This is a genomic window from Sphingomonas sanxanigenens DSM 19645 = NX02 (assembly GCF_000512205.2).
Taxonomy (GTDB): Bacteria; Pseudomonadota; Alphaproteobacteria; order Sphingomonadales; family Sphingomonadaceae; genus Sphingomonas_D; species Sphingomonas_D sanxanigenens.
Genome location: NZ_CP006644.1, coordinates 4,269,679 through 4,325,207 on the forward strand (window position 1 = coordinate 4,269,679; position 55,529 = coordinate 4,325,207).

General features: G+C 67.0%; 59 protein-coding genes and 1 tRNA gene (1 of these 60 running past the window's edge). 13 read left to right on the forward strand and 47 right to left on the reverse strand.

Annotated elements, in window-relative coordinates:
* The first annotated feature begins 131 nt into the window (after positions 1-131).
* Complete coding sequence (locus NX02_RS19385) at positions 132-2,159, forward strand: beta-propeller domain-containing protein (RefSeq protein ID WP_025293846.1); 2,028 nt, start codon at positions 132-134, stop codon at positions 2,157-2,159.
* Here NX02_RS19385 and NX02_RS19390 read toward each other — a convergent pair.
* From NX02_RS19390 to NX02_RS19425, 8 genes are all read right to left on the reverse strand, one after another.
* Positions 2,107-4,206: a S9 family peptidase gene (locus tag NX02_RS19390; RefSeq protein ID WP_025293847.1), complete on the reverse strand. Its 2,100-nt coding sequence runs from the start codon at positions 4,204-4,206 to the stop codon at positions 2,107-2,109. The genes NX02_RS19385 and NX02_RS19390 overlap by 53 nt on opposite strands.
* Positions 4,207-4,385: 179 nt before the next feature.
* Positions 4,386-5,273: an aldo/keto reductase gene (locus tag NX02_RS19395; RefSeq protein ID WP_039996697.1), complete on the reverse strand. Its 888-nt coding sequence runs from the start codon at positions 5,271-5,273 to the stop codon at positions 4,386-4,388.
* Between the two features lie 136 nt (positions 5,274-5,409).
* Positions 5,410-6,396 (reverse strand): sugar phosphate isomerase/epimerase family protein, encoded by a 987-nt coding sequence (locus tag NX02_RS19400; RefSeq protein ID WP_245648651.1) that lies wholly within the window; start codon positions 6,394-6,396, stop codon positions 5,410-5,412.
* 14 nt (positions 6,397-6,410) lie between these two features.
* Positions 6,411-7,364 (reverse strand): D-ribose ABC transporter substrate-binding protein, encoded by a 954-nt coding sequence (locus NX02_RS19405; protein WP_025293850.1) that lies wholly within the window; start codon positions 7,362-7,364, stop codon positions 6,411-6,413.
* Positions 7,365-7,372: 8 nt separating this feature from the next.
* Positions 7,373-8,149 (reverse strand): DeoR/GlpR family DNA-binding transcription regulator, encoded by a 777-nt coding sequence (locus NX02_RS19410; RefSeq protein WP_245648652.1) that lies wholly within the window; start codon positions 8,147-8,149, stop codon positions 7,373-7,375.
* Positions 8,150-8,163: 14 nt separating this feature from the next.
* On the reverse strand, positions 8,164-9,207 hold the full coding sequence (locus tag NX02_RS19415; protein WP_025293852.1) for an ABC transporter permease: 1,044 nt from the start codon (positions 9,205-9,207) through the stop codon (positions 8,164-8,166).
* Positions 9,204-10,721 (reverse strand): sugar ABC transporter ATP-binding protein, encoded by a 1,518-nt coding sequence (locus NX02_RS19420; RefSeq protein WP_025293853.1) that lies wholly within the window; start codon positions 10,719-10,721, stop codon positions 9,204-9,206. The genes NX02_RS19415 and NX02_RS19420 overlap by 4 nt, the downstream gene beginning before the upstream one ends.
* Positions 10,718-11,347: a DUF2291 domain-containing protein gene (locus tag NX02_RS19425; protein ID WP_025293854.1), complete on the reverse strand. Its 630-nt coding sequence runs from the start codon at positions 11,345-11,347 to the stop codon at positions 10,718-10,720. The genes NX02_RS19420 and NX02_RS19425 overlap by 4 nt, the downstream gene beginning before the upstream one ends.
* 226 nt (positions 11,348-11,573) lie before the next feature.
* Here NX02_RS19425 and NX02_RS19430 point away from each other — a divergent pair, with 226 nt between their 5' ends.
* The 7 genes from NX02_RS19430 (at position 11,574) to NX02_RS19460 (ending at position 24,713) form a co-directional block, all read left to right on the forward strand.
* On the forward strand, positions 11,574-12,428 hold the full coding sequence (locus NX02_RS19430; protein ID WP_025293855.1) for a transketolase: 855 nt from the start codon (positions 11,574-11,576) through the stop codon (positions 12,426-12,428).
* Positions 12,425-13,390: a transketolase family protein gene (locus NX02_RS19435; protein ID WP_025293856.1), complete on the forward strand. Its 966-nt coding sequence runs from the start codon at positions 12,425-12,427 to the stop codon at positions 13,388-13,390. The genes NX02_RS19430 and NX02_RS19435 overlap by 4 nt, the downstream gene beginning before the upstream one ends.
* A 2-nt stretch (positions 13,391-13,392) precedes the next feature.
* Positions 13,393-14,859 carry an FGGY family carbohydrate kinase gene (locus NX02_RS19440; RefSeq protein ID WP_025293857.1) on the forward strand — a complete coding sequence of 489 codons (1,467 nt, stop codon included), beginning with the start codon at positions 13,393-13,395 and terminating at the stop codon, positions 14,857-14,859.
* Between the two features lie 42 nt (positions 14,860-14,901).
* Positions 14,902-17,298: a glycoside hydrolase family 31 protein gene (locus NX02_RS19445; protein WP_025293858.1), complete on the forward strand. Its 2,397-nt coding sequence runs from the start codon at positions 14,902-14,904 to the stop codon at positions 17,296-17,298.
* Positions 17,295-20,522, forward strand: a complete 3,228-nt coding sequence (locus NX02_RS19450; protein WP_025293859.1) for a glycosyl hydrolase — start codon at positions 17,295-17,297, stop codon at positions 20,520-20,522. Before NX02_RS19445 ends, NX02_RS19450 begins: the two co-directional genes overlap by 4 nt.
* 296 nt (positions 20,523-20,818) lie before the next feature.
* A complete protein-coding gene (locus NX02_RS19455; RefSeq protein ID WP_158014104.1) occupies positions 20,819-23,683 on the forward strand; it encodes a TonB-dependent receptor in 2,865 nt (954 codons plus the stop codon).
* 313 nt (positions 23,684-23,996) lie between these two features.
* Complete coding sequence (locus tag NX02_RS19460) at positions 23,997-24,713, forward strand: FadR/GntR family transcriptional regulator (RefSeq protein WP_039996699.1); 717 nt, start codon at positions 23,997-23,999, stop codon at positions 24,711-24,713.
* Positions 24,714-24,767: 54 nt separating this feature from the next.
* Here NX02_RS19460 and NX02_RS19465 read toward each other — a convergent pair whose 3' ends face one another.
* Together NX02_RS19465 and NX02_RS19470 are read right to left on the reverse strand one after the other, a co-directional pair.
* Entirely contained in the window at positions 24,768-26,378 is a 1,611-nt protein-coding gene (locus tag NX02_RS19465; protein WP_025293862.1) for a GMC family oxidoreductase, read from the reverse strand.
* 50 nt (positions 26,379-26,428) lie between these two features.
* Positions 26,429-27,238: an alpha/beta fold hydrolase gene (locus tag NX02_RS19470; protein WP_025293863.1), complete on the reverse strand. Its 810-nt coding sequence runs from the start codon at positions 27,236-27,238 to the stop codon at positions 26,429-26,431.
* Positions 27,239-27,362: 124 nt separating this feature from the next.
* Between NX02_RS19470 and NX02_RS19475 the strand changes: the two genes are divergently transcribed.
* A complete protein-coding gene (locus tag NX02_RS19475; protein WP_025293864.1) occupies positions 27,363-27,839 on the forward strand; it encodes a MarR family winged helix-turn-helix transcriptional regulator in 477 nt (158 codons plus the stop codon).
* 181 nt (positions 27,840-28,020) lie between these two features.
* Here NX02_RS19475 and NX02_RS19480 read toward each other — a convergent pair whose 3' ends face one another.
* Entirely contained in the window at positions 28,021-28,350 is a 330-nt protein-coding gene (locus NX02_RS19480; RefSeq protein WP_025293865.1) for a nuclear transport factor 2 family protein, read from the reverse strand.
* A 143-nt stretch (positions 28,351-28,493) separates the two neighbouring features.
* On the opposite strand from NX02_RS19480, the gene NX02_RS33340 reads away from it, so the two are divergent.
* The 3 genes from NX02_RS33340 (at position 28,494) to NX02_RS31705 (ending at position 30,013) form a co-directional block, all read left to right on the forward strand.
* On the forward strand, positions 28,494-29,108 hold the full coding sequence (locus NX02_RS33340; RefSeq protein WP_211258234.1) for a quinone oxidoreductase family protein: 615 nt from the start codon (positions 28,494-28,496) through the stop codon (positions 29,106-29,108).
* Entirely contained in the window at positions 29,066-29,608 is a 543-nt protein-coding gene (locus tag NX02_RS33345; protein WP_211258235.1) for a quinone oxidoreductase family protein, read from the forward strand. The genes NX02_RS33340 and NX02_RS33345 overlap by 43 nt, the downstream gene beginning before the upstream one ends.
* A 141-nt stretch (positions 29,609-29,749) precedes the next feature.
* On the forward strand, positions 29,750-30,013 hold the full coding sequence (locus NX02_RS31705) for a hypothetical protein (protein ID WP_025293866.1): 264 nt from the start codon (positions 29,750-29,752) through the stop codon (positions 30,011-30,013).
* Here NX02_RS31705 and NX02_RS19495 read toward each other — a convergent pair.
* From NX02_RS19495 to NX02_RS19665, 35 genes are all read right to left on the reverse strand, one after another.
* Positions 30,008-30,082: transfer RNA gene (locus tag NX02_RS19495), tRNA-Glu, on the reverse strand. The two genes, NX02_RS31705 and NX02_RS19495, sit on opposite strands and share 6 nt — an antisense overlap.
* A 59-nt stretch (positions 30,083-30,141) precedes the next feature.
* Positions 30,142-31,905, reverse strand: coding sequence for a single-stranded-DNA-specific exonuclease RecJ (gene recJ, locus NX02_RS19500; protein ID WP_025293867.1), 1,764 nt, complete (start codon positions 31,903-31,905; stop codon positions 30,142-30,144).
* A 48-nt stretch (positions 31,906-31,953) separates the two neighbouring features.
* The gene (locus NX02_RS19505; RefSeq protein WP_025293868.1) at positions 31,954-32,568 is read right to left on the reverse strand and encodes a beta/gamma crystallin-related protein; all 615 of its coding nucleotides are present in this window, start codon (positions 32,566-32,568) and stop codon (positions 31,954-31,956) included.
* Between the two features lie 44 nt (positions 32,569-32,612).
* Positions 32,613-33,968 carry an NADP-specific glutamate dehydrogenase gene (gdhA, locus tag NX02_RS19510; protein ID WP_025293869.1) on the reverse strand — a complete coding sequence of 452 codons (1,356 nt, stop codon included), beginning with the start codon at positions 33,966-33,968 and terminating at the stop codon, positions 32,613-32,615.
* Between the two features lie 125 nt (positions 33,969-34,093).
* Positions 34,094-34,621, reverse strand: a complete 528-nt coding sequence (locus NX02_RS19515; protein ID WP_025293870.1) for an SRPBCC family protein — start codon at positions 34,619-34,621, stop codon at positions 34,094-34,096.
* A gap of 111 nt (positions 34,622-34,732) precedes the next feature.
* Positions 34,733-35,383, reverse strand: a complete 651-nt coding sequence (locus tag NX02_RS19520) for an adenylate kinase (RefSeq protein WP_025293871.1) — start codon at positions 35,381-35,383, stop codon at positions 34,733-34,735.
* A 37-nt stretch (positions 35,384-35,420) separates the two neighbouring features.
* Positions 35,421-36,788, reverse strand: a complete 1,368-nt coding sequence (secY, locus tag NX02_RS19525) for a preprotein translocase subunit SecY (protein WP_025293872.1) — start codon at positions 36,786-36,788, stop codon at positions 35,421-35,423.
* A gap of 125 nt (positions 36,789-36,913) precedes the next feature.
* Positions 36,914-37,444, reverse strand: a complete 531-nt coding sequence (gene rplO / locus NX02_RS19530) for a 50S ribosomal protein L15 (RefSeq protein ID WP_025293873.1) — start codon at positions 37,442-37,444, stop codon at positions 36,914-36,916.
* 184 nt (positions 37,445-37,628) lie between these two features.
* Positions 37,629-37,805 (reverse strand): 50S ribosomal protein L30, encoded by a 177-nt coding sequence (rpmD, locus tag NX02_RS19535; RefSeq protein ID WP_025293874.1) that lies wholly within the window; start codon positions 37,803-37,805, stop codon positions 37,629-37,631.
* Between the two features lie 5 nt (positions 37,806-37,810).
* Positions 37,811-38,536, reverse strand: a complete 726-nt coding sequence (rpsE, locus tag NX02_RS19540; protein ID WP_025293875.1) for a 30S ribosomal protein S5 — start codon at positions 38,534-38,536, stop codon at positions 37,811-37,813.
* A 1-nt stretch (position 38,537) separates the two neighbouring features.
* Positions 38,538-38,891, reverse strand: a complete 354-nt coding sequence (rplR, locus tag NX02_RS19545) for a 50S ribosomal protein L18 (RefSeq protein WP_025293876.1) — start codon at positions 38,889-38,891, stop codon at positions 38,538-38,540.
* Between the two features lies 1 nt (position 38,892).
* A complete protein-coding gene (gene rplF, locus NX02_RS19550; RefSeq protein WP_025293877.1) occupies positions 38,893-39,426 on the reverse strand; it encodes a 50S ribosomal protein L6 in 534 nt (177 codons plus the stop codon).
* Complete coding sequence (gene rpsH, locus NX02_RS19555; RefSeq protein WP_025293878.1) at positions 39,426-39,821, reverse strand: 30S ribosomal protein S8; 396 nt, start codon at positions 39,819-39,821, stop codon at positions 39,426-39,428. The genes rplF and rpsH overlap by 1 nt, the downstream gene beginning before the upstream one ends.
* 10 nt (positions 39,822-39,831) lie before the next feature.
* Entirely contained in the window at positions 39,832-40,137 is a 306-nt protein-coding gene (gene rpsN, locus NX02_RS19560) for a 30S ribosomal protein S14 (protein WP_025293879.1), read from the reverse strand.
* 44 nt (positions 40,138-40,181) lie between these two features.
* Entirely contained in the window at positions 40,182-40,766 is a 585-nt protein-coding gene (gene rplE, locus NX02_RS19565) for a 50S ribosomal protein L5 (protein ID WP_039996701.1), read from the reverse strand.
* Positions 40,759-41,082 (reverse strand): 50S ribosomal protein L24, encoded by a 324-nt coding sequence (gene rplX, locus NX02_RS19570; protein ID WP_025293881.1) that lies wholly within the window; start codon positions 41,080-41,082, stop codon positions 40,759-40,761. Before rplX ends, rplE begins: the two co-directional genes overlap by 8 nt.
* Positions 41,082-41,450 (reverse strand): 50S ribosomal protein L14, encoded by a 369-nt coding sequence (gene rplN / locus NX02_RS19575; RefSeq protein ID WP_025293882.1) that lies wholly within the window; start codon positions 41,448-41,450, stop codon positions 41,082-41,084. Before rplN ends, rplX begins: the two co-directional genes overlap by 1 nt.
* A gap of 83 nt (positions 41,451-41,533) precedes the next feature.
* A complete protein-coding gene (gene rpsQ, locus NX02_RS19580) occupies positions 41,534-41,800 on the reverse strand; it encodes a 30S ribosomal protein S17 (RefSeq protein WP_025293883.1) in 267 nt (88 codons plus the stop codon).
* A 14-nt stretch (positions 41,801-41,814) separates the two neighbouring features.
* The gene (gene rpmC / locus NX02_RS19585) at positions 41,815-42,018 is read right to left on the reverse strand and encodes a 50S ribosomal protein L29 (protein ID WP_025293884.1); all 204 of its coding nucleotides are present in this window, start codon (positions 42,016-42,018) and stop codon (positions 41,815-41,817) included.
* Complete coding sequence (gene rplP / locus NX02_RS19590) at positions 42,018-42,452, reverse strand: 50S ribosomal protein L16 (RefSeq protein ID WP_025293885.1); 435 nt, start codon at positions 42,450-42,452, stop codon at positions 42,018-42,020. Before rplP ends, rpmC begins: the two co-directional genes overlap by 1 nt.
* Before the next feature lie 15 nt (positions 42,453-42,467).
* Positions 42,468-43,163 (reverse strand): 30S ribosomal protein S3, encoded by a 696-nt coding sequence (gene rpsC, locus NX02_RS19595; protein WP_039996702.1) that lies wholly within the window; start codon positions 43,161-43,163, stop codon positions 42,468-42,470.
* Entirely contained in the window at positions 43,163-43,540 is a 378-nt protein-coding gene (gene rplV, locus NX02_RS19600; protein ID WP_025293887.1) for a 50S ribosomal protein L22, read from the reverse strand. Before rplV ends, rpsC begins: the two co-directional genes overlap by 1 nt.
* Positions 43,541-43,543: 3 nt before the next feature.
* Positions 43,544-43,819: a 30S ribosomal protein S19 gene (gene rpsS, locus NX02_RS19605; RefSeq protein WP_025293888.1), complete on the reverse strand. Its 276-nt coding sequence runs from the start codon at positions 43,817-43,819 to the stop codon at positions 43,544-43,546.
* A 3-nt stretch (positions 43,820-43,822) separates the two neighbouring features.
* Positions 43,823-44,659, reverse strand: a complete 837-nt coding sequence (rplB, locus tag NX02_RS19610; RefSeq protein WP_025293889.1) for a 50S ribosomal protein L2 — start codon at positions 44,657-44,659, stop codon at positions 43,823-43,825.
* Between the two features lie 10 nt (positions 44,660-44,669).
* Positions 44,670-44,984, reverse strand: coding sequence for a 50S ribosomal protein L23 (locus tag NX02_RS19615; RefSeq protein ID WP_025293890.1), 315 nt, complete (start codon positions 44,982-44,984; stop codon positions 44,670-44,672).
* The gene (gene rplD / locus NX02_RS19620; protein WP_025293891.1) at positions 44,977-45,603 is read right to left on the reverse strand and encodes a 50S ribosomal protein L4; all 627 of its coding nucleotides are present in this window, start codon (positions 45,601-45,603) and stop codon (positions 44,977-44,979) included. The genes NX02_RS19615 and rplD overlap by 8 nt, the downstream gene beginning before the upstream one ends.
* Before the next feature lie 3 nt (positions 45,604-45,606).
* Positions 45,607-46,356 (reverse strand): 50S ribosomal protein L3, encoded by a 750-nt coding sequence (gene rplC, locus NX02_RS19625; RefSeq protein WP_025293892.1) that lies wholly within the window; start codon positions 46,354-46,356, stop codon positions 45,607-45,609.
* Between the two features lie 203 nt (positions 46,357-46,559).
* Positions 46,560-46,871 (reverse strand): 30S ribosomal protein S10, encoded by a 312-nt coding sequence (gene rpsJ, locus NX02_RS19630; protein ID WP_011952197.1) that lies wholly within the window; start codon positions 46,869-46,871, stop codon positions 46,560-46,562.
* A gap of 125 nt (positions 46,872-46,996) precedes the next feature.
* Positions 46,997-48,187: an elongation factor Tu gene (tuf, locus tag NX02_RS19635; RefSeq protein ID WP_025293893.1), complete on the reverse strand. Its 1,191-nt coding sequence runs from the start codon at positions 48,185-48,187 to the stop codon at positions 46,997-46,999.
* Positions 48,188-48,278: 91 nt separating this feature from the next.
* Positions 48,279-50,354, reverse strand: coding sequence for an elongation factor G (fusA, locus tag NX02_RS19640; RefSeq protein ID WP_025293894.1), 2,076 nt, complete (start codon positions 50,352-50,354; stop codon positions 48,279-48,281).
* 79 nt (positions 50,355-50,433) lie between these two features.
* Positions 50,434-50,904: a 30S ribosomal protein S7 gene (gene rpsG, locus NX02_RS19645; protein WP_025293895.1), complete on the reverse strand. Its 471-nt coding sequence runs from the start codon at positions 50,902-50,904 to the stop codon at positions 50,434-50,436.
* Between the two features lie 78 nt (positions 50,905-50,982).
* Positions 50,983-51,354 (reverse strand): 30S ribosomal protein S12, encoded by a 372-nt coding sequence (gene rpsL / locus NX02_RS19650; protein WP_025293896.1) that lies wholly within the window; start codon positions 51,352-51,354, stop codon positions 50,983-50,985.
* 215 nt (positions 51,355-51,569) lie between these two features.
* Positions 51,570-51,827 (reverse strand): hypothetical protein, encoded by a 258-nt coding sequence (locus NX02_RS19655; RefSeq protein ID WP_025293897.1) that lies wholly within the window; start codon positions 51,825-51,827, stop codon positions 51,570-51,572.
* 123 nt (positions 51,828-51,950) lie between these two features.
* On the reverse strand, positions 51,951-52,220 hold the full coding sequence (locus NX02_RS19660) for a hypothetical protein (RefSeq protein ID WP_025293898.1): 270 nt from the start codon (positions 52,218-52,220) through the stop codon (positions 51,951-51,953).
* A 38-nt stretch (positions 52,221-52,258) separates the two neighbouring features.
* Positions 52,259-52,870: a phosphatase PAP2 family protein gene (locus NX02_RS19665; protein ID WP_025293899.1), complete on the reverse strand. Its 612-nt coding sequence runs from the start codon at positions 52,868-52,870 to the stop codon at positions 52,259-52,261.
* 195 nt (positions 52,871-53,065) lie between these two features.
* On the opposite strand from NX02_RS19665, the gene NX02_RS19670 reads away from it, so the two are divergent.
* Positions 53,066-54,715 (forward strand): hypothetical protein, encoded by a 1,650-nt coding sequence (locus NX02_RS19670; RefSeq protein ID WP_158014106.1) that lies wholly within the window; start codon positions 53,066-53,068, stop codon positions 54,713-54,715.
* Between the two features lie 42 nt (positions 54,716-54,757).
* Here the strand turns inward: NX02_RS19670 and NX02_RS19675 are convergent, their stop codons facing one another.
* A protein-coding gene (locus tag NX02_RS19675) for a Xaa-Pro dipeptidase (protein WP_025293901.1) crosses the window boundary here: on the reverse strand, positions 54,758-55,529 show its 3' portion. The gene runs 503 nt beyond the window's last position; only the last 772 of its 1,275 coding nucleotides appear in the window; its start codon lies beyond the right edge, outside the window; its stop codon occupies positions 54,758-54,760.

The window sequence follows — 55,529 nt, forward strand, 5'->3', positions numbered from 1 at the left end:
ATTCGCAGCGCGTGCCGATAGCCGGCGGCGGCGCGCGCTCCTTACGTACCGGATATTTTCTCCGCCGCTTGCATCCGGCGTGCCATCGTGACCGTATAAACGATATAACATCACGACAGAGAGGATCGGGCATGCAACGCTGGATTGCTTCTGGTGGGCTTGCGCTGGCCGCGTCGGTGGCAACGCTGGCCCTTGCGATGAGCGAGCGATCGACGACGCCGACCGAGCCTGCGCCCGTCGATGCGCGCGTCGGCCCCAAACTCGCCCGCTTCGCCTCGGCGCGCGCATTCGCCGCCTATATCAACGCCAGCCTCGCGCGAACCGCTGAGCAGGAGGATGGCAAGATGTTCCAGTCCGTCCCCTCCCCGTCCGCGCCATCGGTGATGGCGGAGCCCGCGGCGGACGCCGCCGCCACCGGCGCGGAGGCGGCCGCCAATCCGGAGATCACCAACAACCAGATGGTCGGCGTCGACGAGGGCGGCATCGTCAAGCAGATCGGGCGGCATCTGGTGGTGCTGCAGGACGGCCGCCTGTTCAGCATCGATCTGGGCGACCGCGCCGGCGCGCCGATGCGCCTCGCCGACCGCATCGACGTCTATCGCAGCCCCGAAACCGCGGCGAGCTGGTATGACGAGATGCTGGTGCTGGAGGACCGCATCCTCGTCACCGCCTATAATTATCGCGAGCAGGCGAGCGAGATCACCGTGCTGCGGCTGGATCCCACGACCGGACGGATGCGGCGCGAGGGCCGTTTCCTGATGAATTCCAACGATTATTACAGCACCGAAAACTATGCGACGCGGCTCGTGGGGGACACGCTGGTGGTCTACACGCCGCACCAGTTGCTCGCCGGCGGCACGCAGTTCGCGTGGCCGCGGCTGCGCCGGGCCGATGGCGATGGCGAGGCCGATGGCGGCAAGGCGCTGATCGGCCCCACCGACGTCTACGCCCCGCCGGGCGAAGTCGATTATCCGGTGCTCCACACGATTTCCTTCTGCCCGCTGAAGGCCAGCCTCGATTGCCGGACGACCGCGTTCATCGGCCCCGCCATGCGCGAATTCTATGTCTCGCCGACCGACGCCTTCCTGTGGATCGGCGCGCCCGATGGGCTGCCCTGGGCGATCGACTATCGCAACCGGCGGCGGCAGGCGTGCGGCGCCGGCGAATCCTGGCGCAGCGCCAGCAGCAACCCCGCCCTGCTCTATCGCCTGCCGCTTGACGGCGGCACGATCGGGGCGCTCGCGGTAGAGGGCGTACCGGCGGACCAGTTCGCGTTCGACAGCCGCGACGGCCGCTTCCGCGCCTTGCTCGCGTCGGCGGGTGCCGGCTGCGCGCCCAACGGTACCGCCGATCCGCTCGCGCTGCTCGATGTACCGCTGACCGCGTTCGGCACCAGCATCCGCCACACCACCGATCGCGCCTATACGCGGCTGCCCGGCATCGAGGGCGGCATGCTCGAGAACCGCTTCCTCGGCGGCTGGCTGCTCTATGGCGGGCGGACGGGCTGGAGCGGCATGGAGGACAGCGGACGACGCCCATCCCCCTCATCCCTGTTCGCGGTGCCGCTGCGCCAGCCCGATCGGGTCACCCGTCTCAGCCTGCCGCACAACGCCGTCCGCATCGAACGCGCCGGCAACGACGCGGTGGTGACCGGCTATCGCGATGCCGGCGGGCTTTCGCTTTCCTATCTCCGCCTCGATCGCGACGCGGCGACGCTCGCCGCGACGACGCAACTGCCCGGCCGCGTGGAAAGCGAAGGACGAAGCCACGCGTTCAACGCGTGGGTGCGGCCGGACGGCAGCGGCGTTCTCGGCATCCCGACCAGCAGCAATCAAGGGCGCGCGGATCGCGGCTGGTCCGAAAGCCGCGATTCGGATCTGAGCTTCGTCGCGATCGGCACCGACAAGCGGCTGAGCCCGGCGGGCGAACTCAGCATCGCCGGGCGCAAGCCCGAGGCGGGCTATCGCTGCGAAATCTCCTGCATCGACTGGTATGGCAATGCGCGGCCGATCTTCACTGGCGGCCGCATCTTCGCGCTGATGGGCACCGAATTGGTCGAGGGCCGGATGGCGGGCGGCCGCATCGCCCCCGTCCAGCGCGTCGATCTTACCGGTCGCGCCGGCTCGGGATCCGGCGCTCGACCGGCGGCGGCGCGCTGACCGCCGCCGCGGTGGCGGATGCGCCGGCGGGTTTCAGCCAGCGATCGTACCAGGCGATGTTGCTGCGCATGCGGTGGACGAGGTAGCTCGGCACCGTCAGCCCGTGATTTTCGCCGGGATAGACGATCAGCCGCGCCGGCACGCCGCGCGCCTTGAGCGCCAGATACATCTGCTGGGCGCCGACGCAGGGGACATTGTCGTCCGCCTCCGCGCATTCGAACTGGGTGGGCGTGCGGATCCGCTCGGGATGGCGAAACGGATAGGCGATCCGCTCCCACGTCTCGGGCGTCTCCCAAGGCGCGCCGAGTTCGAGGAGATATTCGCGGGCATACATGTCGACGCCGAAGGTCGACTGTGCGTTGGACACGCCCGCGCCATAGACCGCCGCCTTGATGCGCGGATCGCTGGCGATCATGTAGCCGGTCAATATGCCGCCATAGCTCCAGCCGCCCGCGGCGATGCGATCGGGATCGGCGATGCCCGCCTCGATCGCATGGGTGATGCCGGCGCTGATATCCTTCGCGTCGAGATTGCCCCAATCGGCATAGATCGCGCGGGCATAGTCGAAGCCGCGGCCCGATGAGCCGCGCGGATTGACCTTGAGCACCGCATAGCCCGCCGCCGCATAGAGCTGCGCGTCGAGATCGAATTCATGGCCGTGCTGGTAGACCGGGCCGCCATGGAGGTCGGCGATCAACGGGTAGCGCTTCGCCGGATCATGGTCCGGCGGCAGCACCAGCAGGCCGTGGATCTCGGCATCGCCGCTCCTGAACGCGACCTCGCGCACCTCCCCCAGCCGCCGCTTCGCCGCCCAGTCGTTGTGATGCGTCAGCGCGCGCATCCCGCCGACCGCATAGAGTTCGGCGGGCGTGCGATCGTCGCTGTCGAGCAGCGCGATGCCGCCCTTGCCGGAAACCGCGAACTCATAGCCGGTGCGCTCGCCGCGGTTGAGCCAGGTCGTCGCGCCGCTGAGCGGATCGATCCTGGCCAGCCAGATCGTGCGATCCTGCTCGACCAGCGCGACGACGCTGCCGTCCGGCGCCCATTGCGGCGCGTAATACCATTGGTCGGTGCGCGACGGCCGCGTCACCGCGCCGGTCGCCACATCGGCGACGGCAAGCTGGTGCGGCGCATAATAGATCCACTTGTCCTCGGCGCCCTCCAGCCAGACGAGCCGCTTCGAATCCGCCGACCAGGCCGGGCCCGAGCCCCAGGCGGGATCGCCATCGGCGCCCGGCGACGTGCTGAGCTTGCGCGGCGGCGCCCCGCCTTGGGGCGGCTGGACATAGATCTCGTAATTGAGATCGGCGTCGGTCGCGCCGACATCCTTGGCGGTATAGGCGATCAGGCTGCCGTCGGGCGACCAGGCGGGATGCCAATGGTCACGCCCGGCGGCGGTGAGTTGCGTCGCCTTGCCGGTCGCGAGGTCGACGATGAAGAGCTGGCGGGTGCGATCGTCGATATAGCCGCGCCCATCCTCCTTGAAGAAGAAGCGCTCGGTTTCGATCGGCGGCGGCACCTTCGCCTTCGAGCCGACATTGCGCCCGACCTCGGCAACGACCACCGCGCGGCGGCCATCGGGCGCCAGCGCATAGTCGCTGATCCCGCCCGGCAGATCGGTCACCCGGCGCGGCTTGCCGCCTGCCGCCGGCATCCGCCAGAGCTGCGTGTTCTCATCCTCCTCTTCTTTCTCATCGTCGGGATCGGCGCGCGGTGCGGGCTTGGCGCCGGCATCGCCGAGGAAGAACAAGGTCGCGCCGTCCGCCGCATAACGCGGCTTCCATTCGCTGGAATCGGTGCGGGTGAGCTGCTTCGGCGCACCGCCGGCGAAGGGCACCGTCCAGATGTCGGTGCTGGCGGTGTCACGCTCGGTGTCCTTCACCGCGAGGCTGTAGGCGACGGTCGCGCCATCGGGCGAGAAGCTCGGCTCCGCCACGGTCCGCAGGCGGGCGATGTCGTCGAGCGATACGGCGGTCGGCGCGGGCGCCTCCTCCCCCGCGGCGGTCAGCGTGGCGAGCAGCAACAGCGCGGCGATGCGACGATCCATGCCGATTTCCCCCCTGGTCGATGGCCATTGGTGCAGGGGCGCGGAGAGACAGTCAACGCAGGGCGGTGGTGACGATGCCCGCCAAGGCTCCGAATTCTATGGCCGCAGACGATCGGGCTGGCCGGGAGACGCGAAATCCTCGGCGCGCGGCGCCGAAGACCGGCTGGCCTCGCGCCCTGTCATGGCAGGCGATGCCCGCTTGAGGCCTCAACCACCGCATACCATTCGGCCCGGCTCCACTGCAGCCTGAACGCATCCGCCGCCTCGCGGATGCGACCCGGCTGCTGGCTGCCGACGATCGGCACTGGACGCGCCGGATGCGCCATGATCCACGCATAGGCCGCAGCGGCACGCGAGACGCCGGCCTCCGCCGCCTTGGCATCGAGCAGCGCCGCGACCGCCCCCTCGCCGGAAAGCCGGCCGCCGCCCAGCGGCGACCAGGCGAGCACGGCAAGGCCCAGTTCCATCGCGAGATCGAGTTCGCCGTCCCACAACGGCCGGGTGTGCAGCGGCGAGAATTGTGGCTGCGTCGTCGCCAGCGCGAAGGGCAGATGCGCCTGCAGCGCGCGGATCTGCGCGGGGGTGAAGTTGGAAACGCCAACGCTCAGCACCTTGCCCGAAACGACCATCCGCTCGAGCGTGCGGGCGAGGTCGGCGGGATGCGTCAGCATGTCGGGCCGGTGGACCTGCCACAGCTCGACATGATCGGTGCGCATCCGCCGCAGCGACGCGTCGAGCGCCGATTCCAGATAGGCCGCGCCCGAATCATAGGGCACGCCGGGGACGATGCCGCCCTTGGTGGCGAGCACCATCCGATCCCGCAGCCCCGGCGCCTCCGCCAGCACCCGCCCCAGCAACGCCTCGGCCGCACCGAACGGTTCACCATTGTCCGGACCATAGACGTCGGCCGTGTCGAAGAAGTCGATGCCGGCCTCCAGCGCCGCCTCGACGCGCGCACGCGCCGCGCCAACATCGTCACCGGCGAAGCGCCACATGCCCCAACCGATCGGGGCAATCGACAATCCGCTGTTACCGAGCGGTACGGGATCGGGCGTGAGGGCGCTCATTCCCACGCATTGACACAGGCAGGACGGCAGAGACAATCCGCTGCGGCATGATCGGCAGCCGCATGATGGGATGGGCGCATATCCGAACCACCCTCATCCTCCCCGGCGCGCAGCGTCGGGGAGGAAAATCAACGCGTCACTCTCCGCCGAACAGCGCGCCGCGCGCGAGGTTCAGCGCGGTGACCGCATCCTGCCTCGCCTGCGCGGCACGCATCGCGTCGAAGTCGAGCCGGTCGAGCGCGCGTTCGATGCGCTTGAGGAAGCCGATCGCGCTCTTCGCCGCTTCCACGCTGTCTTCGCGGAACGGGAACTGGTCGAGCTGCCACACCCCCTCCCAGTTGTTCCGGCGCAGCGTGTAGAAGAATTCGAACAGTTCGATCGGGTGGACCGAGCCGGCGATCATGTCGTCGTCCCAGCCGCGCAGATTGTCGTTCACGTCCATGCCGAACAGGCGACCATAGTCGATCGCAAGCTGCGCCGCGTCCGCGGGCGATTCCCCGCCATAGAGCGAGTGACCGAAGTCGAGCAGGATGCCGACATTGGGCAGGCCGATCTTCTCGATGCCGAGCAAGGTGCGCGCGACGCTGTCGAAGCTCATATGGTTGCGCGGCTCGCGCGGCTTGTACTCGATGACGAACTGCAGGTCGGGGTTCTGCTGCGCCAGTTCGCCGACGCCGTCGAGGCTCTTGCGCCAGATGTCGCCATGATCGACCTGGAACGGATAATCCCAGCCATCCTGCCCCGGCCACAGCTTCACATATTTGGCGCCGAAGCGGCGGACGACGTTGGCGGCATCGTTGATCAGTTCGTTGGCGCGGCGGCGCACGCCCGGATCGGGGTTGGTGAAGGCGCCCTTGGAGAATTCGCGCGTGTAGATCTCAGGCGTGATGCCGATGACCTCCAGCTTGTTGCGCTTGAGCGCCTCGTCCACCGCGTCGAGGCTGAGCTTGGGATCCGCGAACGGATAGTTGATGTCGACCACCGAAAGATCACCCACCGATCCCGCCAGATCGATCATCTCGATCAGGCTGCGCGGGGCGCCGTAACCATCGGTCGCGTAGCGATCGACATAGGTCGCGAAATGCCAGATCCCCGCGCCGAACTTCTGTTCGCTCGCCATCATCCTGTTCCTTTCCGTCAGCGCCCGGTGAGGGCGAAGTCCTTGAGGGTGCGCGCATTGTCACGCGTGATCAGGAAGCATTCCATGAGCTGCTTTTCGGGCTGCCCGGTGCTTCCGGTCTTGAGGTAGCGGTCTGCCAGTTCGACCGCATATTGCGCCTGGCGGAACGCCGGCTGCAGCACGGTGGCGTGCATCCGCCCGGCGAGGATCGCGTCGCGCGCGTCGTTGGAGCCGTCGAACCCGACGACGACGACGTCGCGGCGGCCGGCGCTCTCCAGCGCCGCGACCGCGCCCAGCGCCATCGTGTCGTTGCCGGCGATGATCCCCTTCACATCGGGATGCGCCTGCAGGATCGACTGGGTGACGGTGAAGGCCTGCGCCTGATCCCAATTGGCGCTCTGGCGCGAGACCAGCCTGAGCCCGGGATAGCGGTCCAGCACCGAATGATAGCCCTTCGAGCGGATCGAGGCGTTGGTATCCGATTCCTTGCCGACCAGTTCGGCATAGTCGCCGGTGCCGCCCATCGCCTCGGCGAAGCTTTCGCCGCCCAATGTCGCGCCCTGATAATTGTTGGAGACGATCTGGCTGACCGCGGCGCCGCGGCTGCCGATCTCGCGATCGATCAGGAAGCTCGGCACGCCCGCGGCCTTGGCCTTGAGCACCGCGGCGACGCTGGCGTCCGCGCCGGCATTGTCGAGGATGATCGCCGCGGCGTTGCGCGCGATCGCGGTCTCGATCAGCTCGTTCTGCCTGAACGCGTCGTCGCCATGCGAGAATTTCAGCGTCTCATAGCCAAGCGCGCGGGCGCGGGCCTCCGCGCCGATCGCTTCCTGCCCGAAGAAGGGATTGTCGAGCGAAGGGGTGATGATCACGACCAGCCGGCTGCCCTGCTGCCGCGGGACCAGCAGCAGCGCGGCAAGCGCGAGCGCGACCACGACAAGCGCGGCGCCCCAGACGATCGGCCGTTTCATCAGTCGGTTCACGCAATCACCACCTTCACGCCGGCCGCCTCGAACCCCTGCCGATCCTCGTCGGTGATGCCCTCATCGGTCACCAGCGTGTGGACCAGCGCGATCGGGCCCAGCGCCGAGAAGGAGCGGCGGCCGATCTTGCTGCTGTCCGCCACCAGGATCACTTCGGCCGCCGCCTCGGTCATCGCGCGCTTCACGCTGATGTCCGACAGCGAGGGGAAGGTGAGCCCCGCTTCGACCGAGACCGCGGCGGTGGCGAGGAACAGTTTCTGGGCGAACAGCCCCTGGAAATAGTCCGCCGAGCGCTCGCCGCTCAGCGATAAGGTCGGCGCCTTGAAATGGCCGCCGGGCATGTGGACCTCGAACGAGGGCAGCCCGCCCAGCATCAGCGCGATATTGAGCGCGTTGGTGATCACCGTCATCCCCTCGCGCGCGGTGAGGTTCGCCGCCACCTCGGTGGTGGTCGATCCGGAATCGAGGATCACCGTTTCATTGTCGCCCACCAGCGCCGCCGCCGCGCGGCCGATCCGCCGCTTGGGATCCATGTTGACGAGATGGTGCAGCGCCAGCGCGCGCACCTGCTGCGGCACCGATTTCAGGAAGGCGCCGCCATGCTCGCGCACGATATGCCCTTCGGCCTCCAACTTCTCGAGATCCTGCCGCACCGTCACTTCGGACACGCCGAACGCTTCCGCCAGCGCCCGCACGCGCGCGCTGCCCTCTTCCTGCAGCCATTCGAGGATTTTCATGCGGCGTGCTTCGCCGAGCAGGCCCTGTCCGCTCATTCGAGCCATTATGGTCATCTCCAGCCGCCCCGCGACATGCGGAGTTGCAGTTGATCTAGCATGACGGCGCCGACAATCACGGCCCCCTTGATCACCATCTGCCAGAACTCGCTGATCCCCAGCATGACCATGCCGTCCCCCAGCGCGCCGATCACGCAGGCGCCGATCAAGGTGCCGCCGATCGTGCCGCGACCGCCCGCCAGCGAGGCGCCGCCCAGCACCACCGCGGCGATCGCGCTGAGCTCGAAGGTCTCGCCCGAGGCGGGGTGCGCGGCGACGAGGTCGGACGCGACGATCAGCCCGACCAGCGCAGCGCAGCCGCCGGATATGACATAGGCGGCGATCTTCACGCGATTGACCGCGATGCCCGAAAGCAAGGCCGCACGCTCGTTTCCGCCGACCGCATAGATGCGCCGGCCAAAGGCGGTGTTGGCGGCAACGAAGGCGGCGACCAGCGCGAGGACGATCAGGATCAGCACCGGCAGCGGCACGCCGAGCAGCCGGCCCGCGCCGAGGAAGGGAAAGCCCTGATTGCCGAAATCGACGCTGCCGGTGAGGTTTGGGAAAGTCGCGCCGCCCGACAGCAGCAGCGCGGCGCCGCGCGCGACATAGAGCATGCCGAGCGTGGCGATGAACGGCGCCACCCCGAAGCGAGTGATCAGTACGCCGTTGGCGAAGCCGATCGCCGCGCCGATCAGGATCACCGAGACGATTACCAGCGGTATCGAGGGAAAGATGACGACGCCCATCGGCGTCAGTTCGATGCCGTTTAGGATCAGCGCGCCCGCGATCATGCCGCCAAGCCCCGCGATCGACCCCACCGATAGATCGATGCCGCCGGTCAGCACGACATAGGTCATGCCGATGCCGAGGATCGCGATCACCGCGATATGCTTGGCCATGATCAGCATATTGGCGACCGACAGGAAGTTGGGCGCCATCGCCGAGAAGAAGGCGAGCACGACGAACAAGGCGATCAACGCGCGCAGGCGGATCAAAAGATCGAGCAGGCGACGCGAACCGCCCGGTTCGGCGGTGGCTTCGGCGGGGCTGGTCATGCGGCCTCTGTGACGGATGGGATCGGGGCGGTCGCGTTGGCGGCGCGGACCAGCCGGTCTTCGCTCGCCTGCGCGGCGGGCATGTCGTCGGTGATGCGGCCGCCCGCCATCACCAGCACGCGGTCGGCGGCGGCGATCGCCTCGACGAGGTCCGAGGTGGAGAACAGCACGGCGATACCCTCGGCGGCGAGTTCGCGCATCACCTCGAAAATCTCGGCGCGCGCGCCGATGTCGACGCCGCGGCCGGGCTCGTCGAGCAGCACCAGCCTGGGGCCGGGGAGCAGCGCGCGGCCGATCAGCACCTTCTGCTGGTTGCCGCCCGACAGCGCACCGATCGCAATGTCGGGCGAAGCCGCCTTCACTCCCATCCGCCCCATCATCGGGCGGACCGCGCCGCTCTCATGCTCGGCCGACAGGAAGCCCATCCGCCGCAGCCGATCGAGCACCGAGACCGACATGTTGCGGGCGACCGAGAAATTGGCGAACAGCCCCTCGGTCTTGCGATCCTCCGCGACGAACTGGACGCCGTGGCGCAGCCGCGCGCGCAGCGATTTGCCCGTCAGTTCGACGCCGTCCACGCGGATCGATCCCCGCGCGGGCAACGCGCCGCAGATCGCCTCGAACAGTTCGGAACGGCCGGCGCCGAGCAGGCCGTAGAGCGCGGTAATCTCTCCACAGCGCACGCTGAAGCTGGCGTCGGCGACCGCGAGATTGCCATTGGCGCGCGGCACTTCGAGATCGGTGACGACCAGCATCTCGCTACCCGGCGTGCAGGCGGTGCGCCGAGGCGCGGTGGTGGCGCCGCCCAGCATGTGATGGACGATCCATTCGACCGAGAATTCGCCGCGTTCGGCATAGGCGACGCGTTCGCCGTCGCGCAGCACCGTGACATGATCGCCGATGCGGACGATCTCCTCCAGCCGGTGCGAGATATAGATGATCGCGACGCCGGCGCCGCGCAGCTCGTCGACCACCTGGAACAGCCGCTCGGTCTCGGCGGCGCTCAGCGCGGAGGTCGGCTCGTCGAGGATCAGCACCGAAACGTCGCGGGAGAGAGCACGCGCGATCTCCACGATCTGTTGTTCGCCGACGCGCAGCGCGCCGACCAGCGTATCGGGGTTGATCGCGGCACCCAGCCGCGCGAGCAGTTCGACCGCGCGCGCGCGCTCGCGCCGATGATCGATCGCGACGCCGCGGGCGAGCACGCGTTCGAGGAAGATGTTCTGGGTGACGCTGAGGTTGGGGCAGAGGCTGAGTTCCTGGTGGACGATGCCGATGCCGTATGCCGCGGCATCCTGCACCGAGCGGATCACCGCCGGCTTGCCCTCGATCACCAGGTCGCCGCCATCGAGCGTCTCGACCCCGGCGATGATGCGCATCAGCGTCGACTTGCCCGCGCCATTCTCCCCGATCAGCACGTTGACCGCGCCGGCATGGACGTCGAAGTCGACCGACTTCAGCGCCCGCACGACGCCGTACCGCTTCTCGACGCCGCGGGCGGCGATGCGGATCATCGCGCCGCTGCCGGTGCGCTGCCGCCGGCCGGCTCGATCGAAACCGGTGTCACGACCAGCGGCGCGTCGCCCGCGCTCGGCCGGGCCGCGCCCAGGAAGCGGATGCGGTCCCCCGGCTTGAGCGCGCCCAATGTCTGGCGCAGCGGCGTGACCGCACGCTCGGTGAGTTCGGTGCCGACCTCGGCGAAGGCGATCTGATCGGGAAAACCGTCGAACGCGACGAAGGGCAGCGCATCGCGGATCGTGGTGCCCGAGACCACCGGCCCCGCCTGGATCAGCACCGGCCCTGCCTTGGTCTGCACCGCCACGGTGCCACGCGGCTGGTCGAGATCGACGCGCTCCACCTGTGCGTCGCCGCTGACGACGAAGGTCCAGGGCGAGCCCTCGCCTGCGCGCCGGCCATGCGCGGCGCCGAGCTGCTCGATCGGTTCGGCGCGCAGCCGCTCAACCGGGATCGCGCTGTCCGCCAGCGCCTTTTGCGCGCGGCCGCCCCAGATCGTTTCGACATAGCGCTTCGCATCGAAGGCGCCGCTGCTCCGTTCCCGCAAGGCGCGCGCCTCGTCGATGGGGAGGATCTTGCATCCGGCGACCAGGCACAGCGCAACGCCCGCAGCGGCCGCCCGCATCCCTGCCCATCCGAGAGAGCCCGAGGCTCGTTGCATGACCGGCACCTTCTCCAACACCCGCGGGCGTCATTGGCCGGCGGGTCGCTATCGTTAGGCAGGACGCTGCCCGGATGTCAAATAAAGTTGAAACGTTAACGGAGAAAAAGAGAACGAAACGAAAGAAAGCGTAATACGAGCAGTTGCGCTCATCCGGCAGGCCGGTTATCTGCCGACATAGGAGGATGCCTTGCCCAGCGAAACGAAACAAAACGACCGCGGCGATGCGCGGGCTGCCGCGGTGCGGGACCGCGCGACCTGGATCCGGCGCAAGGCGCTGACGATGATCCGTGCCGCGGGGCAAGGCCATCCCGGCGGCGACATGTCGTCCGCTGACATTCTCGCCACGCTCTATTTCGACGTGCTGCGCTATGACGCCACGCAACCCAACGATCCGGCGCGGGACCGCTTCGTGATGAGCAAGGGCCATTGCACCGGCGCGCTCTATGCCGCGCTGGCAGGCGCCGGCTATTTCCCCGAGGCCGAGCTGGAAACCTATCTCCAGCCGCGCTCGCGGCTCAACGGCCACCCCAACCGCACCTATCTGCCGGGCGTCGAGACCAACACCGGTCCGCTTGGCCATGGGCTGCCGGTCGCTGTCGGCATCGCCGTCGCGGGGCAGATCGACAAGGCGGGTTATCGCGTGTTCGCGCTCACCGGCGACGGCGAACTCCAGGAAGGCAGCATGTGGGAAGCGGCGATGTTCGCCGGCCATCGGGGCCTCGGCAACCTCACCGCGATCGTCGACCGCAACGGGCTGCAACAGGGCGCGCCGACCGAGCGCACCAATGCGCTGGAGCCGCTGGCCGACAAATGGCGCGCGTTCGGTTGGGAGGTCGTCGAGATCGACGGCCACGACCATGGTGAGCTGCTCGACACTCTCTCCGCACCGGCCACGCCGCGCAGCAAGCCGCTGTGCGTCATCGCCAGCACGATCAAGGGACGCGGCATCAGTTTCATGGAGAATCAGGCGAGCTGGCACCATGGCGTGCCGAGCGAGGCGCAGTTCGCGCAGGCGATGGCCGAGCTGGGGAGCGTGGCGTGAAGGAAGCAACCGGCAGCGGCTTCGATTGCCGCAACGCCTATGTCGAGGCGCTGGAAGCGCTCGCCGCGGAAGACCCGCGCATCGTCGCGGTGGTCAATGATTCGGTCGGGTCGAGCAAGCTCGGTTCGTTCCGCGAGCGTTTCCCCGAACGGCTGATCAATGTCGGAATCGCCGAACAGAACATGATCGGCGTCGGCGCGGGCCTCGCCAATGGCGGCAAGATCCCGTTCGTCAGCGGCGCATCCTGCTTCCTCACCGGCCGTGCGCTGGAACAGATCAAGGCGGACTGCGCCTACAGCAACGCCAATGTGAAGCTGTGCGGCATCTCCAGCGGCGTCGCCTATGGCGAACTCGGCGCGACGCATCACAGCATCGAGGATCTCGCCTGGCTGCGGGCGATGAAGGGCCTCACCGTGATCGTCCCTGCCGACCCGTGGGAAACCGCGGAGGCGATCCGCTGGGCTGCGGCGCATGAGGGGCCGGTGTTCATCCGCATCAGCCGCATGCCGGTGCCCGCGCTCGAGCGCAGCAATCCGCGCTTCGAGGCCGGCCCGGTTTTTCAGGCAGGCAAGGCCGAGGTTCTGCGCGAGGGCGGAGACATCGCGATCATCGCCTGCGGCACGCTCGTCCACCGCGCACTCGATGCGGCCACGGCCTTGTCCGCCGAGGGCATCGAGGCGAAGGTCATCAACATGGCCACCATATCCCCGCTCGACGAAGAGGCGGTGCGCGCCGCCGCCGCGACCGGCGGCATCGTCACCGCCGAGGAGCATGTCGTGCGCGGCGGGCTGGGCGGCGCGGTTGCCGAATGTGTCGTCGCGTCGCAGCCGGTGCCGATGCGGATCCTGGGCTTCCCCGGCTTCCTGCCGACCGGTTCGGCAGAATGGCTGATGGAGGAATTCGGCCTGACCGCCGACGGCATCGCCGCCGCGGCGCGTGACATCGTCGCCAGGCGGCCGTGACCATGGCCGGTCCCGCGATCCTCGCGGTCGACCAGGGCACGACCAACACCAAGGCGCTGCTGTTCGCGGCCGATGACGGCCGCGTGATCGGCCGCGCCTCCCGGCCGCTGGGCGTGCGCCATCCGCAACCGGGCTGGGCGGAGCAATCGCCCGAGGCGATCTGGAACAGCGTGGCCGGCGCCATCGCCGACCTCCGCGTCGCCAGCCCCGGCGTGACGGTCGCGGCGATCGGGATCGCCAACCAGCGCGAGACGGTGATGCTGTGGGATGCGGAAACCGGCCTGCCCGCCGGCCCCGCGATCAGTTGGCAGTGCCGCCGCACCGCCGCGCGCTGCGCCGCGCTGCAGGCCCATGAAAAGCGGATCGCCGCGCGCACCGGGCTCGGGCTCGATCCGCTGTTCCCCAGCACAAAGCTGGGCTGGCTGCTCGACGAATTGCCCCGCATGCGCGCCCGCGCCGAGGCGGGCCGGTTGCGCGCCGGCACGGTCGACACCTGGCTGCTGTGGCAACTGACCGGCGGCGCCGTGCATGCGACCGACCTCGGCAACGCTTCCCGCACGCAGCTGCTGTCGCTCGACACGCTGCAATGGGATCCGGAGATGCTGGCGCTGTTCGGTATCCCCGCCTCGCTGCTGCCCCAACTGCACCCCTCGGATGCCCTGTTCGGCACCACCCGCAGCCCCGTCCTGCCCCCCGGCATCCCCATCCACGCGATGCTCGGCGATTCGCACGCCGCCCTGCTCGGCCACATGTTCGACGGCGCCGGCGAGGCCAAGGTGACCTGCGGTACCGGATCCTCGCTGATGGCGATCACCGGCGACCGCGTCCATTCGGCGCATGGCCTGTCGGGCACGATCGGCTGGGCGAAGGACGGCCGGGTGTTCCAGGCGCTGGAGGGCAATGTCGCGGTCTCCGGCCATGCCGCCGCCTTCGCGGTCGGCCTGCTCAATCTCAAGGACGAGGCGGAACTGACCGCGCTCGCCGCCAGCGTCGCGAGCAGCGACGGGGTGACCTTCATCCCCGCGCTCGCCGGCCTCGGCGCGCCGCACTGGAAGACCGACGCGCGCGGTCTGCTGAGCGGCATGTCGCTGGGCACGAAGCCCGCGCATGTCGCGCGCGCGGTGCTGGAAGGGATCGCGCTGCAGATCGCCGATGTCGCGCGCGCGATGGACGCCGATCTCGGCCGCCGGTTCGAGCTGCTCTCCGTGGACGGCGGTGCCGCCGCCAACGACCTGCTGATGCAGATGCTGGCGGATGCGGTCGATCGGCCGGTGCTGCGCCCCCGCCAGCTCGAACTCGGCGCGCGCGGCGCCGCGCGGCTCGCCGCCGAAGCCGCCGGTTTCCCGACAGGCACGTGGCCGGCGCTCGATCGCGACCGCTTCGAACCGCGCATGGAAGCCAGCCGGCGGACCGCGATGCACGACCGCTGGCGCGCGGCGGTGGAGGCTGCGGCAACGCTCAGGACCTGACGGCCGCCGACGACGACAGAAACGACAGGAGAGGATCGCCGCATGAACAACCGCAAGCCCGCGACACGGACGCGCGGCGCGATGCTGGCGGCCGCCGCGCTGCTGACCGCGACGCCCGCCGCGGCGCAGCTCACCGAGACCGCCGACGGGCTGGAACTCGCCACCTCCACCGACCGGGTCTCAATCACCTTCTGCGGCCCCGACCTCGTCCATGTCGTCGCCCGGCCGAGGGACCGCGCGGAAAGCGGCCTGGCGCGGCCATGGGTACGCAAAGCCTGCGCGGCGGTGAAGCCGCGGATCAGCCGCGCCGCGGCGACCGGCGATGGCGCGGGCGCGCAGGCGCCCGGGGCCGCGGGGGCGGCGGCCGCAGCGCCACCGGTGTTCGCCGAGGCGGGCGGCGTGAAGCTGCAGATCTCCGAGGCGAACGGCAACATCGTCTTCATCGCGCCGGACGGGACGAAGCTGCTCGGCGAGGTCGGTAACGATCCGCGGCAGTATCGCACCGCCGCCGCCGATCCCGGCCTGCTCGATGTCGAACTGCTGTTCCACCCGATATTGCGCCAAGGCATTTACGGCCTCGGCCAGCACCAGTCGGGGCTGATGAACTATCAGGGTTCGGTGGTCGAACTCGCCCAGTCCAATACGGACATCGCGATCCCTTTCATGGTCTCGACCGCGGGCTATGGGCTGTTCTGGAACAGCGCCGCCGCCTCGCGCTTCGACAACCGCTTCCCGACCGAATTGAAGATCAGCGCCGAGGGCACCGACGGCATCGATTATTACTTCGCCTATGGGCCGGACATGGACCGGCTGGTCGGCACCTATCGCGACCTGACCGGCCAGGTGCCGCTGTTCCCGCGCTGGGCCTATGGCCTGTTCCAGTCGATGGACCATTATGCCGACGCGAAGCAGTTGGAGGGCGCGGTGGCGCTCAACCGCGATGCCGGCGCGCCGATGGACGTGATCGTGCAGGACTGGCGCTGGTGGCAGCGCATGGGCGACAAGGATTTCAAGACCGCCGAATATCCCGACGTACCGGCGATGCTGAAGCGGCTCGCCGACCGCAACGTCCGCACGATGATCTCGATCTGGCCGCTGCTGTCGACCAGCTCGCACCAATATGCCGAGACCAAGGCGGCGGGGCAGCTCGTGCCGGGCACGCAGCTTTACGACCCCACCAGCAAGCAGGCCGCCGACCGCTATTGGCAGTCGCTGGCGGGGCCGCTGCTGGAGCAGGGCTGGGACGCGTTCTGGCTCGACGGCAGCGAACCCGAACTGCATCTGCCGACGATGGCGCGCACCGACCGCACCATCCAGCAGCGCCAGCTCGCGATCGGGCCGGGCGCCTTCTATTCCAACTATTTCCCGTTCGCGCACACCGCCAACGTCCATGACCGCTGGCGGCAGGCGCGCGACGACAAGCGTGTCTTCATCCTTTCCCGCTCCTCCTTTGCGGGGGTGCAGGCGCATGGCGCGGCAAGCTGGTCGGGCGACATCGCCAATGCCTTCCCCACCTTCGAGAAGCAGATCGCCGGCGGGCTGAACTTCGCGCTTTCGGGCATGCCTTACTGGACCACCGATATCGGCGGCTATTATCTGGGCGTGCTCGATTCCCCGCCGAAGGGGCCGGACACGCGCGATCCCGCCTTCCAGGAACTCTATACGCGCTGGTTCCAATATGGCGTGTTCAACCCGCTGTTCCGCACGCATGGCAAGCGATCCAACGGCGAGAACGGGATCGCCAGCTATGGGCCGCTGCAGCCGACCTTGCTGGCGTTCGATCGGCTGCGCTATCGGCTGCTGCCCTATATCTATTCGCTCGCCTGGCAGGTGACCGACGCCAACGGCACGATCATGCGCCCGCTGGTGATGGACTGGCGCACCGACGAGAATGTCTGGAACATCGCCGACCAGTTCCTGTTCGGCCCCGCGATGCTGGTCAACCCGATCACCAAGGCGGGCGCGCGCACCCGTACCCTCTATCTGCCCAAGGCCGGCTGGACCGATTTCTGGACCGGCGAGCATCACGCCGGCAGCCGCTGGATCAATGCCGACGCGCCGATCGAGCGCATCCCGCTCTATGTGCGCGACGGATCGATCCTGCCGCTGGGCGCCGCGGTGGAGCATGCCGGGCAGGATCCGTTCGGCCCCACCGAGTTGCGCGTCTATCGCGGCGCGGATGGCGCCTTCACGCTTTACGAGGATGCAGGAGACGGCATGGGTTATACGCGCGGCGAGCGATCGACGGTGCCGATCCGCTGGAACGAGGCTACAGCCACGCTGACCATCGGCGCACGGCAGGGAAGCTGGAAGGGCGCGCCGAAGCGGCGGGACTTCCGCGTGGTCTTCGTCGCACCCGGCCAGGGCGTCGGCATCGATGCGGGGAGCGGCGGGCAGATGGTCGACTATCGCGGCGGCCGGATCGTGGTGAAGCCGTGAAGCGTCTTGCTCTCATCGCCGCGCTGCTCGCCTCCGCCGCGCCCGCCATCGCACAGCAGGCCGATCCGCTGGTCGAAGGGTTCGAACGGCCGCCAGCGGACGCTCGCCCGCTCGCCTATTGGCAGTGGATCAACGGCAATGTCTCCGAAGAGGGCATCCGCCAGGATTTCGCCTGGATGAAACGGATCGGCCTGGGCGGCGTGTTCGTGTTCGACGTCGGCTTCAACTCCCCGCCGATCCCGCAATATGTCGATAAGCGCGTCGGCTTCGGCTCGCCCGAATGGAAGAGCGCGGTGCATGTCGCCGCGGTCGAGGCGAAACGGCTGGACCTGAGCTTCGGCGCGCAATCGAGCGGCGGCTGGAGCGTCAGCGGCGATCCCAGTGTGACGCCCCAAGAGGCGATGAAGAAGCTGGTGTGGAGCGAGACGATCGTCGGCCCCGGCAAGGGCGCGGTGACGCTGGCGCCGCCGCCATCGGGCAACGGCCCCTATCAGGATACGCCTACCAGCGAGCGCAATCGCGAGCCGCGCCTGTCGGGCGAGGTCGCCGTGTTGGCGTATCGCCTGTCCGATGCCGAGGCTGGGGCCGCCCCATCGTTCACCGTGACCGGCACAGACGCGCCGGCGCTGCTGGGTGATGGCAAGTTCGACGCGGCAACCAAGCTGGTGCCGGACGCTGCGGGCAATATCACCCTCGCCTTCCGTTTCGCGCAGCCGGTCGCGCCGGGCGCCGTCACCGTCTCCACCGATGGCGACATTCCCGGCGGCGTCGTTCTCGACGGCAGCGGCGCCACGCGCGCGACGCTGGGCGCCCCCGCCCAGCATGGCGCGCGGGTGCGCACGATCCTGCTCGGCGGCGCGCCCTCGCGCGACTGGACGATCCGCTTCACCGGCCTCGACCGCCCCCTTTCGGTACGCGAGGCGCGCTTCGCGATGGCGCCGCGCATCAACCGCATCGAGGACAAGGCCGGCTACGGCACCTTGTTCGATTATGAGAGCATCCGCACCCCCGGCGGCATCGCCGGCACCCCCGCCGGCAGCGTGATCGACATCAGCGACCGGATGCGCGCCGATGGCATGCTCGACTGGCGCCCCAAGGCCGGGCGCTGGGCGGTGCTGCGCTTCGGCTGGTCGCTGACCGGCAGCCGCTCCACCCCGGCCTCCCGCGAGAGCGTGGGGCTGGAGGTCGACAAGCTCGATGCCGATGTCGTGCGCGCCTATGCCAACCGCTTCTACGATCGCTACAAGGATGCCGTCGGCAGCGACGGCCGCATGAACATCGCGATCAGCGACAGCTGGGAGGCCGGCCAGCAAAGCTGGAGCCCGAAGCTGCTCGCCGATTTCAAGCGGCTGCGCGGCTATGATCCGCTGCCCTGGCTGCCGGTGCTCACCGGCCGCATCGTCGACGACAGCGAGCGTTCCGAGCGTTTCCTCGCCGACTGGCGGCGCACGATCGGCGACCTGATCGCGGCCAATCATTATGGCGTGTTCGCCGAGGTGCTGCGCGCGCGTGGCCTCACCTATTATGCCGAGGCGCCGGGCACCGACCTGCCGACCGTGGCGGACGGCATCCAGACCAAGAGCCTCGTCGACGTGCCGATGGGCGAATATTGGTATTGGCCGGCGGGCGGCGCGCCCAAGCCCGAACATATCGCCGACATGCGCGAGGCGGCCTCCGCCGCGCACCTGACGGGCAAGACGATGGTCGCCGCCGAGGCGCTGACGACGATGGGCGACGAGCCCTGGGCGACCGGCCCGCGCGAATGGCGCCGCCCGGTCGACCGCTTCTTCGCGGAGGGCGTCAACAAGATCGTGATGCACACCTTCGCGCACCAGCCCTTCACCGACGGCCGCAAGCCGGGAATGACGTTGCGCCAATATGGCCAGCACTTCACCCGCAACGAGGCGTGGGCGGAACTGGCGGACGGCTGGACGAACTATCTCGCTCGATCCTCCTTCCTGCTGCAGCAGGGCCAGCCGGTGGCCGACATCGCCGTGTTCCACGGCGAGGATGGCGCGTCGGCGGCGCCGCACCATTTCGAGCGGCTGTGGGGCTTCGACTACGACTTCATCGATCGCACGACGCTGCTGCAGTTGACCCCCGATAATGGCGGCTTCGTGACGCCGGCGGGTATGCGCTACCGCTTGTTGATGCTCGCACCTGGCGTGCGTCATCTCAGCCTGCCGGTGTTGCGCCAGTTGAAGAGGCTGGCAGACGCCAATGTGACCATCACCGGCGATCAACCGAAAGGGCCGATCGGGCTGGGCACCGACGCAACGGAATTCGCGGCATTAGCTGATGCGATATGGGACAAGCCCACGCCCGATGCGGCGATCCCGCCCGACGTGTGGACCTATGACGGCCGGCTCGACTGGAAGCACCGGATCGTGCCGGACGGCGACATCTATTTCCTGTCGAACCCCGAGGGCCAGCCGTTCGAAGGCACCGTCACTTTCCGAGGCGACGGCCTGAACTCCCCTCCCGCTTCGCGGGAGGGGCTGGGGGAGGGCCTGTCACCATCCCGCGCAGCAGCATCGGACACGCCCTCCCCCGACCCCTCCCGCAAGCGGGAGGGGAGTAGGACCGCCGAACTGTGGAATGCCGAGGATGGGCTGCGGACGGCGGTGCCGCTGACCTCGTCGCCCACCGGCCACACCGTTCGTGTTTCGCTGCCGGCCTATAGTTCGCGCTTCATCCTGCTGCGCCGGGCAGCCGCTTCCGCGCCGACCGCCGCCCCCAGGACGAAAACCAAGGCGGTCGCGCTCGACGGGCCGTGGAGCTTGTCCTTCCTCGACGGCATGGGCGCACCGCCGACCGCCACTTTCGATTCGCTTCACTCTCTGACCGAGTCGGAAGATCCTGCGATCCGCTATTATTCGGGCCGCGTCAGCTATCGGCAGACCTTCCGCGTCCGGGCCATGCCCCGGATCCATGCCTGGCTCGATCTCGGCGCGGTCGGGGATATGGCGCGGGTGATCGTCAACGGGCAGGATCTCGGCGTCACCTGGACGCAGCCCGCCCGCGTCGACATCGCCGGGGCGCTCAAGCGCGGCGAGAACAGCATCGAGATCATCACCGCGAACTATTTCCAGAACCGTCTGATCGGCGACCGCCAGCCCGGCGCAAAGCCGCAGACCTTCGCGCCGATCACGGTCTATGCGGCGGGGGACAAGCTGCGGCCGTCGGGGCTGATCGGGCCGGTAATGGTGAGCGTGGGGCGGTAAGCTCACTCCTTCTCCCCTCGGGGAGAGGGTGGGGGTGAGGGGGAGCCGCGCCGAGCGTAAAGCCTCGTCAGCCCTGCCGAGGAATGCTGCGCATTCCGCGGATCGCGCTACGCGCGATCCGCCCCTCGCCCAACCCTCTTCCCTTGGGGAGAGGGCTAAAGGCCGCACCTCATCCCAGCTACATCACTACGAATGATTGCGATAACATTTTCGCTTGCTTTCATTTTGAGCTTATGGAAAACGGTTACCCACGCAAACCACAAGATTTGCGAACCGAAACCATGGGGAAGATGACGATGGGGCTGTCCACAATCTCGATGCGCACCCGCACGGCGAAGATCGCGCTGCGGTGCGCGCTGTTCGCATCGACGGCGCTGATCGCCGCCGGCACCGCCGCGGCGCAGGACGCGCCCACCGAGCCACCGATCGCCGACGACCAGGCGCAGGACATCGTTGTCACCGGTTTCCGGGACAGTCTGGCCCGCGCGCTCGAACTCAAGCGCGAAAGCTCGGGCGTGGTCGACTCGATCGTCGCCGAGGACATCGCGAAGTTTCCGGACAACAACCTCGCCGAATCGATCCAGCGCATCCCCGGCATCGCCATCTCGCGCGACCAGGGCCAGGGCCGCTCGATCTCTGTGCGCGGTCTGGGCGGCGATTTCACCGCGACGCGCATCAACGGCATGGAAAGCCAGGCGACCACCGACGGCTATAACGGCGCCAACCGTGGCCGCGGCTTCGACTTCAACGTCTTCGCCTCCGAACTGTTCAGCCAGATCGACGTGCGCAAGACCGCTTCGGCGGACCTGCCCGAAGGCTCGCTCGGCGCCACCGTCGACCTTACCACCTCGCGCCCGCTGAGCTTCAAGGACAAGGTCGTGCTCACCGTATCCGCACAGGGCGGCTATAACGACCAGGCGAAGAAGGTCGATCCGCGGCTGGCGGCGGTGTTCGCGCTGCAGAACGATGCCGGCACCGTCGGCTTCCTCGCCTCGGCAGCCTTCGCGCGCCAGTCGGGCAATTTCCAGCAGAGCAATTCGGGCGACTGGAACCAGGGCACCGGCGACGGCGGCTTCTGCAATCCCAACACGACGCCGGGGGCGTGCCCCGGCACCAACATCCCGGTCTTCAACCAGGTCAACAGCCCCAACGTCTACAACCCGCGCTTCCCGCGCTATGTGCAGGGCGTCGGCCGCACCGAGCGGCTGGGCATCACCACCAGCCTGCAATGGAGCCCGCAGGACGACACCGACATCGTCCTCGACATGCTCTATTCGAAGTTCGACGTGAAGCGCGACGACTGGGCGCTGGAACCGATCGGCTTCAGCCGCGCCGCATCGCAGGGCGGCAAGCCCGAATCGATCATCCGCGACGGCGTGATCGACGAGAACAACTCGCTGGTCTACGGCCTGTTCGACAATGTCGACCTGCGTTCGGAGCATAACCGCGACAATTTCACCACCGAGTTCATCCAGACGACGTTGGCGGCGAAGCACAAGTTCGGCGATCGCTTCACGGTCAACGCCCTGGCCGGCCACTCGCGTTCGGACTTCGACAATTTCGTCGACATCTCGACGCAGATCGACTCGTTCAACGTCGACAACTTCTCCTACGATCTCCGGCCGATGGGTCAGAACGCGCCAGCGATCAACTGGGGCGTCGACGTCACCGACCCGAACAACTGGTATTTCGGCCCGCGCGTCACCCAGCCCGGCGGCACCGGCCCGACCGGCCCCGAAATCCGATTGCGCCCGAACTATATCGAGAACCGCAACACCACCGCGCGGCTCGACCTGACCTTCGAGGCGATGGACGCGCTGTCGCTGCGCGCCGGTGCCGAGTTCAAGAAATATGAGTTCAAGTCGCGCTCGCTGCGCTACGTGCAGGGCGAGTTCAACTTCCCGAACATTCCCGACGGCTACACGATCGGCTCGCTGACCGAGCAGTTCTGCGGCTTCGGCCAGTTCGACATGCCCGCCGGCAACACCAAGTGCTGGACGGCGCCGAACATCAACGCCTTCAACGATGCCTACAACATCTTCGGCAACAGCGGCCGCACCGAGCTTTCGAGCACCGTATCGGCGGCGCGCGGTGACAATCGCGCGATTACCGAAGAGGATTGGTCGTTCTACGGCATGGCGCAGTTCGACACGGATCTGGGCAACATGCGCGTGCGCGGCAATATCGGCGGCCGCTACGTCATCACCAACCAGACCTCGAACTTCCTGACGACGGTGCCGACAACGGTCGATCCGTCCGGCGTGGTGCCGACGACGGTGGAGCGGACCTACCGGAACTTCCTGCCCTCGTTCAATCTCGTGATCGAGCCGACCGACGACATCGTCGTCCGCCTCGCCGCGGCCAAGACGATGTCGCGTCCGCCGCTGGGCAACCTCGCCGGCGCGACGACGGTGAGCGTTTCGGGCGGTTCCCGCACGGTGAACAGCGGCAACGCCTTCCTGAACCCGTTCAAGTCGGACAATGCCGACCTGTCGATCGAATGGTATCCGATGCGCGGGTCGATCGTTTCGGCCGGCCTCTTCTACAAGAAGATCAATTCCTACATCCAGGGCAACACCGTCACCGCGCCCTATTCGACCACCGGCCTGCCCGTGGAGCTGCTCGCCGGCACCGGCGTGACGCCCGATACCGATTTCGTCATCACCAGCGTGATCAACACGCCGGGCGGCCCGCTGAAGGGCATCGAGCTCAACCTGCAGCAGCAGCTGAGCTTCCTGCCGGCGCCGTTCGACGGCTTCGGCGTGCTCGCCAACTACACCTATGTCGACTCGAACATCGATTACCGGGCGGGCACCGCGCTGTTCAACGCGACCTTGCTCAACCTGTCGAAGAACTCGATCAACGGCACGCTCTATTATGAGAAGAACGGCTTCCAGGCGCGTGTCTCGGCCAATTACCGCGACCAGTTCCTGACCGGCGTGCCCGCCTCGTTCAACCAGGACGTCGCGGGCACCCGGTCCGCCACCTATGTCGACGCTGCGATTTCCTACGCGCTGACCGAGAATATCACGGTGAGCGTCGACGGCATCAACCTGACCAACCAGGCGGATGTGCAGTACACCGACTCCACCGCGCAGCGCTGGGTCAACTACCGCCTTAACGGCCGCCAATTCTATCTGGGGGTGCGCGCCACCTTCTGAACGATCTTTCCGATCCTATGTCGTGTCACTCTGGAATCCCTTCTCTCCGACACGACCCCTGGGGGCGCTGCACACGTGCAGCGCCCCCTGTTTTTTTTGCCATGTGTGATGCCCATCGCGCTTGTCCGGATCGGCCTGCCGATCCACGGCAAAAATGCCGGCGGCGTTGGTCGCGCGGGCTTCAGGATAAATATTGGGCACCGGTGTGCGCGCCGGATCATCCCACAATATGGTTACGATTCGCTGTATATGGTCGTCAACCTATGCTATATGTAGCCAACTGATATGACAAGTGGCTGACGAAGGACCGAGATTGACGGGCAGGAACGCGGAAGACAGCAGCGGTTCGCTGACCGACAGGCTGTTCGCCACGCTGGAGGCGGGTATCAGATCCGGCCGCTATCTCCCCGGCTGCAAGCTCCCCAGCCAGAAGGATATCGCCGAGGACGCCGGCGTCAGCCGCACGGTGGTGCGTGAGGCAGTGGCGCGGCTGGCGGCGAAGGGCGTGCTCGTCTCCCGCCAGGGATCGGGTGTGTTCGTGGAGGAGGTGCCCGATTTCCGCGCCTTCCAGATCGCGCCGGATGAATTGCAGGAACTTGCCGACGTCATCCGGCTGCTCGAGATCAGGCTCGCGGTAGAGACCGAGATGGCCGGCCTCGCCGCCGCGCGCCGCACCACCGCGGACATCACCGCGATGAAGACCGCGCTCGACGACATGGCCGCGTTCCGCTCCGACCCCGCCGCCGCCGCGGAAGCCGATGCCCGTTTCCACGCGGCGATCGCGCGCGCGACGCAGAATGATTATTTCCCGCGCATGATCGATTTCATCGGCGTGCGCCTCGTCCCGCGCCGGACGCTGCTGCTGCGCGGCCATTCCGCGGACGAACAGGATGCCTATGCGGAAAAGGTGCTGCGCGAGCATGAGGCGATCTTCGACGCGATCGTCCGCATGGAAAGCGCCGCCGCCCGCAACGCCGCCCGCCAGCACATGCAGGAAAGCCTGACGCGCCACCAGATGCTGGCGCGCTGAGCGGCGCTCCCCCAAGGGAAGGAGCGCCGCCCATGCCCGCCCGCGTTGGCGGACTTACAACCCGTACTGACGCCGCAGGATATCCGCCGCACGCTCGCCCACGATCGTGCAGGGTGCCTGGGTATTGCCGGTCGGCACCTTCGGCAGGATCGAACCATCCGCCACGCGCAAGCGCCCGACACCGTGGACGGCAAGCGAGGCATCGACCACCGCCATGTCGTCCAGCCCCATCCGCGCGGTGCCGCACTGGTGCCAGTAGGTGACGGCCGCATCGCGGATGAAGGCGTCGTCGAGATCGTTGCCGTCCCCCGGAATCGCCTCACGGCTGACGAAGGGATCGAACGCCGCCTGATTGCCCAGGTCGCGGCAGAGCTTCACGCAGGCCCGCGCCGCCTCCATGTCGCGCGGATCGGACATCATGTTGGCATCGACCACCGGTGCCATGGCCGGGTCCGCCGATTGCAGCCGCACCTGCCCGCGGCTGTGCGGATGCGCGAGCCCCGCGAACATCGTCCAGCCATGCTCGGGGACACCGCAGGCGGCGGTGCGTTCGCTCGGCACGGGGAACTCGACCTGGCAGAACAGCAGGTCCGGCGCCTCCAGATCGGGCCGGCTCTTCCAGTACAAGGTCGCCTCGCTGCCGCTGTTGCGGGGCGCGATCGGCGCGCGATATTCCCAGGTGAGGCCGAACGAGACATGATCCTGCAGGTTCCGGCCGACGCCCGGCAGATGGCGCACGAGCGGGATTCCCAGCCGGTCGAGTTCGCCGCGGTCGCCGATGCCGGAGAGCATGAGCAGCTTCGGCGTATTGATCGCACCGGTCGAGATGATGACCTCGGTACCTGCGGTGATCGCCCGGATCCGGCCCGCCAGCTCGATTTCCACGCCCGATGCCTGCGTGCCGTCGAACAGGATCCGGCGGACCAGCGTGTCGGTCAGGATGGTCAGGTTCGGACGGTCGGCGACGGGGTGGACATAGGCGCGGTACAGCGAGTGGCGCCGGCCGTCGCGCACCAGCATGTCGGTGTAGGCGGCCCCTCCCCCGCTCTCCATCATCCGCCCGTTGGGGCTGTCGAAGGTCGGAATGCCAAGCGCGCTGGCGGCGTCCAGCAGGCCGCCGGCGATCGGGCTCGGATCGTTGGCCGGCTGGACCCACACCGGCCCCGCGGTGCCGCGATAGTCGGGGTCGGGTTTGCCCTGCCAGTTCTCGATGCGGCGATAGATGCCGAGCACGGCATCATAGCCCCAGCCATCGTCGCCGGACACGGCAGCGAAATGGTCCCAGTCGCTGCGGTGGCCGCGCGCCCAGACCATGACGTTGACGCTGGACCCGCCGCCGAGCCCCTTGCCCATCGACATGGAGAGTGCCCGCCCGCCGAGATGCGGGTTCGGCTCGGCCGCGAAGCCCCAATCGCGCTCGCTGCCGAGGTTGAGCGGCCAGCGGCCGGGATCCATCACGACCTCGTCCTCGTCGCTGCCGCCGGCTTCGATCAGGAGCACGCTGCAGCCGGGGTTTTCGGCGAGGCGGCGTGCGATCACCGAACCCGCCGCGCCGGCGCCGCAGACGATGAAATCATAAGCGGTCTTGACGTCGGCCCGGCGCCGGGCCTGGTTCTCGCGCGCACGCCGATCGAAGTCGGCATCGCCGAAGGATGAATGAGACATGTTCTGAACCTTCTCTGGTAAGCGCGGCACGTCGCCGCTTGCGCGCCGGATCAGCGCGCTGTGGAGGACTGGCGGGCGGCTTCGTCGATCACGTCGGCGACGACCCTGGGCTGGGTCAGGAAGAGGGCATGGCTGGCTGAGACATTGGTCACCCTGGCGCCGATGCGCTTGGCCATGCCCTGCAGCATGCGCTGGTCGAAGGCCTTGTCCTCCGTGGCGATCACCGCCCAGCTCGGCTTGGTCCGCCACGCGGCGTTCTGCAGCTTGACGCCGAAGCTCGCCATGTTGATCGGCACCTGCGAGGCGTTCAGGAAGGCGGCATCGGCCGGCGTCGCGTCCGCCGCGAAGCCGGCGACGAACTTGTCCGGCTTGATGAAGCCGAAGCCGTCCTTGCCGGTTTCGATCACGAATTCGGGCGGCGTCTTATAGCCTTCATATTGCTGCGCGGTGGTCTCGCCGGCGTCGGGCGACAGCGCGGACACATAGACCAGCCCGCGGACCCGGGGGTGCACCCCCGCCTCGGTGATGATCGTCCCGCCCCAGCTGTGGCCGACGAGGATGGCGGGACCATCCTGCCGGTCGAGCGCACGCCGGGTCGCGGCGACATCGTCGGCGAAGGAGGTCAGCGGGTTCTGGACGACGGTCACATGATAACCGCGTGCGGTGAGTTCCTGATAGACGCCGCGCCATCCCGATCCGTCCGCGAAGGCGCCGTGAACCAGCACGACATTCTTCACGGCCGCGGTGGCCGCCGTCCCGGCGGGATTTTCATGCGATTGCGCCAGCGCCGGCTGCTGGACGCCGACAGTGGCAGCAGCAGCGGCGGCAACGAATGCAACGGTGCGGATCGTCTTGAACATGGAACCCTCCATTGATATTGCGGCAATTGTTATCGCGATATCCATATCGTCGATGTGGATCGGCTTGTCCAGATAAATTTATCGCGATATATGTTACGGCGGTAATGCGTAGGAGAATGAATTGATGTCAGATGCAGCGACGGTGCCGGTGCCGCTGGAAGACCAGCTCTGCTTCGCGATCTATTCCGCCGGGATCGCGATCCAGCGGGCCTACAAGCCGCTGCTCGACGGGCTCGGGCTGACCTATCCCCAGTACCTCGTGCTCAACGTGCTCTGGCGGCAGGATCTGCAGACCGTCGGCAGCATCGCCCAGCAACTCGCGCTCGAATCCAGCACGCTCACCCCGTTGCTCAAGCGCCTCGAGACCGCCGGCCTGGTCGCGCGCGCGCGCAATCCGGCGAACGAGCGGCAGGTCGTCGTTTCACTGACGCCATCGGGCGATGCGCTGCGCTTCCGCGCCGGCTGCCTTGGCAATACGTTGCTGGAGGCTTCGGGCGAGACGCCGGCCGCGCTCGCCGACCTCAACCGCGAGGTCACCCGCCTGCGCGATGCGGTCTATGACCATATCGGCGCATGGGCGGCGCCCGAGGCGGCCGGCTAGCGCTCAGGCGGTCGGCACGGTCCCGCCGTCGATGACATATTCGGTGCCGGTGATGCTGCCCCACGATCGGACGCCAGGAACGCGATCAGGCTGGCGACCTCCTCCGGGCGGGACGGCCGGCCGATCGAAATGCCGCCCAGCGAGTCCATGATGCGCTTGCCTTGCAAGCTGAGAAACGGGGTCATGCCACGATCTCCAGACCCGCGATCTTCCCGCCATCCAGCGTGAAGCCGTAGCGCAGATCGACAGGACTGCCGGGGAAGTCGCCGGCGACATGGCCGGTCACGACCGTCCGGTCGCCCTCCATCGCGATGGCAACCGGCTCGACGGTGTAGCTGTATTTCTGCGAGGATGCCGTCTTCCACTGCCGGATCGCGTCCCTTCCGGAATAAGCGTGTCCCTCATCCCGGACGATGGCTTCGTCGGAAAAGCATCGTGCAACGCCATCCGCATCCTTCGCTGCGTCAGCGGCAAAATAATCGGCAATGGGCTTCGGTAGCGCGATCGCCATCTTCGTCTCCTTCGGTCGGCCGATGCACGGCAGCGCGGCTGTCGCGGTGCGGCTGCATCCTTGTCTTCGATGCCGATTTAGCGACGGGCCCGCCCCAAGATAATCGGGACGATATGGGATGTGATGTTACGAAAGGCGGGACAATGGGCCGCCATAGCCTGATCGAGCGGATTCGGTGCTCGCTCGACACCTTCGAAGGGCCCTGTGGGTGGAACAGAGGCACGAAGCACCGAACAGAATCGCACGCGCTACGTTCTTTTTCTCGAGAGCAACAAACCCACACCGAAGGAAGCGGTATGAAAGCGGCGATTTACGACAAGGCGGGCGGCCCCGACGTGCTCAGATATGCGGATGTGCCCGATCCGGTATGCGCCGACGACGGTCTCGTCATCCAGGTCAAGGCGGTGTCGATCGAGGGCGGTGACACGATCAACAGGGCCACGCAGGAGCCACCCCATCCCGCCTATGTCATGGGTTACGCGGCTGCCGGAGAGGTTGTCGAGGTCGGGCGCAATGTTCTCGGCTTCTCCATCGGTCAACCTGTCACGACGATGGGAATGGACGGCTCGCACGCCGAATTGCGCTCAGTATCGGCGAAGACGAGTTGGGCAGTACCTGATGGGCTCGATTACGGCGCGGCTGCCGCAATCCCGATCGCCTTCGGCACGCTCACCAGTGCCTGCACGCGGCTGGGCGGCTCCGGGAAAGCGAGACGGTGCTCGTTCAGGGCGGCGCGGGCGGCGTGGGCATTGCGCTGATCCAGCTGGCCAAGCTGGCTGGCGCACGCGTCATCGCTACCGTGTCGGGTCGGGAGCGGGCGGACCGACTGCTGCGGCTGGGCCTTGATGCCGCGATCGACCATCGGGCCGAGAACGTCGCGGACGCTGTCCGCCGGTTGACGGATGGAGCCGGTGCCGACCTGGTCGTCGACCCCGTCGGCGGACATACACTCCCAGCTTCCCTTGCGTCGCTGAAGCCGCATGGGCGGCTCGTATTTGTCGGCAACGCTGGTGGCGGTGAACTGACACTGGATCTGTGGCCCGCGATGATGGCCAACCTGTCCCTGACCGGCGTGTTCATGGGGGCCGAGTTCGACAAGGAAACGGTTTACCAGAACGTAGCCGGGTTGCTCGCGCAAGCCGCGCGCGGCGAAATCGACGTCGTAATCGATAGGCGCTTCGCGCTCGCCGAAGCGGCCCAAGCGCACCGGTATATTGCCGAGAATCAAGGGTTCGGTCGGGTTCTACTGATTGCCTGACGGCTCTATTCGCTGCAGCATCGACGTCATGTCCCTGGATAAGTTCTTTGCGAGATCGAGACCTGTCGTCGTTTCGCTCGCTGGCTGGATCACGGGCGGAATCACGGAGTTCACGCAGCAGAAGATGCGCAAGGGGGCGTGATGAAAGACGTCGCCGTGCCGATGCACCCGTTCTGGCTGGCCGAGTTGCAGGAGCGGATCCGCGCGCTGATGGACAAGGATGCGGTGCGCGAGGTCGGCTCGATCCTTGGCGTGTCGCCTGAGATTGTGCGCCATTACGGCAAGCGTGCGGGCGCTGATGATCGCGAAAGCGCCGCAGCCCACCGGGGGCAAAATCACCCCGATCGCAGGGCTAAAAGCTTCGAAGCGATGCCACCGAAAACCGCAGCATCCTGCGCGTGGTGACCCCTACGGGAATCGAACCCGTGTTTCAGCCGTGAAAGGGCCGCGTCCTAACCGCTAGACGAAGGGGCCGCTCGGTGCGGGCCGTCCGCTTAGGAGCTTGCGACGATACGGTCAAGGGGGCGATTCAATCAATCCGCCCAGGCGGCATCGTCGAGGTGGAGTTCGGCCGCCGGGCGCGCCGCCCAGTCGTCGATGCGGGCGCGGCCGGCCAGCCAGAGGCGGCGATGCGGCCCCGCGCCGAGCAGCGCCTGCCCCAGCGCGGTCTCCGCGGCGCGGAACGCCACCGTCTTGAGCGAACGACCGTCGTCGCCCGCCACCACCGCGCGGACATGGCCGGTGCCGACGATATCGGCCCGCACGACGCGCACCGGGCCGGTGGCGACGCGCGGTGCCGGCCAGCCGACGCCATAGGGCCCGCCCGCCTCCAGCGCCTCGACGATCGCCGGCGTCACCCCGCCGGGCGCCAGCACCGCATCGAACAGCAGCGCGCGTTCGCCCTGCGCACGGGTGACGTCCGCCGCCAGCCTCTCTTCCAGGAAATCGGCGAGCGCATCGATGCCGCCACCATGCACCGTGAGCCCCGCCGCCATCGCATGGCCGCCGCCCGCGGCGAGCAGGCCCATATCCTTCGCGGCGAGCACCGCGGCGCCGAGATCGACGCCGCCGATCGACCGGCCCGAGCCCTTGCCGACGCCCGCCTCGTCGAGCGCGATGACGATCGCGGGGCGGCCGAGCTTCTCCTTGAGGCGCCCGGCGACGATGCCGATCACGCCGGGGTGCCACCCCTGCCCCGCGACCACCGCCACCGCGCGATTGCCCTGGCGGACAGCGGCCTCCTCGGCCTCCACCTGCACCGCCGACTCGATCGCGCGGCGTTCCTCATTGAGGCGGTTGAGCTCGAGCGCGATGGCGCGGGCCTCGTCCGGATCCTCGGTGGTCAGCAGGCGCACGCCGAGGTCGGACTTGCCGACGCGGCCGCCGGCATTGATGCGCGGCCCCAACGCGAAGCCGAGATCGGTCGCGGTCGGCGCGCGTTCCAGCCGCGCCGCCTCGATCAGCGCCGTCAGGCCGACGTTGCGCCGCTGCGCCATCACCTTGAGGCCCTGCGCGACGAACGCGCGGTTGAGCCCGCGGAGCTGCGCGACATCGGCCACCGTGCCCAGCGCGACGATATCGAGCAGGTCGAGCAGCCGCGGTTCGGCACGCCCGGCGAAGAACCCCCGTGCGCGCAATGTCCGCAGCAGCGCGGCACCGAGCAGGAAGGCGACGCCGACCGCGGCGAGATGGCCGTGCGCGCGCCCCTCATCCTCGTCCAGCCGGTTGGGATTGACCAAAGCGAGCGCCACCGGCAGCGCGGTGGCGCATTTGTGATGGTCCACCACGATCACGTCGACGCCCACGTCGCGCGCCATCTCCAGCGCCTCGAACGCCTGCGCGCCGCAATCGACCGTCACGATCAGCCGCGCGCCGCCTTTGGCGATGCGCACCAGCGCCTCGCCCGAGGGGCCGTAGCCTTCCATCAGCCGGTCCGGGATATAAGCGCGCGGATCGAGCCCCAGGTCGCGCAGCAGCCGGATCAGCAGCGCCGCGGACGTCGCGCCGTCGACGTCGTAATCGCCGAACACCGTCACCGGCTCACCGGCGATCACCGCGTCGGCGAGCCGCCCGGCGGCACGGTCCATGTCGCGGAAGATCGAGGGGTCGGGCATGAAGGCACGGATGCTGGGCGTACGGTGCGCCTCCAGCGCATCGGGGGGACAGCCGCGCGCGAGCAGCAACTGGGTGACGAGATCGTCGCTGCCCATCGCATCCTCGCGCGCGTCCGCGGCGCGCGCGCGCCAGCGCCAGGGCTGGCCGAGGATGGAATGGGCGATGTTGAGCACGGACGTCATGGTCGCGCGCTCATGCCACGCCGGGACCTCCGGCGGAAGCGTTATGCCTCAATAGCCCGAGCGCACGCAGAGCACATCGACGACATGGTTGCGCCGGGCAACCGTGCGCAGCGCCGCGTTGCGCGAGCCGTTCCAACCGGCGCTGCGGCAGAACGCATCCGCCGTCTGCTTCGCGCACGCTGCCGTGCCCGTCCGGCACTCCAGCGCCACGCCGCCGCGACGCGGATTGGGGAAGAACTCCGCCGCCATCCCGCGCAGTGACTGGCCCCCGGTGCCACCACCAACGCCACCGCCGCCGGGTGGTCGCGGCGGCGCGACGTCGTAGACCGGCCGTATCGAAAGGATGCGCCGATAGGATTCGGCGATCACCGGCACGTCTCGCATCAATATGTCGCAGCGGCCGGTGAAGGACGGGCCGGTGCAGATCTGCCATCGGCCGGTCTGCACCCGGATCGACTGCACCGGCCAGGTGACGCCGAGATTGGCCTCCGCCCGCTGCACCGAAACCGCGGGCCCCGCGAAATTGCGCTCGCGATAGAGCGTCGCCTGATGCCGTCCGCTCCATCCGGGCGGCGGCCGGAAGCGGGCATCCTGATCCTGCGCCGATCCCGGCGCCGGCAGGCCGGAGAGCAGGGCGACAGTGATGATCGTCCGCCGAAACATGGCTTGCTCCTTTTCGTGCATCCGCTCGCCGCGCCGGCGGCGCCTCAGACCACGCCGTAGGCCAGCATCGCATCCGCCACCTTCTTGAACCCGGCGATGTTCGCGCCCTTCACATAGTCGACATAATCGTCGCTCTCGCGGCCATAGCGCAGGCAGCTTTCATGGATGCCGGCCATGATATCGAGCAGCAGCTGCTGCAGCTCGGCTTCCTTCCACTGCCGCCGTTCCGAATTCTGGCTCATCTCCAGCCCCGAAACGGCGACACCGCCGGCATTGGCCGCCTTGCCCGGCGCGTAGAGGATGCGCGCGTCCTTGAACACGTGCACGCCCTCCAGATCGGTCGGCATGTTGGCGCCTTCGGAGACCGCGAAGCAGCCATTCTTCACCAGCGTGCGCGCGTCCTCGGCCAGCAGTTCGTTCTGGGTGGCGCAGGGCAGCGCGACGTCGCACGGCACGCCCCACGGCGTCTTGCCCTCGTGGAAACTGGCGCCGGGATATTGCTTCACATAGTCGGACAGGCGGCCGCGGGTGTGCGTCTTGTGGTGCTTCACCCAGTTGATCTTCTCCAGACCGATGCCGTCGGGATCATGGACGAAGCCGCCGCTGTCGCTGAGCGTCACCACCTTGCCGCCGAGTTGCGTCACCTTCTCCGCCGCGTGGGTGGCAACATTGCCGGAGCCGGAGATCACCGCGACAAGCCCCGCCAGATCGCGGTTGCGCGTCGTCAGCATGTTCTGGAGGAAATAGGTGGCGCCATAGCCGGTCGCCTCGGGCCGGATCAGCGAGCCTCCGAATTCCAGCCCCTTGCCGGTCAGCACGCCGGTGAACTGGTTGGTGATCCGCTTGTACTGGCCGAACATATAGCCGATCTCGCGCGCACCGACGCCGATATCGCCGGCGGGCACGTCCACGTCCGCGCCGACATGGCGATACAGCTCGGTCATGAAGCTCTGGCAGAAGCGCATGACCTCGCGGTCGCTCTTGCCCTTGGGGTTGAAATTCGCGCCGCCCTTGCCGCCGCCCATCGGCAGGCCGGTCAGCGCATTCTTGAAGGTCTGCTCGAACGCCAGGAATTTGAGGACGCTCTCGGTGACCGAGGGATGGAAGCGGATGCCGCCCTTGTAGGGCCCGATCGCGTTGTTGTTCTGCACGCGCCAGCCGCGCTGCACGCGGACATTGCCGGCATCATCTTCCCAGCAGACGCGGAACGAGATGATCCGATCCGGCTCGGCGATGCGCCGCAGGATCTGCTGCGAGTGATAGGCTTCCTTGTCCTCGATGAACTCGAAGATGTCCTCGGCCACCTCCTGCACCGCCTGGACGAACTCGTCCTGCCCCGGATTGCGCTTCTTGACGCCTTCGATGAACGTCGGAAGATCGACGTGGTCGGTTACCGCCATTGTTCAGGTCCCTCTCCGCACTCTTATCGCAACGAGCGACCCAGCCCCGGCCTTCCTTGAGTCGGGGCCGTTATGCTGCGCCACCCTTAGCACAATCGGGTGCAGCACAAGCCTGTCACGCGGGGCTATTGCGCGGGCGTCTCGGCGAAGCGCCTGAGACCATCGAGTTGCTGCACCAGCACGCCATCCACCGCCGGGGCGAGCGCTGCGACGTCGCCGTCGATCGCACCGCCGACGATGTAGCGCAACGTCACCTCGGTGCCACCATCCCGCGGCTTGAGCGCGATATGGAGGTTGCCGGAGACCGCCATCGCCTGCAACGGCCCGAGCGCGCCGAAGAGGCGCAGCTCGCTGCCCGGCCGCGCGAGCATCACCCGGCCATGCTCGACGCTGCCCTTCACGTCGGGCAGCAGCTCGCAGAAGCAGCCGCCGGCCTGCGCGCTCAGATACAGGTTCTTCGCGTCGCCCGACCATGTGTGGTCGCCCGACCACCAGCGGTTGGGCTTGATCAGAGCCTCCCACACGATTTCGGGCGGTGCCGCGATCTGCACGGTGCTGGCGGTCTCGAACCGCCCGGCGTCCTGCGAGACGACCTCGGCGTGCAGCGGTGCGGCACAGGCCAGTGCCGCGACACAGGCTGAAACGATGCGCATGGCGAGTCCCTCCCGGTCCGCATCACAGCAGATGATAAGGGGGCTGACCAGCCGGGGGAAGCGCAATGCATTCTCCTTCCCGAACGCAGCCGGGGAGGAGAAACGCTCACATCACGCCGAGGCGAGCACGTCCTCGATCGCGCGGCTGACCTCCTCGATATCGGCCATGCCGTCGACCCGCGTCACGATGCCGCGGGCTTCGTAGATCGGCAGGATCGGGGCGGTCTTGCCACGATATTCCGCCATGCGCGTGCGCACGGTCTGGGCATTGTCGTCGGGACGGCGCTTGAACTCATGGCCGCCGCAGCAGTCGCAGGTGTTCTCGACCTTCGGCTGCTTGAACAGATCATGATAGCCCTCCCCGCAGGTGGCGCAGGTGAAGCGGCCGGTGATGCGCTCGACCAGCGCATCCTCGTCCACGCCCAACTCGATGACATGATCGAGCGTGCGGCCACGCTCGGCCAGGATCAGGTCGAGCGATTCGGCCTGCGCCGCGGTGCGCGGATAACCGTCGAAGATGGCGCCCTTTTCCGCGCCCATCTCGTCGAGCTTGTCGCCGATCAGCGCCGAGACGATCTCGTCCGACACCAGTTCGCCGGCATCCATCACCGCCTTCGCCTTGAGACCCACCGGCGTTCCCGCCTTGACCGCGGCGCGGAGCATGTCCCCGGTCGAGAGCTGGACCATGCCATGCTCCTCGACCAGCCGGCTCGCCTGGGTGCCCTTGCCCGCCCCCGGGGGCCCCAGCAGAATGATGTTCATCAGTGCGCGATCCTTCCCCTTTGCGCCGCTGACCGCGTCAGCGGTTCTTTCCGCCCTTGAGCTTCGCCTTCTTGATAAGGTCGCCATACTGATGCGCAAGCAGGTGGCTCTGGATCTGCGTCACGGTGTCCATCGTCACGTTGACGACGATCAGCAGGCTGGTGCCGCCCAGATAGAAGGGGACGCCCATGCTCGCGACCAGATATTCGGGCACGAGGCACAGCGCGGTCAGATAGGCGGCGCCGATCACGGTGATCCGCGTCAGCACATAATCGAGATATTTCTCGGTGCTCTTGCCCGGGCGGATGCCGGGGATGAACCCGCCATAGCGCTTCAGATTGTCGGCCGTCTCTTCCGGATTGAACACCACTGCGGTGTAGAAGAAGCAGAAGAAGATGATGCCCGCGCCATAGAGCAGCATGTAGAGCGGCTGGCCGTGCGCGATGTTGATGTTCAGCCAGCCCATGATCTGGCCCCACACCGTCGATTCGTCGAACTTGTTGCCCGCGAACTGGGAGATGGTGAGCGGCATCAGCAGCAGCGACGAGGCGAAGATCGGCGGGATGACGCCCGCGGTATTGATCTTCAGCGGCAGGTGGCTGCGATCGCCCTGCATCATGCCGCGCGCGGTCTGGCGCTTGGGATACTGGATCAGCACCCGGCGCTGCGCGCGCTCCATGAAGCAGATGAACGCGATCAGGCCCAGCGCCAGCACGACGATCGCCGCGATCACCGGCGCCGAGAGCGAACCGGTGCGGCCGCCCTCGAACAGGTTGGCAAGCGTCGTCGGCAGCTGCGCGACGATGCCGGCCATGATGATCAGCGAAACGCCGTTGCCGATGCCGCGGCTGGTGATCTGCTCACCCAGCCACATCAGGAACATCGTGCCGCCGAGTAGCGAGATCACCGCGACGATGCGGAACAGCAGGCCCGGATCGACCACCGCGGACATGCCCTGCCCCGCACCCCAGGTCTCAAGGCCGATGGCGATGAAATAGCCCTGGATGATCGTGAGGCCGACGGTGCCGTAGCGGGTATACTGGTTGAGCTTCTTGCGCCCGGCCTCACCCTCCTTCTTGATCGCGGCCAGCGTCGGCGAGAGCGTGCTCGCGAGCTGAACGACGATCGAGGCGGTGATGTAGGGCATCACGCCGAGCGCGATAAGGCTCATGCGCTCGAGGCTGCCGCCCGAGAAGGTGTTGAAGAAATCCAGCACGCCGCCACGGGTCGTGTTGAACAGCGACGCCAGCGCGCGCGGATCGATGCCGGGGATCGGCACGAAGCTCAGCAGGCGGAAGACGATGAGCGCGCCGATGGTGAACCAGATGCGCTTCTTGAGTTCGGTTGCCTGACCGAACTTGGCGAGACTGAGGTTGCTCGCGAAGTTGTCGGCTGCGGATGCCATGTCTACGATCCCGGAAAAACAGAGGCGGCGGGAATGCGCATCACGCGCCCCCGCCGCCCCATATAATGCCTCAACCGCGCTTGTCTAACCGCGCGGGGACAAAAGCGGCACGCCGATAAACGGCGTCAGGCCTTGGCGGCCTTGCGCGCCGCGATCGCACTGCCCTTCTTGGCCTTGGCCTTGTCGGCGGCCGGAACCACCTCGATCAGTTCGACCGAACCGCCGGCCTTCTCGATCGCCTCGCGGGCGCCCTTCGAAATGCCGGCGACCTTCAGGCTCAGCTTGGCCGAGAACGCGCCCTTGCCGAGAACGCGAACGCCGTCCTTGCCGCCACGGGCGACGCCGGCCGCCTTCAGCGCGGCATGGTCGATCGTGCCGTCGGTCGCGAGCGTGCCGGCATCGATAAGCTTCTGGATCGCGCCCAGGTTCACCTCGGCATAATCCTTGGCGAAGATGTTGTTGAAGCCACGCTTCGGCAGGCGCATGTGGAGCGGCATCTGGCCGCCCTCGAAGCCCTTGATCGAAACGCCTTCACGGCTCTTCTGACCCTTCTGGCCGCGGCCGGCGGTCTTGCCGACGCCCGAGCCGATGCCGCGGCCGACGCGAACGCGGCTCTTGCGGGCACCCTGGTTGTCGCTGATCTCGTTGAGTTTCATAGTCTGCACTCGCTTTCGCTTTTGACGCGCTGAAAGAATCATCCCCGGCCCCGGTCGGGCGCGGGAAAAATGGGCCCTTAGGCCCGACAGGGAGAGGGGGCAATGGCGAATCTACGCCATGCCCCCTCTCCCTGGCCGCCTTGCGGCCGCCCCGCCCCCCGAGGGAGGAGGGATGTTCGTCACATCAGTCGAGGACTTCGACCATGTGCTGCACCTTGCGGATCATGCCGCGAACTTCAGGGGTATCCTGCAGTTCCGACACGCGGTGCATCTTGTTGAGGCCCAGGCCGATCAGCGTCGCGCGCTGATCCTGGGTACGGCGGATGGGCGAACCCGTCTGCTTGATCTTGATGGTTGCCATCGAACTTACTCCGTGACCGCTTCGGCCTCGGCCTGGGCAGCGGCCTTGTCGGCACCACCACGACCGAGCAGATCGGCGATCTTCTTGCCGCGGCGCTGCGCGACGGCCTTGGGCGAGGTCTGCTCGCCCAGCGCCTCGAAGGTCGCCCGGATCATGTTGTAGGGGTTCGAGGTGCCGACCGACTTGGTCACAACGTCGGCAACGCCGAGGCTCTCGAACACCGCACGCATCGGACCGCCGGCGATGATGCCGGTGCCCTGCGGGGCGGAACGGACGGTCACGCGGCCGGCGCCGAAATGGCCCTTGCCGTCGTGGTGAAGCGTCCGGCCCTCGCGCAGCGGCACGCGGACCATCTTCTTCTTCGCCGACGCGGTCGCCTTCGAAATGGCTTCCGGCACCTCACGCGCCTTGCCATGACCGAAGCCGACACGGCCCTTGCCGTCACCCACGACGACCAGCGCCGCGAAGCCGAAGCGCTTGCCGCCCTTCACCGTCTTCGAGACACGGTTGATGTGGACGAGCTTTTCGATCAGCTCCTCGCCCTGGTCCTCGTTGTTGCCGCGACGATCGTCGCGGCGACCACGGTTACCGTCACGGCCACGGCCGCCACGATCGCCGCCGGGGCCACGGCCACGACCGCCACGCGGACCGCGGTTCTCGCGCGGGGCGTCGGCGGGCGCTGCGGCTGCCTCCGGAGCGGCCGCGACCTGATTTTCGGTTTGCTCAGCCATGTTAGAACTCCAATCCGCCTTCACGCGCGGCATCCGCCAGCGCCTTCACGCGACCATGAAACAGGAAGCCGCCGCGGTCGAACACGACCTTGGTGACGCCGGCTGCCTTCGCCTTCTCGGCGACGCGCTTGCCCACATCGGCAGCAGCCGAGAGGTTCGCGCCGCTCTGGCCACGGACGTCCTTCTCGAGCGTCGAAGCCGAGGCCACGGTGTGGCCGGCCGCGTCGTCGATGACCTGCGCGTAGATATGACGACCCGAGCGGTGGATCGACAGGCGGGCACGCGTGCCCGAACGCGCGCGGAGCGCGGTACGGACGCGCTGGCGGCGCTTCGCGAAGAGAGAGAGCTTTGCCATCTTACTTCTTCTTTCCTTCCTTGCGGAAGATGAACTCGCCGCGATACTTGATGCCCTTGCCCTTATAGGGTTCCGGCTTCCGCCAGCGGCGGATCTCGGCGGCGACCTGGCCGACCTTCTGCTTGTCGATGCCCGTGATCTCGACCGTGGTCTGATCCGGGGTCTTGATCTCGATGCCTTCCGGCACCGCGAAATCGACATCGTGGCTGTAGCCGAGTTGCAGCTTCAGGTTCTTGCCCTGCGAGTTGGCGCGGTAGCCGACGCCGGTGATCACGAGGGTCTTCGAAAAGCCCTCGGTCACGCCGGTCACCAGGTTCTGCACCAGCGTACGCTGCATGCCCCAGAAGGCGCGTGCCCGCTTGGTCTCGTTGGCCGGCTGGACGGCGATCTGGCCGTCCTGCACTTCATAGCTGACGTCGTCGGCCAGCGGCATGCTCAGCGTGCCCTTGGGGCCCTTCACCGAAAGCTTGCCCTGGTCGATCGTCGCGGTGACACCTGCCGGTACCGGAACCGGCTTCTTACCGATGCGGCTCATCAGAAGACCTCCGCGAGGATCTCGCCACCGACGTTCTGATCGCGCGCTTCCGCGTCCGACAGAACGCCACGCGGCGTCGAGACGATGGTGATGCCCAGGCCGTTGCGAATGCGCGGCAGCTCCTTGGAGCCCGAATAGACGCGGCGGCCCGGCTTCGAGACGCGCGCGACGTGCTTGATCGCCGGCTGGCCCTCGAAATATTTCAGCTCGATGCGCAGGCCGCTGTGGCCGGCAACCAGCTCCTCGGAATAGCCGCGGATATAGCCTTCGCGCTTCAGCACGTCGAGCACGCGGGCGCGCAGCTTCGACGCCGGAGAGATCACGCTGTCCTTGCGCGCGCGCTGGCCGTTGCGGATGCGGGTGAGCAGATCACCCAAGGGATCGGTCAATGCCATTATCGATTCCTCACCAGCTCGACTTCGTGACGCCCGGGATCAGGCCCTTGTTGGCCAGCTCCCGCAGCTGCACGCGGCAGAGACGGAATTTACGGTAGTAAGCGCGGGGACGACCGGTCACCTCGCAACGGTTGCGGATACGCGTCGGATTGCCGTTGCGCGGGATCTCCGCCATCTTCAGGCGCGCGATCAGGCGCTCGGTCTCGTCCAGAGACTCGTCGTTCGCGACCGCCTTGAGGCGCGCGTAACGGCCCGCATAGCGCTTCACCAGCTGCTTGCGCTTCTCGTTCTTGTTGATCGAACTCAGTTTCGCCATGACTTAAGTTCTCTTCCTTATCTTGCCATGAGCCGCATGAGGGCTCAGGCCGCCTTCTTCTCGGCGGCGGCCTGGTCCTGCGGGAACGGGAAGCCGAACAGACGGAGCAGCTCGCGCGCTTCCTCGTCGGTCTTCGCCGTGGTGGTGACGATCACGTCCATGCCCCGGACCTTGTCGATCTGGTCATAGTTGATCTCGGGGAACACGATCTGCTCCTTGAGGCCCATGGCATAGTTGCCACGGCCGTCGAAGCTCTTCGGGTTAAGCCCGCGGAAGTCGCGAACGCGCGGCAGCGCGATCGTGATCAGGCGATCGAGGAACTCGTACATGCGCTCGCGACGAAGGGTGACCTTCGCGCCGATCGGCATGCCCTCACGCAGCTTGAACTGCGCGATCGACTTCTTCGCGCGCGTCACGACAGGCTTCTGGCCGGCGATCCGCTGCATTTCCTGCGCGGCGGTCTCGACCTTCTTCTTGTCCTGCGTCGCTTCGCCCACGCCCATGTTGAGCACGATCTTCTCGATCTTGGGCACCTGCATGTGGTTTGCATAGCCGAACTTCTCGGTCATCGCCTTGGCGATGCTCTCGTCGTACAGCTTGCGCATGCGGGGCGTATAGGTGTCAGCCATTGATGGCCTCCCCGGACTTGACGGCGACGCGAACCTTCTTGCCGTCCTGGATCTCGAAACGGACGCGCGTGGGCTTGCCCGGGTTCTTCGGGTCCTCGAGCGCGACCTTGCTGATCGCCATCGGCGCCGGCAGACGGTCGATGCCGCCCTGCGGGTTGCCCTGGCTCGGCTTGCGGTGGCGGGCGGCGACATTGACGCCGTCCACGAGCACCTTGCCGTCCTTCGGAAGCACCTTCAGCACTTCACCCGAGCGGCCCTTGTCCTTGCCGGACAAGACGACGACCTTGTCGCCCTTCTTGATCTTGGCAGCGGACATTACAGCACCTCCGGCGCGAGCGAGATGATCTTCATGTAGTTCTTCGCGCGCAGCTCGCGGACGACCGGCCCGAAGATACGGGTGCCGATCGGCTCCTCGTTCTTGTTGACCAGCACCGCGGCGTTGCCGTCGAAGCGGATGGTCGACCCATCGGGACGATGGATGTCCTTGGCGGTACGCACGATCACCGCACGGTGAACGTCGCCCTTCTTAACCTTGCCGCGCGGAGCCGCTTCCTTCACGCTGACGACGATCACGTCGCCAACGGTCGCGAAACGGCGCTTCGAGCCGCCCAGCACCTTGATGCACTGCACCCGCTTCGCGCCGCTGTTGTCGGCGACGTCGAGATTGGATTGCATCTGGATCATCGATCCGGTTCCTTCTCAATTGGCCTGCCGGGACCTGACGCCCGGTGGTTCCTGGTTTCCTCTTGGTCCCGCTTTCGCGAGGATCAGCCCTCGACCACGACCGGCGACTGGTGCGTATCGACGCGACCGATCACCTTCCAGGTCTTGAGCTTCGAGATCGGCGCCGTCTCTTCGATGCGAACGGTTTCGCCTTCGCGATAATCGTTCGCCTCGTCGTGGGCGTGATACTTCTTCGAACGGCGGATGATCTTGCCGTAGAGCGGGTGCTTGACCTTCCGCTCCACCTTCACAACCACCGTCTTGTCGGTCTTGTCCGACACGACCAGTCCGGTCAGCACGCGCTTCGGCATGGCTTCCCTATTCCTTACTTGGCCGCCGAGCGCGAACGCTCGGCCTGCAGCGTCTTGATCCGGGCGATGTCGCGGCGCACTTCGCGCACGCGGGCCGGCTTCTCGAGCTGGTTGGTCGCCGACTGGAAGCGCAGGTTGAACTGCTCGCGCTTCAGCTCCGAAAGCTGCGACTGCAGCTCGTCATCGGTCTTGACCTTGAGATCGGCAGGCTTGGTCATCATGCGCCCCCCAGGTGGGTGAAGTCGCCGAGACGGGCGACGACCTTCGTCTTGATCGGCAGCTTCATCGCCGCACGCTCGAACGCTTCCGCGGCGAGCGGGCCGGGGACGCCGTCCAGCTCGAACAGGATGCGGCCGGGCTTGACGCGCGCGACCCAATATTCGGGCGCGCCCTTACCGGAGCCCATGCGGACTTCGGCCGGCTTCGACGAGACGGGAACGTCCGGGAAGATGCGGATCCACAGACGGCCCTGACGCTTGATGTGACGCGTGATCGCGCGGCGGGCCGCCTCGATCTGACGCGCGGTGATCCGCTCCGGCGCCAGCGCCTTCAGCCCGTAGGAGCCGAAGTTGAGCTGGGTGCCGCCGGGGGCGTCGCCATGGATACGGCCCTTGTGGGCCTTGCGGAATTTAGTGCGCTTCGGTTGCAGCATTGTCTCTAATTCCTATCAGCGCGCCGGCCGGACGCCGGAGGTCTGAGCCTCCATCATCAGCCGGTCCTGCGCCATCGGGTCGTGGCCCAGGATCTCACCCTTGAAGATCCAGACCTTGACGCCGCAGACGCCATAGGCGGTGTGCGCCTGGGCTTCCGCATAATCGACGTTCGCACGCAGCGTGTGCAGCGGAACCCGACCCTCGCGATACCATTCGGTCCGCGCGATCTCGGCGCCGCCGAGGCGGCCGCCGCAGGTGATCCGGATGCCTTCGGCGCCCAGACGCAGCGCCGACTGCACCGCCCGCTTCATCGCGCGACGGAACGCGACGCGACGCTCGAGCTGGTCGGCGACCGACTGCGCGACGAGCTTCGAGTCGATTTCCGGCTTGCGGATCTCGACGATGTTCAGCGACACGTCCGACGAGGTCATCGCGCCGAGCTTCTTGCGAAGCTTCTCGATGTCCGCGCCCTTCTTGCCGATGATCACGCCCGGACGGGCAGCGAAGATCGAGATGCGGCACAGCTTCGCGGGACGCTCGATCACCACCTTGGAGATCGCCGCCTGCGGGATCGCCTTCATGATGTACGTGCGGATCGCGAGATCCTCGAGGAGCAGACGACCATAGTCCTCGCCCTCTGCGAACCAGCGGCTGTCCCAGGTCCGGTTGATCTGCAACCGGAGGCCGATCGGATTGCTCTTCTGACCCATTATGCTTCTTCCTGCTCGCGCACGACGACGCGGAGGCGGCTGAAGGGCTTGACGATCCGGCTCGAACGACCACGCGCACGGGTCGCGAAACGCTTCATCGACAGGCTCTTGCCGACGCTTGCTTCCGACACGACCAGCGCATCGACGTCGAGGTTGTGGTTGTTCTCCGCGTTCGCGATCGCCGAGGCGAGCACCTTGCGGACGTCGATCGCCATCGCCTTCTTGGAGAATGCGAGGATGTTCATCGCGTCACCGGCCTTGCGGTTACGGATCAGCGCGGCGACCAGATTGAGCTTCTGCGCGGAACCACGGATCGTGGTGCCGACGGCGAGCGCTTCCTTGTCGCCGACGCGGCGGGGGGATTTAGGCTTCGACATCGCTTACCTCTTGCCCTTCTTGTCGGCCGCGTGGCCGGGGAAGTAGCGCGTGGGCGCGAACTCGCCGAGCTTGTGACCCACCATATCCTCGTTGACCGAGACCGGAACGAACTTGCGACCGTTGTAGACGTTGAACGTCAGGCCAACGAACGTCGGCAGGATCGTCGAACGACGCGACCAGGTCTTGATCGGCGCACGCGCGTTGGTGTCCTGAGCCGTCTCCGCCTTCTTCAGCAGATGCAGGTCGACGAACGGACCTTTCCAGATGGAACGGGCCATGACTTACCTCTTCTTCTTCGCGTGACGGGACCGGATGATCATCTTGTCCGTCGACTTGTTGTTGCGCGTGCGCGCGCCCTTGGTCGGCTTGCCCCACGGGGTGACCGGGTGACGGCCGCCCGAGGTCCGGCCTTCACCACCGCCATGCGGGTGGTCGACCGGGTTCTTCGCGACGCCGCGCGTCAGCGGACGACGGCCCAGCCAGCGGTTGCGGCCCGCCTTCGCGAGGTTCTGGTTGGCGTTGTCCGGGTTCGACACCGCGCCGACCGTCGCCATGCAATCGCCGCGCAGGTAGCGCTGCTCGCCCGAGTTCAGGCGGACGATCACGAGACCGCGGTCACGGCCGACGACCTGCACATAGGTGCCGGCCGAGCGCGAGATCTGACCGCCCTTGCCCGGCTTCATCTCCACGTTGTGGACGATGGTGCCGACCGGCATCTGGCCCAGTTCCATGGCGTTGCCCGGCTTCACGTCGGTCTTCTTGCCGGCGATCACCTTGTCGCCCACCGCCAGGCGCTGCGGCGCCAGGATGTAGGCCTGCTCGCCATCGTCATACTTGACGAGCGCGATGAACGCGGTGCGGTTCGGGTCATATTCCAGACGCTCGACGGTCGCCTCGACGTCCCACTTGCGGCGCTTGAAATCGACGATGCGATAGCGCTGCTTGTGGCCGCCGGCGATGCCGCGCGAGGTGACATGGCCCTTGTTGTTGCGGCCACCGGTCTTGCGCTTGCCTTCGGTCAGCGCCTTGACGGGCTTGCCCTTGTGCAGCGCCGAGCGGTCGACGAGGATCAGGCCGCGGCGGGCCGGGCTCGTCGGGTTATAGTGCTTGAGTGCCATCTATCCCGCCTCAAATACCGGTGGTGACGTCGATCGACTGGCCTTCGGCCAGCGTCACGATCGCCTTCTTGACGTCCGAGCGACGGTAGGCCTCACCCTTCCAGCGCTTGGTCTTGCCCTTCTGGACGATCGTGTTGACGCCAGTGACGGTGACGTTGAACAGCGCCTCGACCGCCGCCTTGATCTGCGGCTTGGTCGCGTCACCGGCCACCTTGAAGACGACCGCGTTGTGCTCGGAGAGAAGCGTCGACTTCTCGGTGATGTGCGGCGCGACGACGACGTCGTAGTGACGAAGGTCGACGGCGCCCGCCTGCTTCTTAGCCATTGAACCGCGCCTCCAGCTTCTCGACAGCCGCGCGGGTCAGCACCAGCGTGTCATGCTTCAGGATATCGTACACGTTCGCGCCGATCGCCGGCAGAACGTTGATCGCCACGAGGTTGGCCGACGCACGGGCGAAGCTCTGCTCCACCGCTTCGCCGTCGATCACCAGCGTGCTCTTGCCGAAGCCGAGCTTGACGAGATCGGCCGCGAGCGCCTTGGTCTTGCCGTCCTGCACGGTCAGCGAGTCCATGACGATGAGCTGGCCGGCCTTCGCCTTCGACGACAGCGCCATCTTGAGGCCGAGCACGCGGACCTTCTTGTTCAGCGACGGGTTGAAGTCGCGAACGCGGGCGCCGTGAGCCTTACCGCCGCCGACGAAGATCGGCGCACGGCGATCGCCGTGACGGGCGGTACCGCCGCCCTTCTGGCGACCCAGCTTCTTGCCGGAACGGGCAACGTCGCTGCGCTCGCGGGTGCCGCGGGCGGTGCCGCGACGCTTCTCGAGCTGCCAGGTTACGACCCGGTGGAGGATGTCCGCGCGCGGTTCGACACCGAAGATCTCGTCGTTGAGATCGATGTCGCCGTTTTCGCTGGCATCCAGGTTCTGAACCTTGACCTTCACGACTTAGCCCTCCTGGCCTTCGGTCGCTTCAACCGCAGCCACATCCTCGGCGGGCGTGTCGGCGGGAGCGTTGGAATTGGCGGCCTTCAGGCCGGCGGGATACGGCGCTTCGGCGTGGCGCGGCAGCTTCACCGCATCCTTGACGAGCAACCAGGTGCCCTTGTGACCGGGAACCGAACCCTTGACGAAGATCAGGCCGCGCTCGACGTCGGTCGAGACGATCTCGAGGTTCTGCTGGGTGCGCTGACGGTCGCCCATGTGACCGGCCATCTTCTTGTTCTTGAAGACGCGGCCCGGATCCTGGCGGTTACCCGTCGAACCGTGCGAACGGTGCGAGACCGAAACGCCGTGCGTCGCGCGCAGACCGCCGAAGCCCCAGCGCTTCATCGCGCCGGCAAAACCCTTGCCCTGGGTGTGGCCGGTGATGTCGACATACTGGCCGGCAACGAAATGATCGGCCGAGAGCCACGCGCCAACGTCGAGGAGCGCATCCTCGGCGACACGAAACTCGGCGAGCTCCGCCTTCGGCTCGACCTCGGCCTTGCCGAAGTGGCCGCGCTGCGGCTTGGCGACGTTCTTCGCCTTGGCGACGCCGGCGCCGAGCTGGACGGCGACATAGCCGTCGACAGCCTCAATCTTGCGAGCGACGACCTGGCAGCCTTCGAGGCTGAGGACGGTGACCGGCACGTGCCGCCCATCGTCCTTGAACAGGCGCGTCATGCCCATTTTCTTCGCGATCACGCCAGTGCGCATGATCTGGTTCCCTTCTGCATAGGCTCGCGTTAGCGGCGAGCGTACCAACGAAAAAAGCTCCGGTTTCCCGAAGCCCAGCCCAAATTACCGATTGCCCCCACCCGGGCCGGATGCCGCGTTCCCGAAGGAGGCGGCGGTGGGGACTCGGACAACGCCGGCGCCCTGAAGCGCCGCCGTTCGGTATCCCGTTATGCCGAGCTGGCTCAGGCCAGCTTGATCTCGACGTCGACGCCGGCGGCAAGGTCGAGCTTCATCAGCGCGTCCACCGTCTGCGGCGTGGGCTGCACGATATCCAGCAGCCGCTTGTACGTCCTCACCTCGAACTGCTCGCGCGACTTCTTGTCGATGTGCGGGCCGCGGTTCACGGTGAACTTCTCGATGCGCGTCGGCAGGGGGATCGGACCGCGAATGAGCGCGCCCGTGCGACGGGCGGTGTCGGCAATGTCGCCAGTGGCCTGATCCAGCACGCGGTGATCAAAAGCCTTGAGGCGAATACGAATATTCTGCGTTTCCATGTCCCAACCGATGCGAAAGAGCCAAGCCCGTCTCGAAAACCTGTCCGGTTTCCGATTCGGGCGAAAAACCTTAAAAGCGCAACCGCGCGATTCCCCGAGGAGAATCGCGCGGTAGCAGCCCTATATTACTTTGTGATCGTCGCGACAACCCCCGCGCCGACGGTACGACCGCCTTCACGGATGGCGAAGCGCAGACCCTGATCCATAGCGATCGGGGCGATCAGCTTGACGCCGAGATTCACGTTGTCGCCCGGCATCACCATCTCGGTGCCCTCGGGGAGAACGACTTCGCCGGTCACGTCCGTGGTGCGGAAGTAGAACTGCGGACGGTAGTTGGCGAAGAACGGCGTGTGACGGCCGCCCTCGTCCTTCGACAGGACATACACTTCCGAGCTGAACTCGGTGTGCGGCTTGATCGAACCCGGCTTGCAGAGCACCTGGCCGCGCTCGACCTCTTCACGGCCGACGCCGCGGATCAGCGCGCCGATGTTGTCGCCGGCCTGGCCCTGGTCGAGCAGCTTGCGGAACATCTCGACGCCGGTCACGACGGTCTTGCGGGTGTCCTTGATGCCGACGATCTCGACTTCCTCGCCAACCTTGACGATGCCGGTCTCGACGCGGCCGGTCACGACGGTGCCGCGGCCCGAGATCGAGAACACGTCTTCGATCGGCATCAGGAACGGCTTGTCGAGCGGACGCTCGGGCTGCGGGATGAAGCTGTCGACGGCGGCCATCAGCGCAAGGATCGCCTTCTTGCCGATCTCGTCGTTGGTGCCTTCGAGGGCGGCGAGCGCCGAACCGCGGATGATCGGAATATCATCGCCCGGGAAGTCGCGCTTCGAGAGCTCTTCACGGATTTCCAGCTCGACGAGTTCGAGGATTTCCTCGTCATCGACCTGGTCGACCTTGTTCATGAAGACGACCATGGTCGGCACGCCGACCTGCTTGGCGAGCAGGATGTGCTCCTTGGTCTGCGGCATCGGGCCGTCGGTGGCCGAAACGACCAGGATGGCGCCGTCCATCTGCGCCGCACCGGTGATCATGTTCTTCACATAGTCGGCGTGGCCCGGGCAGTCGACGTGCGCATAGTGGCGGTCCGCCGTCTCATACTCGACGTGCGCGGTCGAGATGGTGATGCCGCGCTCGCGCTCTTCCGGCGCCTTGTCGATGTTCGCATAGTCAACGAACGTCGCGCCGCCCGTCTCGGCCAGCACCTTGGTGATGGCAGCGGTCAGCGAGGTCTTGCCATGGTCGACGTGACCGATGGTGCCGATGTTCACGTGCGGCTTGTTCCGCTCGAATTTAGCTTTCGCCATGTCTGTCCTACCTTCTTCTCAACTCGATTTTCGTCGCGATTCGGGCGCGCCGCCGCGCGGCGGAACGGCGCCCTTAGCGATGATTTATGGATTACGCCAGCTTCGCCTTCACTTCGTCGGCGACGTTGGCGGGCACCTCGTCATAATGCGAGAACTGCATCGTGTACTGTGCGCGGCCCTGGGTGAACGAGCGGAGCTGGTTCACATAGCCGAACATGTTCGCGAGCGGGACCATCGCCTCGACGACCTGTGCGTTGCCGCGGCTGTCGGTGCCCTGGATCTGGCCGCGACGGCTGTTCATGTCGCCGATGACGTCACCCAGATAATCTTCCGGGGTGACGACCTCGACCTTCATGATCGGCTCGAGCAGCTTGATGCCGGCCTTCTGGGCCGCTTCGCGCATCGCGCCGCGGGCGCAGATTTCGAACGCGAGCGCCGACGAGTCGACGTCGTGATACTTGCCGTCGATCAGGTGCACTTCGAAGTCGATGATCGGGAAGCCGATCAGCGAACCGGTCTCGGCGGTCTCGCGCATGCCCTTCTCGACTGACGGGATATACTCGCGCGGAATATTGCCGCCCTTGATCTCGTCGAAGAACACGAAGCCCGAACCGCGCTCGCCCGGCTTCACCTGCACCTTGACCTCGCCGAACTGGCCCGAGCCGCCCGACTGCTTCTTGTGGGTGTAGGTCAATTCGACCGGCTTCGCGAGATATTCGCGATACGCCACCTGCGGCGCACCGACATTGGCCTCGACCTTGAACTCGCGCTTCATGCGATCGACCAGGATCTCGAGGTGGAGTTCGCCCATCCCCTTGATGATGGTCTGGCCCGACTCATGGTCGCTGGTCACGCGGAACGACGGATCCTCGCGGGCGAGACGATTGAGCGCGACGCCCATCTTCTCCTGGTCCGCCTTGGTCTTCGGCTCCACGGCGACCTCGATGACCGGCTCGGGGAACTCCATGCGCTCGAGGATGATCGGCGCGTTCTGGGCGCACAGCGTGTCGCCCGTCGTGGTGTCCTTGAGGCCCGCCAGCGCGACGATGTCACCCGCATAGGCGACGTCGATGTCCTCGCGGCTGTTCGCATGCATGAGCAGCATGCGGCCAACCTTTTCCTTCTTGTCCTTCACCGAGTTCATCACCACCGACGCGCTCTCGAGCTTGCCGGAATAGATGCGGGCGAAGGTCAGCGTGCCGACGAACGGGTCGTTCATGATCTTGAACGCCAGCGCCGAGAACGGCTCCGCATCGTCCGCCTTGCGGCTGTCGGCGGTCTCGCCGTCCAGCTTGAGGCCTTCGACCGGCGGAATGTCGAGCGGGCTCGGCAGATAGTCGACGACGGCGTCGAGCAGGGGCTGCACGCCCTTGTTCTTGAACGCCGAGCCGCACAGCACGGGCACGAACGAGAAGTTCAGCGTGCCCTTGCGGATCAGCGCCTTCAGCGTCGCGACGTCGGGCTCCTCGCCCTCGAAGAACTTCTCCATCGCGGCGTCGTCCTGCTCGACGGCGGCCTCGATCAGTTCCAGGCGCGCAGCTTCCGCGGCATCCTTGAGGTCGTCGGGGATCTCGCGATATTCGAACTTCGCGCCCAGGCTCTCGTCAAGCCAGATGATCGCACGGTTCTCGACCAGGTCGACGAGGCCCTTGAAGCCGCCCTCGATACCGATCGGGAGATAGAGGACGAGCGGACGGGCACCGAGGCGATCCTTGATCATCTCGACGCAGCGCTCGAAATTGGCGCCGGTGCGATCCAGCTTGTTGACGAAGCACATGCGGGGCACGCGATACTTCTCAGCCTGGCGCCACACGGTCTCGGACTGCGGCTCAACGCCGGCAACGCCGTCGAAGCACGCAACGGCACCGTCGAGCACGCGCAGCGAACGCTCGACTTCGATCGTGAAGTCGACGTGGCCGGGGGTGTCGATGATGTTGATGCGGTGATCGTTCCAGAAGCACGTGGTCGCAGCCGACGTGATCGTGATGCCCCGCTCCTGCTCCTGCTCCATCCAGTCCATCGTCGCGGTGCCTTCATGCACTTCGCCGATCTTGTAGGACTTGCCGGTGTAGTAGAGGATGCGCTCGGTCGTGGTCGTCTTGCCGGCATCGATGTGCGCCATAATGCCGATGTTGCGATAGCGTTCGAGCGGATGGCTGCGGGCCATGACGTGGTTTCCTTAGCAATGTGGGGAGCCGGACGGTCCAGCTCCCCAGATATAGGTGTTCGCGGTCAGGCGGACCAGATCACCAGCGATAGTGGCTGAAGGCGCGGTTCGCTTCGGCCATGCGGTGCGTGTCCTCGCGCTTCTTCACGGCGTTGCCGCGGTTGTTCGCGGCATCGAGAAGCTCGCCGGAAAGGCGCGCCGACATCGTGTTCTCGCTGCGCGACCGGGCGGCCGTGATGAGCCAGCGGATCGCCAGCGCCTGGGCACGCTCGACGCGCACTTCGACCGGCACCTGGTAGGTCGCACCACCGACGCGGCGGCTGCGGACCTCGATGCCCGGCTTCACATTGTTGAGCGCATCATGGAACACGCCGAGCGGCTCGCGCTTCGCGCGCGTCTCGATGGTTTCCAGCGCGCCATAGACGATGCCCTCGGCGACGGACTTCTTGCCGTCGAGCATCACGCTGTTCATGAACTTCGAAAGCACCACATCCCCAAACTTGGGATCGGGCAGGATTTCCCGCTTCTCGGGACGACGACGACGAGCCATCTGATTTTCCTTCTAAACTTCAGCCTTGAGGGCCGGAACCGCCAGAGCCGGCCAAGCGCCGGATAGCCGCCGGACGGCTTACTTCGGACGCTTGGCGCCGTACTTGGAGCGGGACTGCTTGCGGTTCTTGACACCCTGGGTATCGAGGACGCCGCGCAGGACGTGGTAGCGCACGCCGGGAAGATCGCGCACACGGCCGCCGCGGATCAGCACGACCGAGTGCTCCTGGAGGTTGTGGCCTTCGCCCGGGATGTAGCTGATGACTTCGCGCTTGTTGGTCAGACGGATCTTGGCCACCTTGCGAAGCGCCGAGTTCGGCTTCTTCGGGGTCGTCGTGTAGACGCGGGTGCAAACACCACGCTTCTGCGGGTTCTGCTCCATCGCAGGAACCTTCGACTTGACCTTCTGCAGTTCGCGGCCCTTGCGGACCAGCTGGTTAATCGTAGGCATGAAGCCCTTCACCTTCTCTGGTTACTTTGCTGGAGCCCGTTCAAACCCAATACAAAAGAGCCCCGGCGGCCTTACGGCCCCCCTGGCCCTCACATGCACCCAGCAATGTTCAAGCTCAAAAGCCCGAATGGAGTCGTGCGGACGCACCACCCTCCTTCGGGCAGCGGCGCCTATAGCGACGGTAAGCCACCCGGTCAACGGGCGGCGGCAGACTCCTAGAGTTCGAACCCCCGGCGACGCAAGCGTTCCGTCAGCATCGCGCGATGCGTCTGCACCGCGCGTTCGCGCCCCGGCGACCCTTCGGGCTCGAGCATCATCGACGCCGCGGTGCGTCGCAACCCGCGCTCGAGATGCTCCTCGGACAGGGCACGGATCTGGTCGGATCGCCGCCGCTCGCGCCAGGCATCGAGCCGGCTGAGTGCGATCGATGCCCAGCTCCTGTCATCTGTCGGCATCACCAGTTCCTTCGCCACGACCCGTCTCCAGCAGCCTTTTCGAGGGCTAGCATCCGACTCGCGCGCGAGGCTGTGACCTGAATCACTGCCGCCCCGCAGAAGATGAACCGTGGCTTGATGCGATGGCGTCATGCCGCGCGATCAATGCTCCGCAGCGCCGCCGTCATGGCCGGGATTCCTCACCGATTCGGCAGCATCGTCGCCCTGCTCGCGCAATTCCGCGGCGTTGGCGGCATAGGTATCCTCCGCCCGTTCGCTGGTCGCGTTGGCAGCCATCGCATCCTGCTGGTTGGCGAGATCGTCGTACTGGTTCTCGAGATTCCGGGCGACGGCCTCGTCACCCCTTTCGCCGCAGGCCGAAAGCGAAAGCGCCGCCGCGAGCATCGCGGCCGGACCGACAAGCCTGATCATCCCCTGTCCTCCTCGGCGACGGCATCGTCGCGCGTTGCTCAAGCCGTGGCGCGCGGGTTGGTTCCGAGACGATCGTGCACCGCAACGGCGATCAGCGCCATGCCGCCGCCGAACAGCCAGCCGGCGAGTACGTCGCTGGGCCAGTGCACGCCCAGCACGACGCGCGAGACGCCGACCAGCAGCGGCACGACCAGCGCCGCCGCCGCCCAGCCGCGGCGCGGCAAGAGCAACAGGGCGGCCAGCGCCCAAAGCGCCATGTTGTGCGCGGCATGGCCGCTGGGGAAGCTCAGCGTCACCACGGTGTCGAGATGATCCAGCAACGCCGGTCGCGGCCGCGCGAAGGCAAGCTTCAGCCCGCTTGTCGCCACCGTCTCGATCAAGGTCGCCAGCGGCAGCAGCGCCGCCGCCCCGGCCTTGCGCCGGACCAGCAGCAGCACGACCGCGACGGCCGCGAAGCCGATCCGCGCGGGGGCATCGCCGATCCGGGTGAAGGCGATCCACGGCCCGGCATCCGCGCGCAGCGCCGCCGCCTGCTCGATCAGCCACAGATCGGCCAAGACGATCGGCGTCGCCCCGAGCGAGAAACCGATGAGGAGCGACAGGAGGATGCAGAGCGCACCCGCGACGGCGGAGGACAAAGGCGGATTCATCCCCCCTTCAAGCCGCTGTCGGCGCACAGCGCAAGCCGCGAAGGGTTACGTCGCAAACATCCTATAATCGCCATCGCGAATCGGCCATTATCATCGCCGCAAGCTTCAGACCCGGATGAACGGACAGCGCGCGCGAGCAGGTCGTCGCCGCGCAGGACGGCTTGCGCCCTAGAACATATCAGCCTGGAGGCCGTTATGGCTATGATTGCGTTTGACCGACCGATTCCCGACGCCCCGATTCCACCACTGCCGGATTTTCCGATCCCCTTCCCCGGCCTGCCGCAGTTCGAGCGCCGTCCGCGTTTCGAATTCGAGCGCCCCGTCCACCTCAACATCCGCTACGGCCCCGCCAAGGTCCGCGTGCTGGTGATGAGCGACGGCTCCGCCTACGACACCGCCAGCGGATTCTCGCTGGGTCTCGCGCTGCAGGATGCGTTCGACCCGTCGCATCCCGACCATCCGTCCTATGCCCGCTTCGAATTCGTGCGCGCCCACCGCAACAATGCGGCGGGGGTGACCCCGGGCTATGACGATTTCCACTTCAACCCCGGCAGCCTCGACGATTTCGACGAGCTCTGGCTGTTCGGCTACACGCCGGGAAATCCCTATCTTTCCGCCGGCGAGATCGATGAGATCCACACCTTCATGGACGCCGGCGGCGGCGTGCTCGCGATGGGCGACCATGAGGATCTCGGGCTCGGCCTGTGCGGCGGCATCCAGCGCGTGCGCTCGATGCGCAAATGGTGGTTCGATTTTCCTGCCCCGCCCGCCGGCATGGAGCGCGCGCCCGACAATGCCGACCTGACCCGCAATGACACCCAGCAGCCCGCCTTCCCCGGCGGCCCGCCCAATGGCGGATCGGAATCGGATGGCGCGCCGCAGCCGATCCACCCCAATTACCGCTTCGGCCACCGGTTGTGGCGCCCCTGGGGCCGCTATAAATTCCCCCACCAGGTGCTGTGCGGTCCGCGCGGCGCGATCAAGGTGCTGCCCGATCACCCGCACGAGGGGGATTGCATCAAGCCCAACGCCGCCTTCGCCAACGAATATCCCGGCGGCGTCGAGGTGGACATCGTCGCCCACGGCCACAACGTCGTCGGCCGCACCAAGAGCGGCTACACCATCACCGACGATCGCGCCTTCGGCCTGATCGGCGCGTGGGACGGGCACAAGCCCGCTGCGAACCGCGGCCGGGTGCTGGTCGATTCGACCTGGCACCACTGGTTCAACGTCAACCTTTCCGGCCTGCGCGCGGAGAATGGCGACGAGTACAAGGATATCCTCGCCTATTTCCGCAACGTCGCGGTGTGGCTGGCGCCGAAGGAACGGCAGGACCGGATGAAGAAAGCCGGGCAGCTGATCATCCTCGCCATTCCCCACTTCGTGGAGCGCGCGGCGACGTTGCGGCGGATCCGCCCCGAGCTGATCTATGTGATCGGCATCGAGGCGCGCGACGCGCTGGGCCGGATCGCACCGCAATGCCAGTCCGCAGCGTGGTTCATCGACATCGTCAGCCCGCACCTGCCGCGCCACATCATCGAACTGATCGAGAAGCCCAGGCTCGATCTGCCCTTCGATCCGTTCGAGGCGGCGGCGATCGACATCTATGCCACCACGGTGTTCGGCGGCATCGTCAACGCGATCGCGGTGCGCGCCAACGAGGTCGGCCTCGAATCGCTGGAAAAGATCCAGGACGATCTCGACCGCATCGCCGCCGCCGGCGCCAAGGCCGGGCTGGAGCAGGCGCGCCGGATGCTGGACGCGAGCCAGAAGCGGCTGGCGCCGTTCACCGAGGCCGGCGAACCGAAGACGCAGCGCGCCTGCGAACCTGAAAGCGTGGCGTAACGTGGGGGCACCGGGGCGGCCGCGTGCCGCCCCGGCGTTCGCTCAGTCCACGCGCCGGATCAACACCCCACTCTTGATGACGACATCGACATCGGCGAGTTCGCCGACGTCGGCCAGCGGATCGCCGCCGACCGCGACGATATCGGCGTAGCGGCCGACAGCGATCGCGCCGACATCCTTTTCACGCCCCAGCGCCAGCGCGGCTTCGCGCGTCGCCGCCTGGATCGCCTCCATCGGCGTCATTCCATATTGCACCATCACCCGGAACTGGCCGCCCGCGGTGCCGTGCGGCATCACCCCGGCGTCGGTGCCGAACACCAGCTTGACGCCCGCCGCATGCGCCTTGCGGAAATTGTCGCGCTGGATCTGCGCCACCTCGCGGTCCTTGCGCAGATTGTCTTCGAGCACGCCGTTCTTCTTGCCCTCGGCCTGGGTGTAATCGGTGTTGAAGATGTCCATCGACAGCCGGGTGCCACGCTCCTTCGCAAGCCGGATGCCCTCGTCGTCGATCAGGCTGGCATGTTCGATCGTGTCGATGCCCGCGCGGATCGCCGCCTTGATGCCCGCCGCGCCATGCGCATGCGCGGCGACCTTGAGGCCCCATTGATGCGCCTCATCGGCGATCGCGCGCAATTCCTCCTCGCTCAGCTGCTGCTGCCCGGGCTCGGTGTTGCGCGAGAAGACGCCGCCGGTCGCGCAGACCTTGATCACCTCGGCGCCGTACTTCCGCTGCTCGCGCACGATCCGACGGAGATCCGCCGGACCGTCCCCCACCGCGACGCCTTTCGCCTTGAACGAGGGCGGCAGATAGGTG

Excerpts from the sequence above, each read along its gene's own strand:
- NX02_RS19480 (WP_025293865.1), bottom strand. The coding sequence starts at position 28,350 with ATGGCGATCGCGCTACCGAAGCCCATTGCCGATTATTTTGCCGCTGAC.
- rplF (WP_025293877.1), bottom strand. The coding sequence starts at position 39,426 with ATGAGCCGCATCGGTAAGAAGCCGGTTCCGGTACCGGCAGGTGTCACC.
- rplC (WP_025293892.1), bottom strand. The coding sequence starts at position 46,356 with ATGCGCACTGGCGTGATCGCGAAGAAAATGGGCATGACGCGCCTGTTC.
- recJ (WP_025293867.1), bottom strand. The coding sequence starts at position 31,905 with ATGACGTCCGTGCTCAACATCGCCCATTCCATCCTCGGCCAGCCCTGG.
- NX02_RS19405 (WP_025293850.1), bottom strand. The coding sequence starts at position 7,364 with ATGAAACGGCCGATCGTCTGGGGCGCCGCGCTTGTCGTGGTCGCGCTC.
- NX02_RS19465 (WP_025293862.1), bottom strand. The coding sequence starts at position 26,378 with ATGTCTCATTCATCCTTCGGCGATGCCGACTTCGATCGGCGTGCGCGC.
- rpsL (WP_025293896.1), bottom strand. The coding sequence starts at position 51,354 with ATGCCTACGATTAACCAGCTGGTCCGCAAGGGCCGCGAACTGCAGAAG.
- rplB (WP_025293889.1), bottom strand. The coding sequence starts at position 44,659 with ATGGCACTCAAGCACTATAACCCGACGAGCCCGGCCCGCCGCGGCCTG.
- tuf (WP_025293893.1), bottom strand. The coding sequence starts at position 48,187 with ATGGCGAAAGCTAAATTCGAGCGGAACAAGCCGCACGTGAACATCGGC.
- NX02_RS19515 (WP_025293870.1), bottom strand. The coding sequence starts at position 34,621 with ATGCGCATCGTTTCAGCCTGTGTCGCGGCACTGGCCTGTGCCGCACCG.
- NX02_RS19475 (WP_025293864.1), top strand. The coding sequence starts at position 27,363 with ATGTCAGATGCAGCGACGGTGCCGGTGCCGCTGGAAGACCAGCTCTGC.
- NX02_RS19425 (WP_025293854.1), bottom strand. The coding sequence starts at position 11,347 with ATGCGGGCGGCCGCTGCGGGCGTTGCGCTGTGCCTGGTCGCCGGATGC.
- rpsH (WP_025293878.1), bottom strand. The coding sequence starts at position 39,821 with ATGGCATTGACCGATCCCTTGGGTGATCTGCTCACCCGCATCCGCAAC.
- NX02_RS19445 (WP_025293858.1), top strand. The coding sequence starts at position 14,902 with ATGAACAACCGCAAGCCCGCGACACGGACGCGCGGCGCGATGCTGGCG.
- NX02_RS19410 (WP_245648652.1), bottom strand. The coding sequence starts at position 8,149 with ATGAGCGGACAGGGCCTGCTCGGCGAAGCACGCCGCATGAAAATCCTC.
- rpsJ (WP_011952197.1), bottom strand. The coding sequence starts at position 46,871 with ATGGAAACGCAGAATATTCGTATTCGCCTCAAGGCTTTTGATCACCGC.
- NX02_RS19385 (WP_025293846.1), top strand. The coding sequence starts at position 132 with ATGCAACGCTGGATTGCTTCTGGTGGGCTTGCGCTGGCCGCGTCGGTG.
- NX02_RS31705 (WP_025293866.1), top strand. The coding sequence starts at position 29,750 with ATGAAAGACGTCGCCGTGCCGATGCACCCGTTCTGGCTGGCCGAGTTG.
- rplO (WP_025293873.1), bottom strand. The coding sequence starts at position 37,444 with ATGAAACTCAACGAGATCAGCGACAACCAGGGTGCCCGCAAGAGCCGC.
- rpmD (WP_025293874.1), bottom strand. The coding sequence starts at position 37,805 with ATGGCAACCATCAAGATCAAGCAGACGGGTTCGCCCATCCGCCGTACC.
- NX02_RS19455 (WP_158014104.1), top strand. The coding sequence starts at position 20,819 with ATGGGGCTGTCCACAATCTCGATGCGCACCCGCACGGCGAAGATCGCG.
- secY (WP_025293872.1), bottom strand. The coding sequence starts at position 36,788 with ATGGCATCCGCAGCCGACAACTTCGCGAGCAACCTCAGTCTCGCCAAG.
- rpsE (WP_025293875.1), bottom strand. The coding sequence starts at position 38,536 with ATGGCTGAGCAAACCGAAAATCAGGTCGCGGCCGCTCCGGAGGCAGCC.
- NX02_RS19390 (WP_025293847.1), bottom strand. The coding sequence starts at position 4,206 with ATGGATCGTCGCATCGCCGCGCTGTTGCTGCTCGCCACGCTGACCGCC.
- rpsQ (WP_025293883.1), bottom strand. The coding sequence starts at position 41,800 with ATGCCGAAGCGCGTGCTGACCGGACTGGTCGTGTCGGACAAGACCGAC.
- NX02_RS33340 (WP_211258234.1), top strand. The coding sequence starts at position 28,494 with ATGGGCCGCCATAGCCTGATCGAGCGGATTCGGTGCTCGCTCGACACC.
- rplN (WP_025293882.1), bottom strand. The coding sequence starts at position 41,450 with ATGATCCAGATGCAATCCAATCTCGACGTCGCCGACAACAGCGGCGCG.
- NX02_RS19470 (WP_025293863.1), bottom strand. The coding sequence starts at position 27,238 with ATGTTCAAGACGATCCGCACCGTTGCATTCGTTGCCGCCGCTGCTGCT.
- NX02_RS19415 (WP_025293852.1), bottom strand. The coding sequence starts at position 9,207 with ATGACCAGCCCCGCCGAAGCCACCGCCGAACCGGGCGGTTCGCGTCGC.
- NX02_RS19665 (WP_025293899.1), bottom strand. The coding sequence starts at position 52,870 with ATGAATCCGCCTTTGTCCTCCGCCGTCGCGGGTGCGCTCTGCATCCTC.
- NX02_RS19660 (WP_025293898.1), bottom strand. The coding sequence starts at position 52,220 with ATGATCAGGCTTGTCGGTCCGGCCGCGATGCTCGCGGCGGCGCTTTCG.
- NX02_RS19505 (WP_025293868.1), bottom strand. The coding sequence starts at position 32,568 with ATGTTTCGGCGGACGATCATCACTGTCGCCCTGCTCTCCGGCCTGCCG.
- rplR (WP_025293876.1), bottom strand. The coding sequence starts at position 38,891 with ATGGCAAAGCTCTCTCTCTTCGCGAAGCGCCGCCAGCGCGTCCGTACC.
- rplX (WP_025293881.1), bottom strand. The coding sequence starts at position 41,082 with ATGTCCGCTGCCAAGATCAAGAAGGGCGACAAGGTCGTCGTCTTGTCC.
- rplE (WP_039996701.1), bottom strand. The coding sequence starts at position 40,766 with ATGGCTGACACCTATACGCCCCGCATGCGCAAGCTGTACGACGAGAGC.
- NX02_RS19670 (WP_158014106.1), top strand. The coding sequence starts at position 53,066 with ATGGCTATGATTGCGTTTGACCGACCGATTCCCGACGCCCCGATTCCA.
- rpmC (WP_025293884.1), bottom strand. The coding sequence starts at position 42,018 with ATGACCAAGCCTGCCGATCTCAAGGTCAAGACCGATGACGAGCTGCAG.
- rpsC (WP_039996702.1), bottom strand. The coding sequence starts at position 43,163 with ATGGGTCAGAAGAGCAATCCGATCGGCCTCCGGTTGCAGATCAACCGG.
- rpsN (WP_025293879.1), bottom strand. The coding sequence starts at position 40,137 with ATGGCGAAACTGAGTTCGATCAACAAGAACGAGAAGCGCAAGCAGCTG.
- NX02_RS19395 (WP_039996697.1), bottom strand. The coding sequence starts at position 5,273 with ATGAGCGCCCTCACGCCCGATCCCGTACCGCTCGGTAACAGCGGATTG.
- rplV (WP_025293887.1), bottom strand. The coding sequence starts at position 43,540 with ATGTCGAAGCCTAAATCCCCCCGCCGCGTCGGCGACAAGGAAGCGCTC.
- NX02_RS19420 (WP_025293853.1), bottom strand. The coding sequence starts at position 10,721 with ATGATCCGCATCGCCGCCCGCGGCGTCGAGAAGCGGTACGGCGTCGTG.
- NX02_RS19520 (WP_025293871.1), bottom strand. The coding sequence starts at position 35,383 with ATGAACATCATTCTGCTGGGGCCCCCGGGGGCGGGCAAGGGCACCCAG.
- NX02_RS19440 (WP_025293857.1), top strand. The coding sequence starts at position 13,393 with ATGGCCGGTCCCGCGATCCTCGCGGTCGACCAGGGCACGACCAACACC.
- rplP (WP_025293885.1), bottom strand. The coding sequence starts at position 42,452 with ATGCTGCAACCGAAGCGCACTAAATTCCGCAAGGCCCACAAGGGCCGT.
- rpsS (WP_025293888.1), bottom strand. The coding sequence starts at position 43,819 with ATGGCCCGTTCCATCTGGAAAGGTCCGTTCGTCGACCTGCATCTGCTG.
- rpsG (WP_025293895.1), bottom strand. The coding sequence starts at position 50,904 with ATGGCTCGTCGTCGTCGTCCCGAGAAGCGGGAAATCCTGCCCGATCCC.
- gdhA (WP_025293869.1), bottom strand. The coding sequence starts at position 33,968 with ATGGCGGTAACCGACCACGTCGATCTTCCGACGTTCATCGAAGGCGTC.
- fusA (WP_025293894.1), bottom strand. The coding sequence starts at position 50,354 with ATGGCCCGCAGCCATCCGCTCGAACGCTATCGCAACATCGGCATTATG.
- NX02_RS19400 (WP_245648651.1), bottom strand. The coding sequence starts at position 6,396 with ATGATGGCGAGCGAACAGAAGTTCGGCGCGGGGATCTGGCATTTCGCG.
- NX02_RS19615 (WP_025293890.1), bottom strand. The coding sequence starts at position 44,984 with ATGGCTAAGAAGCAGGCGGGCGCCGTCGACCTTCGTCACTACGACGTC.